General features: G+C 28.6%; 51 protein-coding genes (2 of these 51 cut by a window edge). 8 read left to right on the top strand and 43 right to left on the bottom strand.

Annotation, left to right across the window (positions count from 1 at the left end):
* Together purB and Q3287_RS05215 are read right to left on the bottom strand one after the other, a co-directional pair.
* Positions 1–1,029: the 5' portion of an adenylosuccinate lyase gene (gene purB, locus Q3287_RS05220; protein WP_407963617.1), read on the bottom strand. 417 nt of this gene lie to the left of the window's left edge; 1,029 of the gene's 1,446 nt are visible here — the first part of the coding sequence; its start codon is at positions 1,027–1,029; its stop codon lies beyond the left edge, outside the window.
* Between the two features lie 142 nt (positions 1,030–1,171).
* Positions 1,172–2,080 carry a tyrosine-type recombinase/integrase gene (locus Q3287_RS05215; protein WP_054269819.1) on the bottom strand — a complete coding sequence of 303 codons (909 nt, stop codon included), beginning with the start codon at positions 2,078–2,080 and terminating at the stop codon, positions 1,172–1,174.
* A 251-nt stretch (positions 2,081–2,331) separates the two neighbouring features.
* Here Q3287_RS05215 and Q3287_RS05210 point away from each other — a divergent pair, with 251 nt between their 5' ends.
* Together Q3287_RS05210 and lepB are read left to right on the top strand one after the other, a co-directional pair.
* Complete coding sequence (locus Q3287_RS05210; protein ID WP_054269818.1) at positions 2,332–3,156, top strand: undecaprenyl-diphosphate phosphatase; 825 nt, start codon at positions 2,332–2,334, stop codon at positions 3,154–3,156.
* Between the two features lie 39 nt (positions 3,157–3,195).
* The gene (gene lepB / locus Q3287_RS05205; protein ID WP_407963616.1) at positions 3,196–3,726 is read left to right on the top strand and encodes a signal peptidase I; all 531 of its coding nucleotides are present in this window, start codon (positions 3,196–3,198) and stop codon (positions 3,724–3,726) included.
* A 75-nt stretch (positions 3,727–3,801) separates the two neighbouring features.
* Here the strand turns inward: lepB and Q3287_RS05200 are convergent, their stop codons facing one another.
* From Q3287_RS05200 to acd, 29 genes are all read right to left on the bottom strand, one after another.
* Entirely contained in the window at positions 3,802–5,583 is a 1,782-nt protein-coding gene (locus tag Q3287_RS05200; protein ID WP_054276323.1) for a UvrD-helicase domain-containing protein, read from the bottom strand.
* A 364-nt stretch (positions 5,584–5,947) separates the two neighbouring features.
* The gene (locus Q3287_RS05195; protein WP_407963615.1) at positions 5,948–8,296 is read right to left on the bottom strand and encodes a diguanylate cyclase; all 2,349 of its coding nucleotides are present in this window, start codon (positions 8,294–8,296) and stop codon (positions 5,948–5,950) included.
* A gap of 313 nt (positions 8,297–8,609) precedes the next feature.
* The gene (locus Q3287_RS05190; RefSeq protein WP_243192811.1) at positions 8,610–9,425 is read right to left on the bottom strand and encodes a response regulator; all 816 of its coding nucleotides are present in this window, start codon (positions 9,423–9,425) and stop codon (positions 8,610–8,612) included.
* Positions 9,403–11,226, bottom strand: coding sequence for a histidine kinase (locus Q3287_RS05185; protein ID WP_167640025.1), 1,824 nt, complete (start codon positions 11,224–11,226; stop codon positions 9,403–9,405). Before Q3287_RS05185 ends, Q3287_RS05190 begins: the two co-directional genes overlap by 23 nt.
* Before the next feature lie 329 nt (positions 11,227–11,555).
* Complete coding sequence (gene rny / locus Q3287_RS05180; RefSeq protein WP_054269964.1) at positions 11,556–13,097, bottom strand: ribonuclease Y; 1,542 nt, start codon at positions 13,095–13,097, stop codon at positions 11,556–11,558.
* Between the two features lie 151 nt (positions 13,098–13,248).
* Positions 13,249–14,319, bottom strand: a complete 1,071-nt coding sequence (gene recA, locus Q3287_RS05175) for a recombinase RecA (RefSeq protein WP_054269812.1) — start codon at positions 14,317–14,319, stop codon at positions 13,249–13,251.
* Positions 14,320–14,602: 283 nt separating this feature from the next.
* Complete coding sequence (gene pgsA / locus Q3287_RS05170) at positions 14,603–15,145, bottom strand: CDP-diacylglycerol--glycerol-3-phosphate 3-phosphatidyltransferase (RefSeq protein WP_054269811.1); 543 nt, start codon at positions 15,143–15,145, stop codon at positions 14,603–14,605.
* The gene (rimO, locus tag Q3287_RS05165) at positions 15,132–16,466 is read right to left on the bottom strand and encodes a 30S ribosomal protein S12 methylthiotransferase RimO (RefSeq protein ID WP_054269810.1); all 1,335 of its coding nucleotides are present in this window, start codon (positions 16,464–16,466) and stop codon (positions 15,132–15,134) included. The genes pgsA and rimO overlap by 14 nt, the downstream gene beginning before the upstream one ends.
* Positions 16,460–17,512: a tRNA 2-selenouridine(34) synthase MnmH gene (gene mnmH, locus Q3287_RS05160; RefSeq protein ID WP_407963614.1), complete on the bottom strand. Its 1,053-nt coding sequence runs from the start codon at positions 17,510–17,512 to the stop codon at positions 16,460–16,462. Before mnmH ends, rimO begins: the two co-directional genes overlap by 7 nt.
* Positions 17,513–17,514: 2 nt before the next feature.
* Entirely contained in the window at positions 17,515–19,926 is a 2,412-nt protein-coding gene (locus tag Q3287_RS05155) for a DNA translocase FtsK (protein WP_074178904.1), read from the bottom strand.
* Between the two features lie 122 nt (positions 19,927–20,048).
* Positions 20,049–20,783 carry a ClpP family protease gene (locus Q3287_RS05150; protein WP_054269807.1) on the bottom strand — a complete coding sequence of 245 codons (735 nt, stop codon included), beginning with the start codon at positions 20,781–20,783 and terminating at the stop codon, positions 20,049–20,051.
* Between the two features lie 112 nt (positions 20,784–20,895).
* On the bottom strand, positions 20,896–22,119 hold the full coding sequence (gene dapG / locus Q3287_RS05145) for an aspartate kinase (protein WP_054269806.1): 1,224 nt from the start codon (positions 22,117–22,119) through the stop codon (positions 20,896–20,898).
* Positions 22,120–22,128: 9 nt separating this feature from the next.
* Positions 22,129–22,374, bottom strand: coding sequence for a YlmC/YmxH family sporulation protein (locus Q3287_RS05140; protein ID WP_003419503.1), 246 nt, complete (start codon positions 22,372–22,374; stop codon positions 22,129–22,131).
* A gap of 35 nt (positions 22,375–22,409) precedes the next feature.
* On the bottom strand, positions 22,410–23,657 hold the full coding sequence (locus Q3287_RS05135) for a pitrilysin family protein (RefSeq protein ID WP_054269805.1): 1,248 nt from the start codon (positions 23,655–23,657) through the stop codon (positions 22,410–22,412).
* 156 nt (positions 23,658–23,813) lie between these two features.
* Positions 23,814–24,557: a polysaccharide deacetylase family protein gene (locus tag Q3287_RS05130; protein ID WP_054269804.1), complete on the bottom strand. Its 744-nt coding sequence runs from the start codon at positions 24,555–24,557 to the stop codon at positions 23,814–23,816.
* A gap of 188 nt (positions 24,558–24,745) precedes the next feature.
* Complete coding sequence (gene pnp, locus Q3287_RS05125) at positions 24,746–26,857, bottom strand: polyribonucleotide nucleotidyltransferase (RefSeq protein ID WP_231300564.1); 2,112 nt, start codon at positions 26,855–26,857, stop codon at positions 24,746–24,748.
* A gap of 123 nt (positions 26,858–26,980) precedes the next feature.
* Complete coding sequence (locus Q3287_RS05120) at positions 26,981–27,826, bottom strand: DegV family protein (RefSeq protein ID WP_407963613.1); 846 nt, start codon at positions 27,824–27,826, stop codon at positions 26,981–26,983.
* 239 nt (positions 27,827–28,065) lie between these two features.
* On the bottom strand, positions 28,066–28,323 hold the full coding sequence (gene rpsO / locus Q3287_RS05115; RefSeq protein ID WP_021384061.1) for a 30S ribosomal protein S15: 258 nt from the start codon (positions 28,321–28,323) through the stop codon (positions 28,066–28,068).
* A gap of 103 nt (positions 28,324–28,426) precedes the next feature.
* Positions 28,427–29,356, bottom strand: coding sequence for a bifunctional riboflavin kinase/FAD synthetase (locus tag Q3287_RS05110; RefSeq protein WP_054269801.1), 930 nt, complete (start codon positions 29,354–29,356; stop codon positions 28,427–28,429).
* A gap of 131 nt (positions 29,357–29,487) precedes the next feature.
* A complete protein-coding gene (truB, locus tag Q3287_RS05105; RefSeq protein WP_407963612.1) occupies positions 29,488–30,393 on the bottom strand; it encodes a tRNA pseudouridine(55) synthase TruB in 906 nt (301 codons plus the stop codon).
* Positions 30,394–30,405: 12 nt separating this feature from the next.
* On the bottom strand, positions 30,406–31,389 hold the full coding sequence (locus tag Q3287_RS05100) for a bifunctional oligoribonuclease/PAP phosphatase NrnA (protein WP_147628925.1): 984 nt from the start codon (positions 31,387–31,389) through the stop codon (positions 30,406–30,408).
* Positions 31,370–31,750 carry a 30S ribosome-binding factor RbfA gene (rbfA, locus tag Q3287_RS05095; protein WP_054269799.1) on the bottom strand — a complete coding sequence of 127 codons (381 nt, stop codon included), beginning with the start codon at positions 31,748–31,750 and terminating at the stop codon, positions 31,370–31,372. The genes Q3287_RS05100 and rbfA overlap by 20 nt, the downstream gene beginning before the upstream one ends.
* Before the next feature lie 42 nt (positions 31,751–31,792).
* Positions 31,793–33,730 carry a translation initiation factor IF-2 gene (gene infB, locus Q3287_RS05090; RefSeq protein ID WP_054269798.1) on the bottom strand — a complete coding sequence of 646 codons (1,938 nt, stop codon included), beginning with the start codon at positions 33,728–33,730 and terminating at the stop codon, positions 31,793–31,795.
* 21 nt (positions 33,731–33,751) lie between these two features.
* Positions 33,752–34,063, bottom strand: a complete 312-nt coding sequence (locus tag Q3287_RS05085; RefSeq protein WP_054269797.1) for a ribosomal L7Ae/L30e/S12e/Gadd45 family protein — start codon at positions 34,061–34,063, stop codon at positions 33,752–33,754.
* Positions 34,053–34,334, bottom strand: coding sequence for an RNase P modulator RnpM (gene rnpM, locus Q3287_RS05080; RefSeq protein ID WP_003419469.1), 282 nt, complete (start codon positions 34,332–34,334; stop codon positions 34,053–34,055). Before rnpM ends, Q3287_RS05085 begins: the two co-directional genes overlap by 11 nt.
* A gap of 6 nt (positions 34,335–34,340) precedes the next feature.
* Positions 34,341–35,495, bottom strand: coding sequence for a transcription termination factor NusA (gene nusA / locus Q3287_RS05075; protein WP_407963611.1), 1,155 nt, complete (start codon positions 35,493–35,495; stop codon positions 34,341–34,343).
* 30 nt (positions 35,496–35,525) lie between these two features.
* Complete coding sequence (rimP, locus tag Q3287_RS05070; RefSeq protein ID WP_054269795.1) at positions 35,526–35,987, bottom strand: ribosome maturation factor RimP; 462 nt, start codon at positions 35,985–35,987, stop codon at positions 35,526–35,528.
* Between the two features lie 201 nt (positions 35,988–36,188).
* Positions 36,189–40,487 (bottom strand): PolC-type DNA polymerase III, encoded by a 4,299-nt coding sequence (locus tag Q3287_RS05065; protein ID WP_407963610.1) that lies wholly within the window; start codon positions 40,485–40,487, stop codon positions 36,189–36,191.
* 213 nt (positions 40,488–40,700) lie between these two features.
* A complete protein-coding gene (gene acd / locus Q3287_RS05060; RefSeq protein WP_407963609.1) occupies positions 40,701–42,524 on the bottom strand; it encodes an N-acetylglucosaminidase in 1,824 nt (607 codons plus the stop codon).
* 295 nt (positions 42,525–42,819) lie between these two features.
* On the opposite strand from acd, the gene Q3287_RS05055 reads away from it, so the two are divergent.
* Together Q3287_RS05055 and Q3287_RS05050 are read left to right on the top strand one after the other, a co-directional pair.
* Positions 42,820–43,557 carry an NAD-dependent protein deacylase gene (locus tag Q3287_RS05055; RefSeq protein WP_054269792.1) on the top strand — a complete coding sequence of 246 codons (738 nt, stop codon included), beginning with the start codon at positions 42,820–42,822 and terminating at the stop codon, positions 43,555–43,557.
* 120 nt (positions 43,558–43,677) lie between these two features.
* Positions 43,678–43,998 carry a MazG-like family protein gene (locus Q3287_RS05050; protein WP_009905401.1) on the top strand — a complete coding sequence of 107 codons (321 nt, stop codon included), beginning with the start codon at positions 43,678–43,680 and terminating at the stop codon, positions 43,996–43,998.
* A 167-nt stretch (positions 43,999–44,165) separates the two neighbouring features.
* Here the strand turns inward: Q3287_RS05050 and Q3287_RS05045 are convergent, their stop codons facing one another.
* From Q3287_RS05045 to Q3287_RS05010, 8 genes are all read right to left on the bottom strand, one after another.
* Positions 44,166–44,306 (bottom strand): hypothetical protein, encoded by a 141-nt coding sequence (locus tag Q3287_RS05045; RefSeq protein ID WP_054276308.1) that lies wholly within the window; start codon positions 44,304–44,306, stop codon positions 44,166–44,168.
* 1,033 nt (positions 44,307–45,339) lie between these two features.
* Entirely contained in the window at positions 45,340–46,791 is a 1,452-nt protein-coding gene (locus Q3287_RS05040) for a leucyl aminopeptidase (RefSeq protein WP_407963608.1), read from the bottom strand.
* 15 nt (positions 46,792–46,806) lie between these two features.
* Complete coding sequence (locus Q3287_RS05035) at positions 46,807–47,247, bottom strand: MarR family winged helix-turn-helix transcriptional regulator (RefSeq protein WP_054269788.1); 441 nt, start codon at positions 47,245–47,247, stop codon at positions 46,807–46,809.
* Positions 47,248–47,493: 246 nt separating this feature from the next.
* Positions 47,494–47,898, bottom strand: coding sequence for a spore germination protein GerW family protein (locus Q3287_RS05030; RefSeq protein ID WP_074179047.1), 405 nt, complete (start codon positions 47,896–47,898; stop codon positions 47,494–47,496).
* Positions 47,882–48,514: a DUF2953 domain-containing protein gene (locus tag Q3287_RS05025; protein ID WP_407963607.1), complete on the bottom strand. Its 633-nt coding sequence runs from the start codon at positions 48,512–48,514 to the stop codon at positions 47,882–47,884. Before Q3287_RS05025 ends, Q3287_RS05030 begins: the two co-directional genes overlap by 17 nt.
* Before the next feature lie 189 nt (positions 48,515–48,703).
* The gene (gene scpB, locus Q3287_RS05020; RefSeq protein ID WP_054269785.1) at positions 48,704–49,243 is read right to left on the bottom strand and encodes an SMC-Scp complex subunit ScpB; all 540 of its coding nucleotides are present in this window, start codon (positions 49,241–49,243) and stop codon (positions 48,704–48,706) included.
* 1 nt (position 49,244) lies between these two features.
* On the bottom strand, positions 49,245–49,964 hold the full coding sequence (locus tag Q3287_RS05015) for a ScpA family protein (RefSeq protein WP_021384043.1): 720 nt from the start codon (positions 49,962–49,964) through the stop codon (positions 49,245–49,247).
* Between the two features lie 29 nt (positions 49,965–49,993).
* The gene (locus tag Q3287_RS05010) at positions 49,994–50,590 is read right to left on the bottom strand and encodes a site-2 protease family protein (protein ID WP_021384047.1); all 597 of its coding nucleotides are present in this window, start codon (positions 50,588–50,590) and stop codon (positions 49,994–49,996) included.
* Between the two features lie 259 nt (positions 50,591–50,849).
* Between Q3287_RS05010 and Q3287_RS05005 the strand changes: the two genes are divergently transcribed.
* The 3 genes from Q3287_RS05005 to Q3287_RS04995 all read left to right on the top strand — a co-directional run bounded on the left by Q3287_RS05005 (position 50,850) and on the right by Q3287_RS04995 (position 52,759).
* Positions 50,850–51,344 carry a GNAT family N-acetyltransferase gene (locus Q3287_RS05005; RefSeq protein ID WP_054276305.1) on the top strand — a complete coding sequence of 165 codons (495 nt, stop codon included), beginning with the start codon at positions 50,850–50,852 and terminating at the stop codon, positions 51,342–51,344.
* A gap of 140 nt (positions 51,345–51,484) precedes the next feature.
* Positions 51,485–52,321: an AraC family ligand binding domain-containing protein gene (locus tag Q3287_RS05000; protein WP_407963606.1), complete on the top strand. Its 837-nt coding sequence runs from the start codon at positions 51,485–51,487 to the stop codon at positions 52,319–52,321.
* A 15-nt stretch (positions 52,322–52,336) separates the two neighbouring features.
* Complete coding sequence (locus Q3287_RS04995) at positions 52,337–52,759, top strand: DUF2000 domain-containing protein (RefSeq protein WP_054269782.1); 423 nt, start codon at positions 52,337–52,339, stop codon at positions 52,757–52,759.
* A 180-nt stretch (positions 52,760–52,939) separates the two neighbouring features.
* Here Q3287_RS04995 and Q3287_RS04990 read toward each other — a convergent pair whose 3' ends face one another.
* The 3 genes from Q3287_RS04990 to Q3287_RS04980 form a co-directional block, all read right to left on the bottom strand.
* Positions 52,940–54,103, bottom strand: coding sequence for a D-alanyl-D-alanine carboxypeptidase family protein (locus Q3287_RS04990; RefSeq protein ID WP_054269781.1), 1,164 nt, complete (start codon positions 54,101–54,103; stop codon positions 52,940–52,942).
* A gap of 53 nt (positions 54,104–54,156) precedes the next feature.
* The gene (locus tag Q3287_RS04985) at positions 54,157–54,357 is read right to left on the bottom strand and encodes a CD1290 family small acid-soluble spore protein (RefSeq protein ID WP_021384062.1); all 201 of its coding nucleotides are present in this window, start codon (positions 54,355–54,357) and stop codon (positions 54,157–54,159) included.
* A 206-nt stretch (positions 54,358–54,563) separates the two neighbouring features.
* Positions 54,564–56,240 (bottom strand): ribonuclease J, encoded by a 1,677-nt coding sequence (locus Q3287_RS04980; RefSeq protein WP_074178894.1) that lies wholly within the window; start codon positions 56,238–56,240, stop codon positions 54,564–54,566.
* Positions 56,241–56,456: 216 nt separating this feature from the next.
* On the opposite strand from Q3287_RS04980, the gene Q3287_RS04975 reads away from it, so the two are divergent.
* Complete coding sequence (locus Q3287_RS04975; RefSeq protein ID WP_054269779.1) at positions 56,457–57,194, top strand: metal-dependent hydrolase; 738 nt, start codon at positions 56,457–56,459, stop codon at positions 57,192–57,194.
* Between the two features lie 116 nt (positions 57,195–57,310).
* Here the strand turns inward: Q3287_RS04975 and Q3287_RS04970 are convergent, their stop codons facing one another.
* Positions 57,311–57,671 carry the 3' portion of a Fur family transcriptional regulator gene (locus tag Q3287_RS04970; RefSeq protein ID WP_021384065.1) on the bottom strand. Its footprint extends 98 nt past the window's final position, so 361 of the gene's 459 nt are visible here — the last part of the coding sequence; the start codon falls outside the window, past its right edge; its stop codon occupies positions 57,311–57,313.

Genomic DNA, 57,671 nt, shown 5'->3' with positions numbered 1-57,671 from the left:
TGCCATAAAAGCTTGAGGTATAGCTAATCTCTTGTTAGCTGAATCATCTAATGTTCTCTCTAACCATTGAGTAGCTTGTACCATTGCAGGGCTTAAAGATTCAGAGATTATATACTTAGATAAAGATGCTATTCTCTCACTTCTCATTGGATTTCTCTTATAAGCCATTGCTGATGAACCTATTTGATTCTTTTCAAATGGCTCTTCTAATTCTTTTAAACTTTGTAAAAGTCTTATATCATTAGTCATTTTATGCATACTTTGAGCTATCCCTGATAGTATACTTATCACTTGATAGTCTAATTTTCTAGTATATGTTTGTCCACTTACTGCATAAGAAGAATTATATCCCATCTTTTTGCAGATTTTTTTATCTAACTCTTTCACTTTTTCATGGTCTCCCTCAAATAAGCTTAAAAAACTTGCTTGAGTACCAGTAGTTCCTTTAACTCCTCTTAATTTCATATTATCTATTCTGTAATTCAAATCTTCCAAATCAAGTATTAAATCTTGAGCCCATAAACAAGCTCTTTTACCTACTGTTGTAAGTTGTGCTGCTTGAAAATGTGTAAACCCAAGAGCTGGCATATCCTTATACTTAAGTGCAAATTCTTTTAAATTATTTATTAAGTTTACAAGCTTTACTCTTAGAAGTTTTAACGCTTCATTCATTTGTATAACATCCGTATTATCTCCAACATATGCAGATGTTGCCCCTAAATGTATTATTCCTTTGGCTTTTTCACACTGTAAACCATATGCTTTTACATGAGACATTACATCATGTCTTACTTCTTTCTCTATTTTTCTAGCTTCGTCAAAATTTATATTATCTATATTAGCTCTTAGCTCATCTAATTGTTCTTCAGTTATATTTATTCCTAACTCATGTTCACCTTCTGCAAGAGCAACCCATAGTCTTCTCCATGTAGAAAATTTAAATTGTGGAGAAAATATATAGCTCATATCTTTGCTGCAGTATCTATCTGTAAGTGGATTTGAGTACGTAGTATATTTATTATCTATCATTATTTAGCACCTTCCTTAAATCTTTTGTCATGTGATTAGTGTGTACAAATTAGTACATAAATAATTATATATAATTTTACGAACTATAACAAGGCTTTTTTATTTTTTGTTCACATTTATATATAGTATTTTTTATTTATTACTATTTTTTATTTATATCTAAATTATCTTTTTCAATAAGATAATCCACTATTTCGCTATCGACAAAATTTAATACATATTTATATCTAATTGCATAGTATTTGTCACTCCAACCAAGTTGATTTTTTACATCACTTTCATCTGCTCCAAGTCTTAAACTTATTGCTGCAAATGAATGTCTAAAGTCTCTTGCTGAATATTGAGAAAGCCCTGCTAAATCTAAAGCTTTTTTGACTATAAGTCTGACATTTCTATCTGTTATAGAATTACTTTTTTGAGTAGTAAAAATAAAGTCATCATTAGGTATTATTACCTCAGGAAGCCCAGAATAATTCCTATAATCTTCTAATAGTTTAAAGAAGTATGGATGCAACTTAACTACCCTCTCTTTTCTTCCTTTTCCCAGTCTCACGTACGAGTTATCGTTTTCATCTACCATAAGGTCTTTCCACTTCAAGCTAACCAATTCATTTAATAAACACCCAGTAGTAACTAGACAGACTATTATTACTCTATCTCTTATATTTAATTTTGGTAAAATACCTATAAGTTTATTTATTTCTTGTATACTTAGGACATCATCTTTTGTTTTTATTCTTGTTACTGTTGGTTTCTCTACATACCTAAATGGATTTATATCTATGTATCCTTCTTTCTTTAAGAAGTTATAAAAACTATGTAAATAACTATATATCTTTTCACAAGTTGATTTTGCATATTTGGTCTGTATATAGTCTACAAAATTTTTACAATCTTCTTTTGTCGCATAAATCAATTCTTTCCCTTTTAAGAACTCTTTAAACAGTATAACCTTTGATAAATAATCGTGTTTTGTATTTGGGTTTAATTTTGTAGAAAAAACATTAAAGGTTTCGTACTCATAATCATCTAGTATTTTTGTACTATACATAATAACTCCTTTCCTTCTCATAAAATCGTTATACTTTTACTATACCATATATTTCCCCTTCAAATATACCCCTTATTCAATAGATAAGCTCTAACTTTACTTTGTCAAATTATGAAGGTTTTATGAAAATATCAATCTTCCATTGTGCACTACACAGTACTATGGTATTATAAGTTAGTAAAAGGTGGCATTTTTTTGTTAATATATGAATAAAATATGCTACTATAAATTTGTATTGGAGGTATTTTGGTTTGGAAACATTTAGTTTGCTTGAAGTTTTTAAGGCAGTCATTTTAGGAATAGTTCAAGGAATCACAGAATGGCTACCAGTAAGTAGTACAGGGCATATGATATTAGTTGATGAGTTTATAAAATTGAATTTTTCAGATACATTTATAAGTACATTTTTGGTTGTAATTCAATTTGGTTCAATATTAGCAGTACTTGTTATATTCTTTAAAAAGTTAAATCCTTTTGATAGCTCAAAGAATATTAAACAAAAAAAAGAAACAGTTCGCTTATGGCTTAAGGTTATAATTGCAGTTATACCATCTGGAGTTATTGGAATACTTTTTGAAGATGATATAGATAGATTATTCTTCAATTCAACAGTAGTTGCTATTGCTCTTATTGTATATGGTATAATAATGATAGGACTTGAAAAGAGAAATAAAAGACCTAAGTATAAGGATTTTTCTCAAGTTACATATAAGTTAGCTCTTTGTATAGGATTATTCCAATGTTTAGCTCTTATACCAGGTACATCTAGGTCTGGTTCAACTATAATAGGTGCAGTGTTACTTGGTGCTTCTAGATATGTAGCTGCAGAATTTTCATTCTTCTTGGCTATCCCTACAATGCTTGGAGCTAGTGCATTAAAGCTTCTAAAAGCTGGATTTGGATTTAGTGGATTTGAATGGCTTATTTTAGGTGTTGGTTCTATAGTAGCATTTATTGTTTCAATTGTAGTTATTAAATTCTTTATGGACTATATCAAAAAACATGACTTCAAAGTCTTTGGTTATTATAGAATAGTCTTGGGTATAATTGTTCTTGCTTATTTCTTTCTATTCTAATGTATTCTAATTTAATAACAAATGATAAGGAGAAAAATTATGAGTGTTAAAAAAGAAATATTTGATTGGGCTAAGTCAATAGCTATGGCTATTGTACTTGCATTTGTAATCCTACAATTTATAAGACCTTCTATTGTCAGTGGAGAATCGATGTATCCTACTTTAGACGATAAAGACTATCTAATTTTAAATAGAATATCATACAAAGTTGGTAAACCTGAGAAAGGCGATATTGTCGTTTTTAAAACCAATTTAGTTGATGGCGATACAGGAAAGAAAAAAGACTTAATAAAAAGAGTTATAGCTACTGAAGGTGACAGTATAAAAATATCAGATTCCAAAGTATATGTAAATGGAAAGTTATTAAATGAACCATATATACACAATAATTACACTTCTGGAGATATAGATACAGTTGTTCCAAAAGGTAAACTATTTACAATGGGAGATAATAGAGAAAACAGTAATGATAGTAGATTTCCTGATGTAGGTATGGTTGATGAGGATGAAATTCTTGGTAAGGTTATGGTAAGACTTTTACCTCTTAATAATATTGGAAAAGTGGATTAAGAAAATAAGAGGCTGAATTGGTAAAATTTATTTTACACATCTCAGTCTCTTTTAATTTACTTATAGAAGTTTTTTCTAGTTCTCTTTTGATTCTGTGATAATTCTTATTATATCACTTGCATCCTCATTAAAAGTTGTTACTATACTTAAATAATCAGTTGCTCTACTCATAGCCAAATAAACCTTATTTAAATCTCCCACAAAGTCATTTACTTGGTAATCTTGCTCTGTATCATTTATAGTTTGATTATATAACATTTCTAGCTCACATATTATCACTGCTTTGTATTCCAAATTCTTTATAGAATATATATTTGCTATTGTAGTTCCTACCTTCTTACTTATATTTGTCAGATTGTCTTCTGCACATATATAAGGAATTTTTGCTTCTTCTAAAGCTTTTTTTAGCATGTATTGAAAATAAATAGTTTTTCCACTTTTTAACTTTTTCTTATTGTAAGGATATACAATAGCAACTTCAGAATAATCAAGCCCCTTTTTACCTATCAGGTATTCAATTTCCCATATTACAGAACTTATCTGGTCATCAAGGTCACTTACCTTTATTATATCAACAGATTTATTACCACTTCTAAGTGCTTCGGTATTAAAAAAAGTATTAAACTTTGTATTTGGTCTTAATTCATTAATATATGAGTTAGAATTATTTGAAAATTTATTTGCAAAATCTACAATCTCTTTAGCTTGTCTATAATTTCTGCTTAAGATAAGCTTATCATCAAACTCTATATTGCTATATAACGTTTTAAATATATTTAATCTATTAGAGATATTCAAAGAATTACAAGAACACACATTAAATATAAATTTGGTTTTATATAAAAACTCTCTTATAAAATCTATCTCATAATCTAAAAAACTTTCTGCTTCATCAACGAAAATAGCTTTAAACATATTTTTATTTTTTATAATATTCTGTGCTTGTTTTACTAGATTATTAAAAGTTTTTTCATAATCATTTTTTAACATATTGTAATCTACAATTAAGTTGTATTTTTTAGCGAGTTTAAATATAAAAGAACTAAATGTATGGACTTCTAAATTATTATTATCTTTATACAATAGCTCTATCCTCTCTCGAAGCTCATTGCATAATTGCTTTGTATGTGTAAATATGATTAATTTATGATGTGGATATACTTTTGCTAGCTTTATAGCTCTTGAAAGCATAATTGCTGTCTTTCCTATACCAGAACCACCTTCAATAAGTGTATTTCCATATTTAATAGAAACAGCATCTTTAATTTGAACTTCTTCCATCATAGTTGCTGTATACTTATAGTCATCATTATAGAAAGAAATCTTTTTAAATTTTTCATTTAAATGAAGTTTATCATTTATTATATAGTACTCTGAGCATATATCTAATAAAAATAAATTTAAATTTATTTCATCATTTTTTTCACTAAGAAATTCATCTAGTGAACCTTTATTCATTATATCTTGAAGCTTATTTTTATCTATTATATTATTATTAACAAATTCTCCAAACTCATATGCTTCTTCTACTTCAACATATGGCATAATGTAAACGTAATTGTAGCTTATATTTCTATTCTTTTGTCCCATTTTTAGTTTCAAAAGCTCATATTCCTCATTCATAACTTCAAGTAACTCTTCTTCCAAAATAAAAAATATATCTTCTGTTGTATCCATAAATTTTATAAATAAAATTTTTCCATCTTTAACATACAACAAATCAGTATTTATTCCTTTAAAAGGAGTAACTTTTGGCACTACTTTAACGTCCTCATTGATATCTTCGTAAAATAATTTCTCGAATTCTTTCAATTTTAGGGCGTCTAACTGAGAGTTTATATTTATGTATTGGCTCACTTACATTACCTCCTTCTGTTATACTTAATTATACCATTTTGAACTATATTTTTATATATACTTTTTATAGGCAAATTTAGTAAATAAATTCAAAATAAATACAAATAAATACAAAACTTTTGAAGAAAAATTGTAATAAGTATAGATACTTATTCTTATAAAATGTTTTATGTAAATAATAAATTTCATAATTAATTTTTAAAATGATAAGTAATGTCTTTAAAATTCCAAACTTTATCTTCTAAAAACATAAAAATTTATTATTAAGAAATGTAAAAACCTGCCAGAAACTATCTATTTTTATTAGCAGGTTTTATTTATAATCTTTACATGTTGATACTATTATATTAATTTTTTTATTTTACTATAATGTTTCATTTTTATCTTCTGATATAATATTAAGATTTGATATATCTGTATAAATCGCATAAAAAACAGGATAACGATTTTGATATAATTCGTTTACAAACTTACCTTGCATTCTTACAGGAAAAACATGACCATCTGTATGGCAGAAGCGGAAAACTACTTCAAAAGTTTCTCTTTTAGAAATTGCTTTTTCCAATGTATCAGTTACTATTTGCAAGTCATCTTGTAATACTGGTGAAAGAACATCAAAATCTTCAGATGAAACAGATTGTGCAGAATATCCAGTGAATTCAAGCATTTTTTGATTAAAATAAAGTAATTTCAAATTCTCCATGCAAGCAAATTTGACAACACCATCAGTAGCCATTTCTAATAATACCTTTATATCTCTAGGGTCTATGTGAAATGACATGCTATCAGCAGAATCATCTGAAAATACATGATAAGAATTTTTTCCATGACTTTTTGCATAATAAAGTGCTTGGTCTGCTTTTTCATATAACTCAGAATATACATAACCATGTTCAGGATACATCGCTACCCCAATACTACATGTAATAGAAAACTCCATGTGTCCAGCAAATCTTTTTTGGTTAATTTTAGAACAAAAACGCTCTAATTTATCTACAAGTACATAGTTATTGGTGTTAAAGTTTTTTATTAATACCACAAACTCATCTCCACCAATACGCCCTACAATATCATCCTCACGAAATTGAGATTTCAACTCCAATGCAAATTCACTTATAATAAAATCTCCAAATGCATGACCATACTTATCATTTACATTTTTAAAATCATCAATATCAAATATTAGAAAAACATGTTCTGAATCTTGATTATTTTTATTTTCTAAAAATGAACTAATAAATTCTTCTGTTACCCCCTTATTGTAAAGACCAGTAAGAGAATCACGTTGAGAACGTTCAAGGAGTAACAATTCTCTATTTTTCTCTTCATCTATATTTTTACGATAAGATATCATACGAACAGATTCATCTGATGTCCAAAAGAAAATTCGTGCATTAATTCTAATCCAGTGATAATTTTCCTCGTCTGTCTTAATTAAAAAATCATAGCTAATATTATTAATTCCACTATTATAACACTTAAGAACATTTTCTGGTAAGAATGTATTTAAATACCCCTGTGCATACTCTTCTTTTATTTGTTCTTTAGCAATTGTATGTAGTGCTTCATCATATGGTGTATTAATATCTAACCCAAAATCATGAAAATATCTATTTAAATCTTCACAACCAGCTCTATTATTAGTGACATCAATCTCAAAAATATTTTCATAAAGTTCTTCAGTAGATTGACTCAGCAACTTTTGATATTCTAATTTCTGGGATACACTAAGCTTCATTATTTGGTTCTTATACTTCTTAAGCACACGTGTAATTGTAAAAAGTACAAATATTATAATCAAAATTATAATTGCAATTCCTTTTAGAAATTGTGTTTGAAATTGCTTACTCATTATAGTCAAATCATTTTCTAAAACAAGATGCCATTTTAAACTAGATATATATTGACATACAACATAACTTTTTGATTTTTCAGATGAATTCCAAAAACTCTTTTGTTCTTTTTTATTATTTAGTATTAACTCTTTTGAATCAGATAAATCACTACTAGAATTTTCAAAAAAATTTATATGCTCATAACCAGTTTTATCTGATGTTAATTGTACAAATCCTTTATCATCAATTAAACGTGCTACAACATCGAATTTATCATCATATTCTTTAAGCAACTTTTGTAATGAATTAACCTTTAATCCAACTCCTATAATTCCCATAGTTGAACCATCATTATCTTTTATCTTACAGTTTACAAACACTGTAATACTATTATTACTTGCTTCATCATTATCAACATTTAATGAATATTCCTCATTATTCTTTAGGAAATCATAATACCATTGATTCTCAGAATTCTTATCACTAAGATTTCTATCAAGACCATTAAAATGATAATAATTATTCGTTTTGGTCGATACTAGAAAAACAGAATCATATGAGTACTTATTCCTGTATGCATTCAAGTAATCTTGTAGTTTATGAATAAACTCTTCATCATTTAAATGTTCTTTCTCTCCATTTAAAAAGTTTTTTAATAAACTATCATTTGCCATGGTAAGAGACACATTTATAGGCTCTGAAAGGATTTTATCTATCTGATAATAAATACCTTCAGCAGCTAATGTAGATACATGCTCAATATCATTTTTAAAAATATTAGTATTAGATTGATATCCAATTACAGAAGTAGCTACAAAACCAAGAGTAATAATAATACAAACAACAATATTTGTATGTAAAAGTGTATTTTTTTTCATAATCTGTCCCCTCTTTAACCCTCACTTTGGCTTCATTGTATTTTCACCTTCTTTAAATATAATTATTTCAAGTATTAAACTTTTTAAAACTTTAAATTTTTTATATTAATCTATTACTTTTTATAAAAAAACAGAAATATACAAATATCTCATACAAAATTATTTGTTAAAATACTAAAATCATTCTACTAATATAAATGAATTATATTAGTTTTATTATTAATATATATTAATATAATAGACAAAGCACATCTAAAGCACATCATCAAAATTAAAAGTCTAAAAAAATTTATATTTTTTTCAAATATATTATTTATCTTTCACAATAACATTGATTAAAAGTTTTTTGATATAACATTCCTGTAGTCAGTTCTGCCCAACTATAATTTGTCATATATTCTCCAGAATATGTATTCACTGCCATCATATCCCATGTAAGCATATTATAATAATCACAATCAAATTTTGTAATATCTACTGCGATACTATTCCATTTTTTAACTATTATATGTTCGATATTTGCATCTTTCATAGTTTTCATCATATTTGATATTACTGTTTGTGTTTGATTTTGTAAAGAACGATTATATTCTCTATCTTCCCAAAGTACTGCTGCTATTTCAGCAATAGTTACACTCGTCCCTTTTCTATCCACTAAATAAGCGAGTAATTCTTTTGATTTTGCTCTAGAAAAGATTAATGGTTTTTTATCTACAAATACTTCAAAATTACCAAATGTATGAATAAAGATACGATTTTTCGGCTTCAAAGTAATGGGTATACGTAAATTTTCGATTTCTTTCTTTATTCTTTCTACTGTCACAGGCTTAAGAAGATAACCACTAGCATGTATCGAAAAAGCATCTACTGCATATTCTGAGTAACCAGTTACAAAGATTATATTTATGTTGGGTAAAATATTTTTTGCTAAGAGTGCAAACTCTAATCCGCTCATATCATACATCTCAATATCAAGAAATGCAATATCTACAGAGTGTTCTTTTAAATAATTTAATGCAGACTGAGGTTCATCAAAAAGAGTAATTTCTTCAATCTCAGAAATATATAATAACTTTTCATTCATATTTTTAAGAGCAATTGGCTCATCATCTACAACAATTATATTCATAATTTGACTCCTTTCTAATAGGTATGATTATTGTTACTATTGTCCCTTTTCCTATAAAACTTTCTATGGTTAAACTTCCTTTGCACTGTGTCTTTAATCGCCTTTTTACATTTTTAATCCCAACATGATTTTTTCCATCATTCATTTTTTCAAGTTCTTTAAATCCTACTCCATCATCTTTTATAACAATATAAATATTTTCTTTATCTCTTGAAGTTGATATTACGATTGTTCCTCCTTCTTTTTTCTTTGTAATTCCATGCCGTATTGCATTCTCAACAATTGGTTGTATGGTAAGAACAGGAATATAAAAATCAGTAGTTAGAAGTTCATACTTAATTTTTACACGTTCTCCAAAGCGCAATAACTCTATACACAGATAATTTTTTAGATGTGATAATTCTTTATTAAAAGGAATCAATTTTTTTTGTGTAAGAGAATCCATATTTCCACGAAGATAAGAAGAAAATTTTTCTACTGCTTCACATGCCATATTAGAATCATGCTTACACAAATACTGAATAGTATTAAGTGCATTATACAAAAAATGGGGTTGTATTTGGCTAAGCATTATAGAAATTCGATTTTCCATCAATTCATTTTCCAATTTCTTTTGAAGCTTCTCTTTTCTTTTTATGGATAGCATAATATGTCCAATTTGAAACACAATAGTAGTTAAAAAACCCACACAAAAAAAGGACAATTCTCTAATATATATAGTATAGTAATTTGCTATTTCCAGAATACCGCCAATCACTACTGGTAAGTATGTAAACAGTGCTATTTTAGCATCAATTGCTCTATATAATATAATTTCTATAACTAGACATCCCATACCAAGTAGTACAATTAAGATACACATAATATTTTGTACTATAAGGAATTCATGTAAATCATATATTCGTAATATTTGAAGAATAACACAAAGTAATATACTAGTCATTATTCCATAAACACCTATATTTATAGTTTTCGACCTCCACCCAGTTAAATAAGTAGCTAGATAGAGCGTGCCAAGAGTAGGAAGAAAAAATTGTGTAAGTAACTCTAAAATACCAACTAGAGTTGGAGATTGAATTATAAAAGTAAGTACATTAAAATCTGCTAGACACCAAATTCCTCCAGCTATAGCAAACCATGACAATAAAAAAATCTGACGTGTTAGCTCACTTTTCAAGCAAAATAAAATAATACTTGCAATTAGACCAAATAGTCCAAAAGATATTGTTAACATTGTGAACATAAGACCAATCTTATTTTCATGAAGCACACTAACAATTAAATCGCCTTTAGAGCCAATCTGCATTTCATCAAAAAAACATACTAATTGTAACGCTCTACCACTAGAGTACACTCGTTGTATGGTTATTTCTACTAAGTCATTGGATGATATGCCACTTGATTTAAATCCTGTCCACATATGTCCTGTAGATTTAGTCAGTGTATTATTTGAATTTATACTATTAGTAGAAAACACTTCCTTATTAGATACTCTAATATTAACCTTCAAATGACTGATATGTAGTAAAAGAGTTTGTCCTGCTGGAATATCTTTATTAAAATGACCACGTAAATAAATAGTTTCTTTTCTTATATTCTTAAGTGAATCTACATCAATAAAAGGTTTGAATTTTCCAGACTTAGGTACTTGATATTCTCCAATAAATGAAACTGGAATAAGATTATTTTTAAAATTTGGATGATTATCCGCTTTTGAAGCACAAATAAGTAGCAATATCACTGACAAAGTTAGTATTATTGGCAAATAAAATGTATTCCACCTAGATGTTTTCTTTCCCACAATAGTTTCCTCCATAAAATAAATACTAATTTTCTTATATATTTAAATATATAAGAAAATTATATGACTTAAAAACATTTATTTAAACATAATATATTATTTTATCATTTTATTATATCAAACAAATTTAAATAATTATATAAACAATACATATATAAACATTTATTTTATCAATGCTTTATAATTAATATATTTATCTATTATATTAATTCCATATACTGGTAAATATATTTTTTATAATTAAAAAGCCACAAGATATATTATTTATATCTTGTGGCAAATCTAAAATTCTAAAAATATTTTTTATTATTATTTAGATATTATTTCTTTTATTTGGCGTACTCTATAGCTCTTGTTTCTCTTATTATACTTACTTTTATTTGTCCAGGATACTCAAGCTCATCCTCTATTTTCTTAGTCATATCTCTAGCTAATAAGTGTATCTCTTCATCATTTATAGCCTCTGGTTTTACCATTATTCTGATTTCTCTACCAGCTTGTATAGCAAATGATTTTTCTACACCTTCATATGAATTAGCTATTTCTTCTAGCTTTTCAAGTCTCTTGATATAAGCTTCTAAAGTTTCTCTTCTAGCACCAGGTCTAGCAGCTGATATTGCATCTGCTGCTGTAACTAATACAGCTTCTACAGTTTGAGGTTCGTAATCTCCATGATGAGTGCTCATTGCATGTATAACTTCTTTAGATTCTTTATAACGTCTAAGTAAATCCATACCTATTTCAACATGCGTACCTTCCATCTCATGGTCTACAGCCTTACCTATATCATGTAGTAAACCTGCTCTTTTTGCTAATCTAATATCTGCTCCTATTTCAGCAGCCATTATACCAGCTATATGAGCAACTTCTATAGAGTGTTTAAGGACATTTTGTCCATAACTAGTTCTATAGTTAAGTCTACCTAATAATCTTATTAGTTCTGGATGAATTCCATGTACACTAGTTTCAAATGCAGCTTGTTCACCATATTCTTTTATAATATTGTCAACTTCTTTTCTTGCCTTTTCAACCATTTCTTCAATTCTAGCTGGATGTATTCTTCCATCTGCTATTAGTTTTTCTAGAGCAATTCTTGCAATTTCTCTTCTTATTGGATCAAATCCTGATAAAATTACAGCTTCTGGAGTGTCATCTATTATAAGGTCTATACCTGTTAAAGTTTCTAAAGTCCTTATATTTCTACCTTCTCTACCGATTATTCTACCTTTCATTTCATCATTAGGTAAGTTTACTACTGTTACAGTAGTTTCTGCTACGTGATCTGCTGCACATTTTTGAATTGCATATCCTATAATTTCTCTTGATTTCTTATCAGCTTCTTCTTTAGCTTGACTTTCTATCTCTTTTATCATTATAGACATTTCACGTCTTACATCTCTCTCTGCATTTGTTAAAATTATTTCTTTAGCTTTATCAGAAGTAATTCCTGATATACTTTCTAATTTTTCCAATTGCTGAGATTTAATTACTTCAACTTCTTCTTCTTTCTTTTCAACTACCTTTAGTTTTTCGCTTAGATTTAATTCTTTAGATTCTAAATTTTGTAATTTTCTATCTAAGACTTCTTCTTTTTGTACTACTCTTTTTTCATATTTTTGTACTTCTGTTCTTCTTTCTCTGTTTTCTCTTTCAGCTTCTGTTCTCCACTTATGGATCTCTTCTTTAGCTTCTAATAATTTTTCTTTTTGTACTGTTTCTGAGTCGTGGTGTGCTTTATCTATTATTTCTTTGGCCAAGTTTTCAGCTTGTCCAAGTTTTGCTTCAGATATATTTTTTCTAACAAAATATCCAGCTATAATACCAACAGCTGCACCTATTACAATCATTACTACACTATCTATGACATCCACCTCCTTCGTTAATAATCCCAAAATGTCATCACTATGATTAAAAAATATTCCTAATAATTAAAATTAAATTTAGATATTTTATCCTCACTTAATTTTATAATTTTTTCAACATTGTGTCAAGCTAATAGGGAGCGTGGCATGTCTTTAATTACTAGTTATTTTTTTGTATTTTTACTTCTTCTTCTACAATTTCTTTTGATACTGGGTTACTTGATTCTTCACTTTCTCCAGTTAAGTTGTAAAATGCTCTAACTTTCTCGTCTATTTCATTAGTTAAATCCAAATTATCTTCCAAGAATTTTTTAACATTTTCTCTTCCTTGTCCAAGTTTAGTATCATTGTAACTATACCATGAACCTGATTTTTTAACTATATCTACGTCAGCAGCTATATCTAAAAGGTCTCCAATTTTTGAAATACCCTCTCCATACATTATATCAAATTCAGCTTGTTTAAATGGTGGTGCTACTTTGTTCTTAACAACTTTAACTCTCGTTCTACTTCCTATGACTTTATCACCTTGTTTTATTGTATCTATTTTTCTAACATCCAGTCTAACTGATGAATAAAACTTTAGTGCACGTCCTCCAGTAGTAGTTTCTGGATTTCCAAACATTATTCCTACTTTCTCTCTTAACTGGTTTATAAATATAGCAACACAATTTGATTTTTTAATTGAACCAGTTAATTTTCTAAGTGCTTGAGACATAAGTCTTGCTTGTAAACCTACATGAGAATCACCCATATCTCCATCTATTTCAGCTTTTGGAACTAATGCCGCTACTGAGTCTATTACTATTATATCTATCGCTCCACTTCTTATTAATGCCTCTGCTATTTCTAAAGCTTGTTCACCTGTATCTGGTTGAGATATTATTAGGTTATCAACATCCACGCCCAATGCTTTTGCATATACTGGGTCAAGTGCATGTTCTGCATCTATAAATGCAGCTATTCCTCCCTCTTTTTGAGCTGATGCTACACAACTAAGCGCAACAGTAGTTTTACCAGAAGATTCTGGTCCATATACTTCAACTATTCTCCCTCTAGGTAGACCTCCTATACCAATTGCTATATCTAAACCAATTGCTCCTGTTGATATAACATCTATAGACATAGACGTTGCTTCTCCTAATTTCATTACTGAACCTTTACCAAAATCTTTTTCAATTTTACCTAAAGCTTCATTCAACGCTTTTAACTTTTCTTGATCTACACTCATCTCTATACCATCCCTTCATTTATCTACAAACATTTGTTCTCTTGTTATATATTAATTATATAACATAAATCAAACCTAGTCAATTTAAAAACGCTACTAATGATTATATTTTTATTCATTACTTTTTATTTATAAACCATTATTAATAATTATATACACAAAAGAAAATATTCTTAAAATGAAAAGAGGTATACTATAATAGTATACCCTTTTTTACATTTTTAAAATTTTTAGTTGTTATTTTTTATTAATTAATCAATTATTTTTTCTTTATAAGTCATTTTTACTTAGAAGACATAAAAAGCTCTTTATTTTTATATAGGTATTCCCACCCTGAATATAAAGTAAGTAATGTCGCTATAAGTATAAGAATTCCACCCACATTTAAGATTAATCCACTCTCAAACTGAGCTCCTATCAATAAAAATACTATTGATACCATCTGAGTTATAGTTTTAAGTTTTCCACTGTTACCAGCTGCTATTACTTTACCATCTGCAGCTGCTATAGCTCTTAATATACTTACTGTAAGCTCTCTAGCTACTATTATAATTACCATCCAACTACTTACAAGATGGTCTTCTATCATACATGTAAGTGCAGAAATTACTAATAGCTTATCTGCTAATGGGTCCATAAACTTTCCAAAGTCAGTAACCAAGTTGTATTTTCTAGCTATTTTTCCGTCTAATGCGTCAGTAATTGAAGCTATTATAAAAATAATACAAGCTATTAAAAACTTATTTGGTACATTGAGTAACATAATTAAAACAAATACTGGTATTAAAAAGATTCTAAACAAAGTTAATTTGTTAGGCAAGTTCATATAATACATCTCCCATTAAATCGTATTCCATTGCATCATTTATTTGAACACTTACGAATTCTCCTACTTCAAGATTGTCCACACTTTTTACATATACTATACTGTCAATTTCTTCCGCATCACCTTGTGTTCTTCCTGTATATACATTATCTTCTATCTGCTCTTCTATTAAAACATCATATATCTTTCCTATTTTTTTATCATTAAGTTCTTCAGATATTTTTTGTTGAATCATCATTAAAGTATCTCTTCTTTGTATTTTTATTTCCTCATCTATATGATTAGGTAATCTATCTGCTGGTGTATCTTCTTCTCTTGAATATGCAAATGCACCAAGTCTATCAAACTTAACTTCTTTTACAAAATCCACAAGTTGTTTAAAATCATCTTCTGTTTCACCAGGAAATCCTACTATTATTGTAGTTCTAAGTATTGCATCTGGTATATTACTTCTTATAAGATTTATTTTATTTAATATATCTTCTTTACTAGTTTTTCTATTCATTAATTTTAAAATATTATTACTTGCATGTTGAATTGGCATGTCAAAGTAACTACATATATTATCGTGTTTTTTTATAACTTGTACCAATTCTTCTGTTATAGATTCTGGATATGAATACATAACTCTTATCCACTTAAATCCTTCTATCTTTGCAAGTTCTTCTAAAAGTTCTGGCAATTTTTCTTTTCCATACAAATCAAAACCATATTTGGTTGTATCTTGTGCTATAACTACAAGTTCTTTTACTCCAGATTCAGCTAGTTTATTGGCTTCTTTAATTATATCTTCAAATTTTCTACTTCTATATTTACCTCTTAATTTTGGTATTATACAATAAGTACAATTATTAGAACATCCTTCTCCGATTTTTAAATATGCCATATAACTAGGTGTAGATAGGTATCTTGGTAAATCTTCATTAAACACAAACTCTATATCATCAAGACTTACAATTTGATGTTTTTCACTTAATTCTTTAAGTATCTCATCTATGTTTTGATAGCTCCCTGTACCTACTATAGCATCTATTTCTGGAATTTCAGCTTTTAATTCTTCAGAATATCTTTGTGCCAAACACCCTGTTACTATCAACAACTTTAAGTTGCCAGTTTGTTTTAATTCTGCAAATTCTATTATTGTATCTATTGATTCTTGTTTAGCCGATTCTATAAATCCACATGTGTTTACTATAATTACATCAGCTTCTTCAAAATCTCCAATTAATTTATAGCCTTTTTTATTTAAAATTCCCATCATTATTTCTGCATCCACTAAATTTTTTGAGCATCCTAATGATTCCAATGCTATTTTTAACATTCCTTCTCTCCTTCCAATATGCTCTCATATAGGTCCATAACATCTTCTAAAGCTTTTTGTGTATCATTAAAGTTTATAACTTTATCGTACTTATACTTCTCTACTGAATGCATATAAAGTGGGTCGTAGTATTCTAAAAGATATCTTTCTACAAGCTCTTTATATTTACCTGATTCTAATAACTCAATATAGCCATCTACTACTTTATTACCCAATCTTTTTCTAAATTTATTTATACATTCTTTTAAGACATCTATATTATCTTTATCATAAATATAGTCTCTACAAAGTCTATTAACTCTATTTTCAATATTACATTCTAATAGTATATGATGTCCTTCTCGTATCATAGCATCAAAAATCTCATTTGGAACTGTAACGCTTCCAACTCGTTTACTTTCACTTTCAACAAATATATAGTCCTCCTTTGAGAAAAATATACTTTCAAATAACTTAGTTTCAAAATTCTTTTGAGATGGTGGTTTTTTATCAAATGTTATAAAACCAAAAGTAGAACCACTATTTTTAGCTATACCTTCCAAATCCAATACATCTATTCCTTTTTCCACTAATAGATGTAATAAGTCAGTCTTTCCTACTCCAGTCAATCCATGAACGGATACAAAGTTTTTTGTATCCATTACATTTCTTAAATATTCTAAAACAAAGTTTCTATATGACTTATATCCACCTTCAAGTTGATATACATTTACACCTAATGATGATAATACATTTACTATACTCCCACTTCTCATTCCACCTCTTGCACAATATATAACAATATTATCATAATTTGTTGCAAGATTTGCTGATTGTAGATACATATCTTTTAACTTATACGAGACATAGTCAAAACCCTTTTGTATCGCTTCATGTTTTCCTTGCATTTTGTAGATTGTTCCAACTTCATTATGCTCATTATTTTTAAAAATAGGCATATTAATCGCATTTAATATATGGTCTTCTTCATATTCACCTTCTGTTCTTACATCTACAAATATTACTTTCTCTAGCTTAAGTGCTTCTTCTATTTTTATAACTGACAATTCTATTCACCTTCTAAATTCTGCAAATCTTGTTTGCTTATTAATACCTTTCTTGGTTTACTTCCCTCACTAGCTCCAATTATGCCTCTTTCCTCCATAGAATCTATAAGTCTAGCTGCTCTATTAAATCCTATTTTAAATCTTCTTTGTAACATAGAAGCAGATGCTTGACCACTCTCCACTACAAATTCTATTGCTTCACTCAAGAATTCATCTTCATCACTACTCTTTGAAGTATTAACCTTAGATATAGTTTCAATTATATCTTCTTCGTATTTTATTCCATCTTTAACCTGACTCTTTACAAAATCAATTACTTTTTCTGACTCGCTCTCTGATATGAATGCACCTTGAAGTCTAACTGGCTTTGCTGCACCAAGTGGGTAAAATAACATATCACCCTTACCTAGAAGCTTTTCTGCACCACCCATATCAAGTATTGTTCTCGAATCAGTTTGAGATGATACTGCAAATGCTATTCTAGATGGTATATTAGCTTTTATAACCCCTGTTATAACATCAACAGAAGGTCTTTGAGTTGCTACAATCAAGTGCATTCCAGCAGCTCTTGCCATTTGAGCTAGTCTACAAATATAGTCCTCTACATCATTTGCACTTGCCATCATTAAGTCTGCCAGCTCGTCTATTATTATTACTATTTTAGGTAATTTTTCTTCAGATTTCTCATTATAACTTGTTACGTCTTTTACTTGAGCATCTGCAAAGAGTTTATATCTTCTATTCATCTCAGTAACTGCCCAGTTCAAGGCATTAGCAGCTTTTTTAGGGTCAGTAACTACTGGTATTAATAGATGTGGTATCCCATTATAATTTGCAAGCTCAACTACTTTTGGGTCTATTAATAGTAGCTTTACTTCATCAGGATTTGCCTTATATAATATACTACTTATTAATGTGTTTACACATACACTCTTTCCTGAACCTGTAGAACCAGCTATTAGTAAGTGTGGCATCTTACCTATATCTCCAATTATAATTTTACCTGCAACATCTTTTCCAAGCCCCATTGCAAGAGGAGAATTAAAATTATTAAATTCTTCGCTTTCTAGAACTTCTCTTACTCCAACCATTTGAGCTTCTTCATTTGGAACTTCTATTCCAATTGCACTTTTCCCAGGAATTGGTGCTTCAATTCTTATACTTTTAGCTGCTAAGCTTAGAGCTATGTCATCTGTTAAATTTACAATTTTACTTACTTTGACTCCTGGACTTGGCTGTATCTCATATCTAGTTATAGTAGGTCCAACTGTAACTTGATTAATTTTCGCTTCTACTCCAAAATCTGATAATGTTTTTTCTAAAAGAGAAGCATTTTTTAACACTTTCTTTTTACCATTTTCATCAGATTTCTTATTTACTTTATTTAAGAGTTCAATGCTAGGCTTCTTATAGTTTGAATAATCTTCATTAACTGATTCTGCTATGATACTCATAGGTTGAGTTTTTTCTATATTTAAGTTAGGTTTGTTTATATCAACTTTTTTTTCTGGTTTAATATCTACAACTGAATTTTCATTTGTAGCTTTTTGTAATTCCTTTAAAACATCTAACTCTGGCATACTCTGAGTTCCTTCTAATATTTCTAAATACTCATCTTCTGCTTTATTAAATCCAACTATTTTAATAGTCTTATCATCTACACCATCACCATTTTCTTCTTCAAAATATTCCTCTTCTTCATCCTCATCATTACGACCTTTTGACATTAACCCTTTAAAGAAACCTGGTTTCTTGTTTATAGTGGTTTCATCTACTTCATCAGTCATCATATCTATTGCAGATTTCTTCATATTTGCAATTTTATCTTTAAACGTTAAATTACTGTCTTTTGATGCTTTAGATTTTGATTTTGCATTTGATACCAAATCTTTTATAGAAATATTAAATATAAACATGATAGAAAGTATAAGAGCAAATACACTTATTAACCATCCACCTGCTATACCAAATATTTTACTCATATAATATGCAATAGTAGTTGCTATCAAACCACTACCTTGTCCACTCACACCCATTTTCATAACATCATCAAACATGTTACCTTTTAGTGGACTATCTACAGGAAGAGTTCCTGCATTTAATAATCCATAAAATACAAAGATAAATAAAATAATTATGTAGTATAATTTAGTCTTTCTTAGCCTATATATATATTCATTTCCATCAAAAAATCCTAAAAGTCCTGTTATAATTACTATAAATGGTATTGCTATGGAAAGCCCCCCAAATAGTCCTTTAAAAAGATTCTGCATTAACACAGGTACCCATCCCATAGAGTTAGAATTTAAACTATATAATAAAAATACACCTATAAATATCGTTATTAAATTATGATATTCTGCGTTAAAACTTAAGGTATTTACCTTCTTTTTTTTCTTCTTTTTCGTGGCCATTAATATCACTCCTTATTTTTAGCAAGTTTTACCCCTTCACAGCAAAAAGTGCTAATGCCTTAACACTAACACTCCTACTTTATTACATCATTATATCATAAATTTTATTATTTAAACAAATTTTAATCATTATTTTTTTCTTCATCAGATTCTTTTATAAGCTCTTTTAGTTTTTTAAGAGCTTCCTTTAGTCCTCCAACTTCATCTATAAGCCCATAATCTACAGCTTCTTTTCCTATCAATACACTACCAACATCACTTACAAGCTCATCTTTTTCATGCATAAGTTTCTCAAGTACATCTTTTTTGATATTTGATGTTCTTATTATAAACTGAATTATTCTATCTTGCATCTTTTTAAAATACTCAAAAGTTTCATTTATACCAATCACAAGACCAGTAGTTCTCACAGGATGTATAATCATAGTTGCTGTTGGTGCTATAAATGAATAATCTCCTGCTGTAGCAAGAGGAACTCCTATACTATGACTTCCTCCTAAAACAAGAGTAACCACTTTCTTAGATGTACTGTTTAAGAGTTCTGCAATAGCTAGACCTGCCTCAATATCTCCTCCAACAGTATTTAAAACAACTAACACACCTTTAACCTCATTACTCTCCTCAATTGAATATAACATTGGAATTATATGTTCATATTTTGTGGCTTTTTTTTGAGGATTTCCTATAAAATGACCTTCAATTTCTCCAATTATTGTCAAACACTGAGTATCTTTAGGAGGCTGAGGTGGCATTTCATTAGTACCAAATTGCTTTATACACTCTCTTTCTTCACAACTAGATTCTCTTCTACAACTATCTTTATCAAATGGTTCGTTATCTTCTCTATAATCTTTCATAAAAAAACTCCTATCAAAATCATATTTAACTTAGTTTTACCAAATAAATCAAATATATTAAGATATACGTAAAATTATTAAAATTTGAATAAAAATAGTTGTATTATAGTGTTTATTTTACATAAAATTGTTGGTGTATTGCATGTACTGCTGTGTGCATATCTTCTTCACTAACTAAACAAGATATAGTCATGTTTGAGTCTGATGTTTGTAAAAGAGATACTCCTGCCTTTGATAATCCTCTAACTACCTTTGACATGATACCAGACATTTCATCTGCAATTCTTGAACATATCAATGTTACTTTGGCACAATCTCTATTTACTTCATAATCCAATTCAAACTTATCTAGTATTTCCTTTAAAGCTTTTATATCAGCATCTTCAATAACAAATGCTTTTTCTGATATAAAGAAGTTTATCATATCTATAGTTATAAGTTTATCTTCTATCTCATTTAATACTTCTGTAAACACTTCTTCTGCTGATTTAATCTTAACTTGAGCTACACTATCTTTGTTTGCAACAGCAACATTAAAGTCTTTTTCTTGTTCATATTCTATATTTTCTTCTAAGTGTCTACATAAAGAACCTATTTTTGTACCTTCAAAAGTTGGGTTCATTGTATTTTTTATAGCTAAAGTTATATTGCCACTTTTAGCTAATTGTACTGCTCTTGGGTGTATTACCTTTGCACCTTTATCAGCCATTTGGAATACTTCTTCATAATCTATAAAACTTAATACTTTAGCATTTGGTTCTACTCTAGGGTCTGCTGTCATTATACCATCTACATCAGTGTAAATTTCAACTGTTTCACATTCTAAAGCTTTCCCAATAGCAACTGCTGATGTATCACTTCCTCCTCTTCCAAGGGTAGTTATTTCTCCATCATCTGTTACACCTTGGAATCCAGCTATAACTACAACTTTGCCATTGTCTAAAGCTCTTTTTACCTTTTTAGGATTTATATACTTTATTTTTGCATTAGAATATTCATCACTTGTAATTATACCTGCTTGTTGACCAGTAAAGAAAACAGATTCTATACCTTGTGCATTCAATAAGTTAGCAAGAATCGTTCCTGATATTATTTCACCACAAGACATTATTAAATCAAGTTCTCTCTTATTTGGTTCGTCATTTACTGCACTACACAAATTTATAAGTGTATCTGTTGCATATGGAGCTCCTTTTCTACCCATTGCTGAAACTACTAGTACTAATTGTAATTCTTCATCATTCTCTTTGTATGCTTTTACTATCTTACATACTTCATTCATTTTTTCATATGATTCTACTGATGTCCCACCAAACTTTTGCACTAAAATACTCATTTTTTCCTCCTAAATATATCCCTCATATTCTATAATTATCATGTCATTACCTATTTTTTTCACATTTCTCCATGGTACTTCTAAAAATGACTTATCTTTTCTTCTGGCAAAAAAACCTTTTTCTTTTGGAATTAAAAGCGCTAATATACCGCCTGTAGTTTCATCTAATATAAGGTCACATTCTCCAATGACCCCCAATCTTTCTCCTGTGACCAAGTTAACTATTTCCTTACCTGCTATTTCAGATAAATTCATATTTTTATACCTCCAGAGATTTACTTTTTAAGATATTAATCCAGATGTAGAATCTTTTCTACATCTCTTCCAACTATACATGTACCAATATTTTCGATATTGAATACCTTATCAACAACTTTTTTTACTGAATTAATATCAACATTATTTATACATTCAAGTATTTCATCTGTAGTTTTTACTTTTTTGCTAAGTAACATAGATTTACCAGTAGACATCATTCTACTGCTAGTACTTTCTAAATCCAATATATAATTGCCTTTTAATTGTTCCTTACTTTCAAATATTTCTTTTTCTGTAAGATAGTTTTTCCTTATATTTTCAATTTCTTTCTTTATTAAATTATAAACATCTGGCAAGTTTTCTGTACTCATACTTGCAAATATGCCTAATTCACCACACTTTCTGTACAATGTCTGTGATGAGTATATAGAATATACTAAACCTTTTTCCTCCCTTATTTTCTGAAAAAGTCTTGAGCTTATACTTCCACCAAAAATATTATTCACTACTGCCATTGAATACACTTCATCATCATTTTCAAATGGAATACCTTTTAGGCACATAGCTAAGTTTACCTGTTCAGTATCTTTGTTTTTTGATATAAAGCAAGGATTAAATTTAGCCTCACTTATTTCTATATTCAACCTTTTCTTTTCCCAGTGTCCAAATTTCGATTTGATTTTTTCTACCATATCATCAAAATTAAAGTTTCCAGCTATAGAAATAACAGCATTATTTGGAATATAATACTTGTTTAGGTATTCTAACATAGACTCCCTAGTTATATTATATAGAGAATCTTTTGTACCAATTATATTCATCCCTAAACCATCATTAGCATATATATTTTCTACTAACAAATCATAAGATAAGTCATCTGGAGAATCTTCATACATCTTAAGTTCCTCCAATATTATAAGTCTTTCCTTATCTATATCATTTTTATCAAATCTAGAGTTTAGTATCATATCACTTAATACATCGATTCCTGTATCTATATGCTCATCTATTAATTTTACATAATAACATGTACATTCTTTACTTGTAAATGCATTTATTTGCCCACCTAAATTGTCTATTGAACTAGCAATCTCCTTTGATGTTCTATTTTTGGTTCCTTTAAACATCATATGCTCTATAAAATGAGAAGTTCCACTCACCTGTTCTTCCTCTATTCTAGAACCTGCATTTATCCAAATACCTAATGTTATTGACTTTAGATATGGTATTTCTTCACCAATTATTGTAAGCCCATTTTCCAGTATTTTTGTCTTATACATTACATTCTCCTAAAAATTTATTCTTTGTTTTATATTGGATTATTGAAAACACTATGTTTTAATTATATTTATTTTTATATGTATTACATTATAAGTCAGTCTTTTAATTAATTCAACTACAACTTATACAATCTTAATCAAATATTTATACTTTGTCTACTTAAACACATCACTGAGTTTACCTGGTTTTAGTCCTTTTTCCCTTACAATTGCTATAATATCATCTATACATTTTGTTGTTGCATCTGTTGGGTGCATTAATATTATACTATTATCTTTAATATCTTTTTTCTTCATTCTATCAATTATTACTTCTGGTTGGTCTTTATATTTCCAGTCTATAGTGTCAGCATCCCATTTTATTGATGTATATCCTAATGCTTTAGCTGCTTTTACTGTCTCTGGACCGAAAGAACCTGCTGGTGCTTGAAAAAATTTAGTTTTTTCATTTATTATTTCTTCAATTATTTTTTTAGATGTCTCTATTTGTTCATAATTGTCTTCGTATGATAGTGTCGAATAGTCTAAATGTTTGTATCCATGATTGCCTATTTCATGTCCCTGTTTTTTTATCTTCAATAATTCATCCTTATTCTTTTCTGCCCACTTACCAGTCACATTAAAAGTAATTTTTACATTTTCCTTTTTAAGTGTCTCTAAAATGGATTCTACATACTCTGTTTCCCATCCAAGGTCTATGTTACAAGTTAATGCAACATATCCACTTTTATCTTTTGTACCTCTTTCATATGGTAAGTCTACCCCATTAAAGAAGTTGAATACTGGTTTATTGTTGAACATTTTTAATACCATTACTCCTCCTGATAACCCCAATAATAAAACTAAAATTAGTATTATTATTTTCTTGAGTTTACTCTTGTTAAGTACCATCATTATCATTAAAACTCCCCCTAATTATGTACAAATTGTTTCTTATTTAATACTATTAAAAGAAAGCTTTATTTATGCACTAAATATAATGTAAATACTTTTTTACATGTCAATATAATTTGTATCATTTAAGAAGATATATATTTACAATAAAAAAAAGCAAAATCATAAGATTTTGCCTTTAATTATTTATTATATTATTTATTTTTATGTTCTGGTTTTGGTAAAAGAACTTTTCTTGATAAATTAACTCTTCCTTTTTCATCTATTTCTGTAACTTTAACTTCAACTTCATCTCCTATATTTAATACATCTTCAACTTTAGCAACTCTTTCATGAGCTATATGAGATATATGAAGTAATCCTTCTTTTCCTGGAAGTATTTCAATAAATGCTCCAAAGTTCATTATTCTACTTACTTTACCTTTATAAGTCTTTCCTACTTCTGGTTCGATTACTATGTTATTTATAAGCTCTTGAGCTTTCTTAATCATATCAATCTCAATACCTGATATAAATACTTCTCCAGTTTGTTCGATATCTATTTTAACTCCAGTTTCATCTATTATCTTAGTTATAATCTTTCCACCAGGTCCTATTACATCCTTTATTTTATCAGGATTTATTTGCATCTTAACAATCTTAGGTGCATATGGTGAAAGTTCTGGTTTTGGTTGAGATATAGTTTTTCTCATTTCTCCTAATATATGGATTCTACCTTCTTTAGCTTGTTTTAAAGCTCTTTGTAGAATTTCCTTATCTATACCATCTATTTTTATGTCCATTTGTATTGCTGTTATACCATATTCTGTACCAGCCACTTTAAAGTCCATATCTCCTAAATGGTCTTCCATACCTTGTATATCTGAAAGTACTGCAACTTTACCATCATGTTTTATAAGTCCCATAGCTATACCTGCAACCATATCTTTTATAGGTACACCTGCATCAAGTAAAGATAATGTTGAACCACATACACTTGCTTGAGATGTAGAACCATTTGAACTTAATACCTCTGAAACTAATCTAATAGCATAAGGGAAGTCTTCTTGAGATGGTATAACTGGTAATAAAGCTCTTTCTGCTAAAGCACCATGTCCTATTTCTCTTCTTCCTGGTCCTCTTGATGGTCTAGCTTCCCCAACACTATATGCAGGGAAATTATAATGATGCATATATCTCTTATTTTCTTCTTCATCTAATCCATCTAGCTTTTGAACATCTCCTAAAGCACCTAAAGTAGCCACATTAAGTACTTGAGTTTGCCCTCTAGTAAATATAGCTGAACCATGAGCTCTAGGTATCATACCAGTTTCACACCATATAGGTCTTATTTCCTCTAGTTTTCTATTATCTGGTCTTACATTTTCATGTACTATAAGTTTTCTTACTTCTTCTTTTATTATATCTTGTAATACTTCTTCTATATCTCCAATGTAATCTTCAAAATCTTCAAGAGTTTCTTCAAAATGAGCTAAAGTTTCTCCCTTAACTCTATCCATATTTTCCATTCTCTCTAATTTTTCAAAAGTTTGAACTGCTTCTTTCATCTTATCAGTTGCAAATTCACGAACCAATTGAGTTATTTCTTCTCCTGCATGGTACAATTCCACTTCTAATTTTTCTTTCCCAACTTCTGCAACTATACCTTCTATAAACTCAACCACTTTTTTTATTTCTTGATGAGCAAATAAGATAGCTTCTAGCATCACATCATCAGGAACTTCATCTGCTCCAGCTTCAACCATCATTATAGCTTCTTTTGTACCTGAAACAACTAAGTGCATTGAACTCTTTTCTCTTTGTTCTGCATTTGGATTTACAACAAAGGCACCATCTACAAGACCAATACATACTGAACCAGTTGGTCCATTAAATGGTATGTCTGATATAGAAAGGGCTATAGAAGAACCTATCATTGCTACTATGTCTGGTGTGCAATCTTGGTCCACTGATAAAACAGTTGCAACTACCTGAACGTCATTTCTAAATCCTTTTGGGAATAATGGTCTTATTGGTCTGTCTATCAATCTTGATGTAAGTATCGCTTTTTCTGAAGGCTTACCTTCTCTTTTTAAAAATCCTCCTGGTATCTTACCTACAGAGTATAATTTTTCTTCATAATCTACACTTAAAGGAAAAAAGTCTATTCCGTCTCTAGGTTTAGCCGATTTAGTTGTATTTACCATTACCATACTATCACTGTATCTAACTATGCAACTACCACTAGTCATTTCACAAATTTTTCCTATTTCTACAGAAAGTTCTCTTCCTGCAAAATCCATTTTAAATATTTTATGTTCAAACATTAATGCTTGTCCTCCTCTTATTAAAAACACGTATATCACTCTATTTACTATATTATCAAAAATACTATAAATTAACAATATAAAATTATCTTTGTACATATATGCAAAAAGCTTATATTACTGCTAATTAGAACAACTTATAGCTAATATATCTGGTCCTGTATGAGAGCAAATAGAAACTCCTCCTCGAGTAAATAATACTCTTCTTGCTTTTATTCTTTTGTTTACTTCCTCTTTTAATATTTCACAATCATGTAAATTGTCTCCACAACCGATTGTAACAATTTTTCCTTCTAAAGAACCTTCGTTCATTTCTAAAATTATATCAACCAATTTACTTGCTATATTCTTTACTCCTCTAACCTTATTTACCAACTTAGCTTCCCCATTATCAAAGAAAAATATAGGCTTTATATTTAACATATTTCCTATCAAAGCAGTTGCAACTGGAACTCTTCCACTCTGTTTTAAAAAATCAAGTGTATATGGTGCAAAAAGTAATCTCACACTACTACGAGTATTTTCTAACTCATCTATGATTTCCTCAAATGCTAATCCTTCTTCAAGAAGTTCACATGCTTTTATAATATATTGCCCACTACCAAGAGATAAGTTTCGAGTATCAAATATATGTATTCTTTCATTTCCAGCTACATCATTTTTAGCTATCATAGCACTTTGAAAAGTTCCTGAGGCATTTGATGCTCCTGTCATACAGATTATATGATAACCCTCTTCTATAGACTTATCAAACACTTCTTTAAACTCCATATATGTAGCTTGCGATGTTTTAGGTATTTGTTTGATTTCTTTTACCTTTTTATAAAACTCTTCTTTATTTATATCTACTCCTTCTATATATTCTCTATCATTAAAAATAACTGTAAGTGGAACTATTTCTATATAATCTTTTTCTGATATTTCATCTGGAATATCACATAAACTATCACATACTAACTTTATTTTCAAAATAATATCCTCCTTATTCCAACTAATTATACTGTTATAAAGTTTCTATATTTATCTTGTCTTTCCTCTTAAATTGATTATGTATTTATATACTTCTCTAATATTCTTACCCAATATTATTCATTTTATAATTTTTTATAATATATAAACTACTTTTATTATTAACTATTTTACTTTATAATGAATTAACTATAAAAAAGCAGGTATACACTATACCTGCTTTTTTATAAAGAATGAAATTACTTTCTTAATCCTAACTTAGCTATTAATGCTCTATATCCTTCAAGATCTTTTTCTTTTAAGTAAGCTAATAAGTTTCTTCTTCTACCAACCATTTTTAATAATCCTCTTCTTGAATGGTGGTCTTTTTTATGAGTTTTTAAATGTCCATTTAACTCGTTTATTCTAGCTGTTAATAAAGCTATTTGTACTTCTGGAGAACCAGTATCTCCTTCAACTCTTCCAAATTCTTTGATTATTTCTGATTTGTTTATCATTTAGATTACCTCCGTATTTTTTTAGAAACGCCTATTACTAAGCATTGATTGGAGTATTCAAATGCCGAGTAACGGTTATTTTCCTTAATCATTTTATCATATATTACTTGTTTTTGCAAACATAGTTTTCGTATACGTAATTTGTGTCATTAAACAATTGATTTTTTAAGTCATCTATTGAATTAAACTTTCTTTCATCCCTTATTCTTTCCAAAAATTCAACAATTATATTTTTACCATAAATATCTCTGTCAAACTCTAAAATATTGGTTTCAATAGATAAAGATTTTCCATTGACTGTTGGATTATAACCTACATTTGTAGCGCCAAAATAAGTCTCATCTCCAATATGTACAATAGAAGCATAAATACCTCTTTTAGGAACGAGCATGTTATTCTTAAGGTCAATATTTGCTGTTGGGAATCCCATAGTTCTTCCAAGGTGTTTAGAATGTATAACGCAACCTTCTAACTCGTAATTACGACCTAAATACTCTTTGACATTAGTCATATCACCTTGGGATACTAAACTTCTAATATAAGTACTACTCACTCTTACATCATTTATTTTGATTGGCTTTATTACTTCCACCTCAAAACCATATTCATCTTCTAAGCTTTTTAATAGATTCACATTGCCTTCTTTTGCTCTTGCAAACGTAAAGTCATGTCCAATTACTATTTTTTTGGCTTTTAATTTTTTTACTAGTATCTCATCTACGAAATCCTTTGCAGGTATTTTAGTCATATACTCATCAAATGGTATGATTACAACTATATCTATTCCCAAGTCTTCTAATAATTTTATCTTATCATTGTTACTTATGATATTTTTTGTTGAGTTTGGTCTAAAGTAATTTACAGGATGATTTGCAAATGTAAATACAATACTCTGTATATTTTCTTTTTTTGCATATTCAACTGTTTTTTTTATAAGAACTTGATGTCCTTTGTGCACACCATCAAAGTTTCCTATGGTAATGACACTTTCTTTTATGTTTGCTATTTCTGCTATAGATTTTATAATCACCATAATAAATGTTCCCCGCTAAAATTATAATTTACTCTTAACTTATTCACAAACTATTATAGCATAAGTAAAAGAGATAGACTATAGAAGTTATTATAGTACTATCCCTTTTGGCATTCTTTTAAATACATTAATTATATGAACATCTTATCACTTTTAACACTTATCGTATTATTGTGTTTTGATAATTTTCCTAATCCTAAGAAGTTATCTGTACTATATACTCTTACAAATTCATCATTCTTATTGAGATTATTTTTCAAAAATCTTTTATCATCTATTGAACCACCATTGCTATAATATTTTATGGCATTAGGATTTAGTACAATATAATTAAACGAATCTAGTACGTAGTCTATATCGTATAAGTATTTATCTAAAGTTTTATTTTCATAAAGTAGTTCTAGTTCTTCTAGTGTTATCGAGTTATCTAAATCAAATTTACCAGAAGATGTCCTATTCAAAAATGACATATGTGCTCCACAACCTAGGTATTCTCCTATATCATGACAAATACTTCTTACATAAGTCCCTTTAGAACATTCAACATAAAACATTACCTTGTTACCTTTTATACTGAGTATTTTTATATCTTTTATATTCACTCTTCTAGTTTTTAAAGTAATTTCAGATTGTCTACCACTTCTTACTAAATCACACATTCTCTTTCCATTTACTTTTAAAGCTGAATAGATTGGAGGAAGTTGACTTATTTCTCCTCTTTGTGTATCAAAAGCTTTTTCTATATCTTCATTACTCAATTTGAAATTATCAACTTTTTTTAAAATTTCACCTGAGGCATCATAAGTATCTGTACTAATACCTAAAGTAAGCTCACATATATATGATTTATCCTTATTTAAAATAACTTCACATACTTTTGTAGCTTTTCCTATACAGATTGGTAAAACACCTGAAGCATCTGGGTCAAGAGTACCTGTATGACCTACTTTTTTTATATTTAAAATTTTTCTCACTCTACTTACAACATCATGAGATGTCATGCCTGTAGGTTTCAATATACTTATAATCTTATTCATTTTTCTGTCACCTTAAATTGATTTTAACACTGCCTCTAATACCATTTTTTTTGCATTATCAATACTATCTTTAATAGTGCATCCAGCAGCTCTTACATGACCACCACCACCAAATAACTTGGCTATTTCACTTACATCAACATAATTTTTTGACCTAAAACTTACTTTAATTTCATTTTGTTTTTTCTCTTTAAATAAAATTCCAACCTCAACATCTTTTATGTCTCTTGTATATGTTGTTATTCCATCAACATCGTTGAAACTTGTATTATTTCTATTCATCATATCCTGAGTCAAAACTATACTAGATACTTTTGATTCAAATATTTCCAAAGATTTTAAGGCTTCTCCTAATAATTTATAATAATCAGAAGAATTACTTTGATATATATTTTGTATTATAGTATTTTTTTGTGCACCTAAAACAAGTAAATTCTTTGCCATTTCAAAGCTACTTGCATGGACATTTGAATATGAGAAGTTTCCAGTATCAGTTACAAGACCTGTATATAAACATGTCGCTATATCTTTATTTATAATCTTAATATCTTTTATTTGCTGGAATCTAATCAATAAATTATAAACTAGTTCACATGTAGAAGATGCATCCTTATCTACATAATTTAAATCTCCATATGAATCATTACTTGCATGATGGTCTATACAGATTAATTTTGATGCATTATTTTTGATTTCATCACTTACACATATTCTTGGTTCATCTCCACAATCAAGTGCTATTAGTGAATACTGATTCATATCAAGTTCATTAGACTTATAAATTTTTACATCTTCAACCAAAAACTTTAAATTTAATGGAGCTTCATCATCAAGTACATAATATACTTTTTTTCCTAAGTTTTTTAGTGTATAATACATCGAAAGTGTAGAACCAATATTATCTCCATCTGGGCTAATATGAGAGGTAACTATAAAATAGTCACCCTCATAAATATAGTTTATAATACTATCAATATTATTCATCATAATTTTCATCCTCATTTTTTTGAGTATTTTTTTCATTAACTCTTTTTATAAGGCTATCCATATACATTCCTTTTTCTATTGAATCATCAATTTTAAACATTATCTCAGGGATATATCTAAGTTTTATATTTTTTCCTACTTCTCTTCTTATATACCCTCCAGCACTTTTAAGTCCTGTTAGTGTAGATTCTTCATCTCCACCTAAAATACTTACATATACATAAGCATATCTTAGGTCATTTGTAACTTCTACATCAGTTACACTCACCATAGATGTTATTCTAGGGTCTTTTACTCCATTTATAAGCATAGTACTTACTACTTTTCTTATTTCTTCTGCTATTCTTCTTGTTCTATTATATGATGCCATACCATCGACCTTCTTTACTAACTGATTTTCTTTGATACGAATTTATAATTTTCTTTCTACTTCTTTAGTTATATAAGCTTCTACTACATCGCCTTCTTTTATATCATTGTAATTTACAAAACTCATACCACATTCGTATCCAGAATTAACTTCTTTTACATCATCTTTGAATCTCTTAAGTGCTGCAAGCTCACCTTCATGTATTATTATACTATCTCTAACTAATCTTACTTTACAATTTCTAAATATCTTACCATTAGTTACATAACATCCAGCTACTGTTCCAACACCAGATATTTTATATATTTCTCTTATTTCAGCTTTTCCTGTTTCTTCATCAACATATTCAGGGTCTAACATACCAGTCATAGCAGCTTGTATATCTTCTATAGCCTTGTATATTATAGTATATGTTCTTATATCAACATTTTCTTTTTCGCCTAGAGATTCTGCACCTGGAACTGGTCTTACATTGAATCCTATTATTATTGCGTTAGAAGCTGCTGCAAGTAATATATCTGATTCTGTTACAGCTCCAACACCTCCATGTATTACTTTAACTTGAACTTCTTCATTTGATAATTTTTCTAAAGATTGTTTAACTGCCTGTACTGAACCTTGTACATCTGCTTTTATAACTATATTAAGGTCTTTTATAGAACCTTCACTCATTTGACTAAATAAATCATCCAGTGATAATCTTTGAGTTGATTTTAACATTTCATCTCTAACTATTTGCTGTCTTCTTGCTGCTACACTTCTAGCAATCTTGTCAGTTGGAACCTCAACAAATTGGTCTCCACCTTGTGGAACTTCTGATAAACCTAATATCTCAACTGCTGTAGATGGTCCTGCTGTCTTTACTCTTTTACCTTTTGCATTTATCATTGCTCTAACTTTACCACATGCAACACCTGCAACTATTGGGTCACCTACTGTTAAAGTACCACCTTGAACAAGTACTGTTGCAACTGGACCTCTTCCTTTATCAAGCTCAGCTTCTATAACAGTTCCTACTGCTCTTTTATTTGGATTTGCTCTTAATTCTTCCATTTCAGCAACCAATAATACCATTTCTAGAAGTGTATCTATTCCTTCTTTTTTCTTAGCTGATACTGGAACTGCTATTACTTCTCCACCCCAGTCTTCAACTAATAGACCTTGGTCTGCTAATTCTTGTTTTACTTTATCTGGATTTGCACCTGGTTTATCTATTTTATTGATAGCAACTATTAAAGGTACTTCTGCTGCTTTAGCATGGTTTATAGCTTCTACTGTTTGAGGCATTATACCATCGTCTGCTGCAACAACTAATATTGCTATATCTGTAACTTGTGCTCCTCTTGCTCTCATTGATGTGAAAGCCTCATGTCCTGGAGTATCTAAAAATACTATTTTTTGTCCATTAATTTTAACTTCTGAAGCACCTATATGTTGAGTTATTCCTCCTGCTTCACCTGAAATCACATCAGTTTTTCTTATTGCATCTAGTAGAGATGTCTTACCATGGTCAACATGTCCCATAACTGTAACAACTGGTGGTCTAGCCTTTAAATCTTCCTCTTTATCTTCTTCAATTTCCATTAAAGCTTCTATTTCTAAAGCTTCTGTATCATCACTTTCAGCTACTGTTAGTTCAAATCCATAGTCTTGAGCAACTAAAGCGGCAATTTCAAAACTTATCTCTTGATTTATTGTTGCCATAGTTCCCATTTTCATAAGCTTCATAATTACTTCTGATGGAGATTTATCTAACTGTGTTGCTAATGCTTGAACTGTTAGCTTTCCATCTATCTCTATAACATTTTCATTTTCTTTAGATGAAGCTTCTAATAATTCCAATACTAAATCTAATTCTTCACCTTCTAATACTGAATCTTTATCAGCTACATTTATATCTAATTCAGCTAACTTATTCATAAGCTCTTCATTTGATATATTTAATTCTTCTGCTATTTGGTATACTCTTGTTTTTGACACAAGATCACCCCCTATTTTATTTTAAATTTCTATTAGTTCAATTATCTTTTTAGAAAAGTTTTCATCTTTTATTCCTATAACTGCTCTTGGAGATTTTCCTATTGCAAATCCTATTTCCTCTTTTGTTGAAAAAAATAGATATGGAATATTTCTAAAAGTTGATTTATCCTTAAAAAGTTTTTTAGTATTATTTGATGCATCTTCTGCTATTAAAACCAACTTTACTTTTCCTTTTTTTAAATCAAGCAAAGTGGAGTCATCACCAGACACTATTTTCCCTGCACGAGTTGCGAGCCCTAAGAATGAAAGTATTTTTTCTTTATTATTTTTCATATTCTTCTAACTCCATAAGTAGATTATCATAGACTTCATCAGGAACATCTATTTTAAAAGCTTTATTTAATGCTTTGCTTTTGATGGCTTTTTTAAGACATTCAGAGCTTTTACACACATATGCTCCTCTTCCATTAGCTCTTCCTGTTGGGTCTAAAAATATTTTTCCTTCTTTATTTTTAACTATTCTTATAAGCTCTTTTTTAGAGTCTCTATCTTGACATGCTATGCATTTTCTTTGAGGCACTTTTTTTACTTTTTTCAAAATCATCCCTCCTTACTCTTCTTCACTAAAATTATCATCTGAAGTATCTAACTCTTCTTGGTTGATAAATTCAGCTTTAACATCCTCATCTTCTATTTCTTTGGAATTTTCAAGATTTAACATTTCTTGTTCTGCTTGAGATTCGCTCTTAATATCTATTTTCCAGTTAGTCAATTTTGCTGCAAGTCTTGCATTTTGACCTTCTTTACCTATAGCAAGCGATAATTGATAATCTGGAACAATTACTAAGGCAGACTTTTCTTCTTCATTTATATCTACTCTAACAACTTTTGATGGGCTAAGTGCAGCTGATATAAACTCTGCTGGGTCTTCACTATATTTTATTATATCTATTTTTTCATCACCAAGTTCATCCACTATATTTTTTACTCTAAGTCCTTTTGGTCCAACACAAGCTCCAATTGGGTCTATTTTTTCATCTATAGATCTTACTGCCATTTTAGTTCTTGACCCTGCTTCTCTTGCTACAGATTTTATTTGAACTATTCCTTCATATATTTCAGGAACTTCTTCTTCAAACAATCTCTTTACTAGACCTGGATGACTTCTTGATACAACTATTTGAGGTCCTTTATTAGTCTTTTTAACTTCAAGTATATATAATTTTATTTTTTGACCTGCTTTATAATTCTCAAATGGTATCTGCTCACTTTGAGTCATTATACCTTCTATTCTTCCAAGGTTAACATAAACAATGTTTTTATTTGCTCTAGCAACCTCTCCTGTAACTATTTCATTTTCTTTTTCTATAAATTCATTATACACTATTTCTCTCTCAGCTTCTCTTATTCTTTGAACAACTACCTGTTTTGCTGTCTGAGCTGCAATTCTTCCAAAGTTTTTAGGAGTAACTTCATGCTCTATGATATCGCCTAATTCATAATTAGGATTTATCTCTCTAGCATCTGCTAACTCTATTTCTAAGAAAGTATCATATAAATCTGATTCATCAACAACGACTCTTTGAGAGAATACTTTTATATCTCCCTTATCTCTATCAAACTCAACTCTAACGTTTTGTGCTGAACCAAAGTTTTTCTTATATGCAGTTAAAAGAGCTTGTTCTATAGTATCTATAAGTATCTCTTTATCTATACCTCTATCAACTACTAATTCATCTAGTGCTTCCATAAATTCATGATTCATTTTTTTATTTCCTCCCTATTTAATATACCACTAAAACTTTATTGCTAATCTGACAATAGCAACATCTTTTCTATTAAATTCCATTTCTTCACTATTTACAATGATTTTTATATTATTATCTTCTGTTAGTCCCACAAGTTCACCTTCAAATTGTTTACACCCATTTAATGCTTTATATAATTTTAAATCTACATCTCTACCTTTGTATCTTACAAAATCTCTATCTTTTTTTAATGCTCTATCAAGTCCTGGAGAAGATACTTCTAAAAAATAATTCTCCTTTATAGGGTCTTTTTCATCTAATATTGGGCTTAATTCTCTACTAACTAATTCACATTCATTTAAAGATATTCCTTCTTCTTTATCTATGTATACTCTTAAGTAGTATTCTCCCGCTTCTTTTACATATTCAACATCAACCATTTCAAATCCATGTTCATCCGTTATTTTAGTTACAATCTCTTCAATTGTAGCTTCTAAATTTTTTTTCATTAAATTTCCTCCTATTCAATTGTAAATGACCAGTTCCTATAATCCCAAATAAAATATATTTAAAAAATTAAACTGGTTCTTAATAATATATTTAAAATAAAAGAGTGAGAACAGCTGTCTCACTCTTAGTTTCTGCAAAGTATACTATTTTCTATACCATGATATCATAAAATTCTTTTATTTGCAACTTTTTGGACTAACTTAAAATAGTGACAATTGATTTCTCTCGCTCATATTCTCAAGTGAACCATGATTGGTAAGAGTTTCTATTACTGTTTTTGATATTTTCGTTCTCTTTCTCAAATCTTCTTTTGATATAAATTCACCATTTTTTCTTTCATTTTGAATATTTATGGCAGCATTTCCTCCAAGACCTTGTATTGCTGCCATTGGTGGAAGTAATGTCTTTTCTCCCACAACTATAAAATCAGTTGCATCTGATTTATATATATCAACTGGCAATAATTTTATTCCTCTAGCATACATTTCAAGAGCAACTTCTAACACTGTTAACATACCTTTTTCTTTTGTAGTTGCATCGTTTCCTAATGCTTCAATTTCATTTATTTTTGATTTTATAGAATCTAAACCTTTAACAATTAAATCTGCATCAAAATCTTCAACTTTTGTAGTAAAGTAAGTTGCATAAAATGCTTCTGGATAGTGTACTTTACAATATGCAATTCTGAATGATGTCATAACATAAGCAACTGCATGTGCTTTTGGGAACATGTATTTAATCTTTTTACATGAACCTATATACCATTCTGGGACATTATTTTTCTTCATTTCTTCAATATGTTCTGGTTTTAGACCTTTACCTTTTCTTACACTCTCCATTATTGTAAAACTCATTTTTGGAGGTAATCCTTTAAATATTAAATAGTTCATTATGTCATCTCGTGTTGATATAACATCTTTCAGCCCAACTATATCTTCTCTAACTAAATCCTGTGCATTGTTTACCCAAACGTCTGTACCATGAGAAAGACCAGATATACGTACAAGTTCTGCAAATGTAGTAGGCTTTGTGTCAAGTAGCATCTGACGTACAAATTTAGTACCAAACTCAGGTACAGCAAGACAACCTATTGGGCAATTTATCTCTTCTGGAGTAACTCCTAATGCTTCTGTGGATGTAAATAAAGACATCGTTTCTTCATCATCTAATGGTATTTCTGTTATGTTTATTCCAGTAATATCTTCAAGCATTCTTATTATGGTAGGACCGTCGTGTCCAAGTATATCTAATTTAAGTATTCTACCACTTATTGAATGATAATCAAAATGAGTAGTTATTACACCACAAGAAGTATCATTTGCTGGATATTGAATAGGGGTAAAGTCATACACATCTTTATAATCTGGTATAACCATAACTCCTCCTGGATGCTGTCCTGATGTTCTTTTTACTCCAGTACAACCATTTGAAAGTCTCAGTACTTCTGCATTTGGGACACTTATATTATTTTCCTCTACATATTTTCTTGCATATCCAAACGCTGTTTTTTCTGCTACAGTACCTATAGTTCCTGCTCTATATACATACCCCTCCCCAAATAATTCTTCTGTGTACTTATGAATTATTGGCTGATAATTTCCTGAGAAATTTAGGTCTATATCTGGCTCTTTATCACCTTCAAAACCTAAAAATACTTCAAATGGGATATCATGGCCATTCTTAGCAAGCTTTCTTCCACACTTTGGGCAGTCCTTATCTGGTAAATCAACCCCTGAACCCCACTCACCTATTTCATAAAAAAATGAGTATTTACAGTCTTCATTTTCACAAATATAGTGTGCTGGAAGAGGATTAACTTCTGTTATATCACTCATTGTAGCCGCAAAAGATGACCCAACTGAACCTCTTGAACCAACTAGATAACCATCTGAAAGCGATTTTGCAACTAGTTTCTGAGCTATAATATACATAACCGCATACCCATTGCTTATTATCGAATTTAACTCCCTATCTAGCCTTTTTTGAACTATTTCTGGTATTGGATCTCCATAGATTCGCCTAGCTTTTTCATAACACATCTCTCTTAATTCCACGTCTGAACCTTCTATAATCGGTGGATAAGTATCATCTGGTATAGGTTTTATATCTTCAACCATATCAGCAATTAAATTGCTATTTTCCACTACAACTTCATATGCCAATTCTTCACCAAGATAACTAAACTCTTCCAACATTTCATCTGTTGTTCTAAAATGTAAATAAGTTTCTTCTTCATCTACTTTAAAACCTTGAGAATATTTAAGAACTTTTCTTAAAACAGCTTCATGTTTATCTAAAAAATGAACATCTCCAGTAGCTACTGGAATTTTATTAAATTTTTTAGCTGTATCAATTAGCTTTCTATTAAGTTCTCTTAACTCTTCTTCATCCTTAACTTCTCCTTTGTCAATCATAAATCTATTATTATCTATAGGCATTACCTCAATATAATCATATAAATCTATTATTTTTTTCATTTCATCATCAGAAACATTCTTCTTTACAGCTTGAAAGACCACTCCTGCTTCACATGCCGAACCAATTATCAGACCTTCCTTATATTCATTTAATACACTTCTAAGTATTCTTGGAGCTCTAAAAAAATGATTTACATGTGCATCTGAAATTATTTTATATAAGTTTTTTATGCCTACAGAATTTTTTGCTATTAAGGTTATATGATTTGTGCTAAGTTTTGTATAATCAATTTTTCCAAGCACATTATTTACATCACTTAAAGTCTTTGCTCCTTTTTCTGTAAGTATTTGTAAGAATTTATTAAATATAAGTGCTGTAGCCTCAGCATCATCTACTGCTCTATGGTGATTTAAAAGAGGTATACCAAGTTCTTTAGCAACAAGATTCAATCTATGTCTTTTTAATTTTGGCAACATTACTCTTGCCAGCATAAGTGTATCTACTTTTTTGTTATTATATAATAAACCTTGTTCTCTGCACTTTTGTGATATAAATCCCGTATCAAACTCTGCATTATGTGCTACTAATACACTATCTCCAACAAATTCCATAAACCTAGGAAGAACCTCTTCAATGGTTGGCTTGTCTTTGATTAGCTCATTAGTTATTCCTGTTAATTCCTGTATCTTATAAGAAATATCTTTTTCTGGATTTATCAATTCGCTAAATCTATCCACAATTTTAAAATTTTCTATCTTTACAGCACCAATTTCAGTTATTTTATCATTCGTGTTAGAAAATCCTGTTGTCTCTATATCAAATACAACAAATGTCTGTGAAAGTTCTTTGTCATTTGCGTCTTCTATAATGAGAGAATCATCTTCAACCAAATATCCCTCTACTCCATAAAGTACTTTAATATTATTTGCCTTACCTGCATTCATAGCATCAGGAAATCCTTGTACAACACCATGGTCTGTTATAGCAATAGCAGGATGCCCCCATTTAGCTGCACGTTCTACAAGCTTTTTAACAGAACAGATTGCATCCATAGAAGACATTTGTGTATGTGCATGTAGTTCTACCCTTTTTTCTTCTGATTTGTCTTCCCTCTCTGGTCTAACCTCTTTTCTTATTCCACTAATCATCATACTAATTTCTCTTTGATATGTATCATAAACTATGTCACCTTTGATTTTTAAATATGCACCTTTTTTAACATTTTCAAGTACTCCATCCTTATTTGTATCTGTTAAAAATAGTTTACAACTTATTGAACTAGTATAGTCTGTAATTGATGCTATCATAAGTATTTTTCCATTTTTAAGTTCTTTAGTTTCAACATCAAATATATCTCCAACAATTGCAACTGTTCCAGAAGATGCATTTAATTCAGCTATATTTTCAATCATAGCATTTGCATTATCTCCATAGACTAAATATTCATCTACTTCAGACTTAATTACATAACTTTCTTCTTCACGCTCTTCACAATTATTAATTTTTCCAATTTCCAAAGCTCTAATTTTTTCTTCCATTTCTCTATCATTAATTCTTATAAGTCTTTCTTTATTCACTTTTTCATCAACAGCTTTTTCAATCGTTATATTTAAATCCAATCCTAATTCTTCACTAAGCACAGTTCTAAGTACATAAATTACATTTTTTTTCATTAATCGCTCATAAAATATACCTTTTGGAAGTTTTATTTTTAATTCTTCATCTAAACAAAGAAATTCTACTTGTTTATACCAACCTGCTATAGATGGACAAAGATACTTTAATATATACAATATATTATTCCAATATTTTTTTATAACATCTTTATTAGATTTTCTTTCAAATCCAGTGAATCTTATCTTCATTCTCATATCTTTAAAATAATCGAGTTTATACATCAATTCTTCTTTAAATTTATCTAAGAGCTCATGAGAAACAATCTCCTTAGAAGTTAGATAAAAATAAACTATCTTGTCTTCTTTAAAATAAACTACTCTATTTATGTAAACTTCTTTAAGTTGCTTTCCAAGGCCACTATTATTAATTTCCAATTTATCTAAATATTCTTTAACACTTTCCATCTATATCCTCCTTTCTCAAAATTATCTTTATATATATTATTACCACTTTTTATCTATTTCTATCTGTTATTCACTTATATTTACTTAGAATTAATATTATAACATAAAAATTTTGTTAATATTAATTTTAGACATTGTAAATTATATACAAAAAGACTATAGATAATTTAAATAAATGAAAACTACCCATAGTCTGTATTTTTTATTTATGTATTACTTGTACTGAGGAACCTCAAAAACTAAACTACTTCCTCCTCCATAAAGACCAATTAGATTTTCCATAATTCCAGAAATTCCATTAGCCCAATTAACATCAGTTGCATATTGATGCCATGTATAATCATAATTCCACTTCATCTTATAGATAGTGTTTTGATTATATTTAGAGCTGTTTATATAATTTTGAGATATCCACTTTGCAGAGCCATCTATAGTAGCTTCTACACTCGTCCATCCATTAGAATATGCTGCTTCTGCCCCTGAAACATTAGCGCTTTTATCTATTGCTCCTATTCCAAAAAAATTGTATACTTTAACTGGTTTACTAAGGGGTTGACCCTTATAAGATGTTATTGTCTGACCTTGAGCAAGCGTAGATTTACCATATGCAGTTTCCCACATAGCATGTGATACCAAATATACAACGTCTATATTGTACTTCTTAGCGGCATTTATAAATGCTGCTCCTTGATTTTTAAAGATACTAGAAGATAAGCCATTAAGATATGAATTTAAACTCGATTCTGAAATACCTCCCGTATAGCTATTAATCTTCAAAAACTGCATCATACCTTTAGTTGTACTTGTAAAGTTTTTAGGATTTAAATAATATTCTATATCACTTGAACTTGCATTTACAAATGAACTTGTTCTTTGAGCTGAAAAAGTACTAAATTCAGGACTTGGAGTACTTTTTCTATTCCCTGGTGCTACTACATTTCCCCCTGCTGCCGCTTTCTCAACTTGTTTACTTATGTGAGATTCCAAAGTATAATTCAAAGATTTGTAATCAATTTTAGCTCCACTTATACCAGACATACCATTTACTTGACCTGATGATGAAGAATTATTTCCATTACTATTTGAATTATTATTAGAATTACTATTTGAGTTATTATTGGATGCATCTGTTGAAGTAGATAAATAATTACCTACTACAAAAGCTTCTTTATTATTAAAGCTAATTTTAGCCCATCCACTACTCTCTGACAATACAGTTACTTTACTTCCTTTATATACCTTCCCTAACTTACTATATGTAGAACCTGGCCCACTTCTTACATTTAATGAAGCTGTATTTACAACCTTATCAGTATTTTTTTTGTCATTACTTTGACTAGAGCCATCTGAGCTACTTTGACCTACCTCTGATAAATACATACTCGATACATACGCATCTTTTCCATTATACTTTATTTTAGACCATCCATTACTTTCTGATATTACTTCCACTTTGCTTCCTTTTGGCAACTTACCTAATAAACCATAACTTGTATTTGGTCCACTTCTTACATTTAATGAAGTTGTATTTACTTGTTTAGTTTTTGAGCTATTGGTTGAGTTTGAGATATCTCCTAAGTAAGAACTAGATACATATCCTAATCTTCCATCATATTTTATTTTAGACCATCCATTACTCTCTGATACTACCTCTACTTTTTGTCCTTTTTTTAGTACAGTTATGATTCTATAACTTGTGCCTGCTCCATTTCTCATATTTAAACTATTTGAAGTAACTTGTTTTTCTTTATTTGTAGATGTTCTTAAAGAATCACCATTTGATTTTGCTATATATTTTGACGAAGCCCAACCTTCTTGTCCAGATTCAGCTTTTATTTTATACCATCCATCAGAAGAGTCTTTAATCAAAACCTTGTCATCTTTCTTAGCAACAAAGGCTATACTACTTTCGGCAGTTGGCTCATTTCTTACATTTAAATAATTTATAGTCACTATACCTACATCCCCATCAGCATGTGCATTTATCATACTTAAGGGTAATACAGCTAATGTTGCTAACGCTGCTTTTTTCTTCACGTACTTCCCCCGCCCTTCTTATACACTAAAACAATTTTAATATAATTATACGACAACTTGTGATTTTAGTAAATATTGTCTATTTACATTTTGTATACATTCTATTTATAAATTCTTTATTCGTCTTATTAAGCTATAGGTTTTTTTAATATGAAAATAGATTTTTTTTATAATACTTATAATGTTACATGTGATTACCACATAAATTTATTTTAAAAACACAGGGTTCTAATAAAGTAACATAAATATCCTAATATGTAGTACAATTTATATATAATAATTTGGAGGTGTAACTATGGATGCAAATAACTTAAAAGAATTGATAGCTAATCATAACAATATAGTATTTTTTGGTGGAGCAGGTGTGTCAACTGAATCTAATATACCAGACTTTAGAAGTTCTACTGGACTGTTTAGCCAGAAACTCAATAAACAATTTACTGCTGAACAATTAGTTTCACATACTTTTTTTGTTAGATACCCAGAAGATTTTTTCGAATTTTATAAAGATAAATTAATATATCCTAATGCAAAGCCAAACAATGCTCATATAGCCTTGGCAAAACTTGAAGAGATGGGCAAACTTAAAGCTATTATAACTCAAAATATTGATGGACTTCACCAAATGGCTGGAAGCAAAAATGTCTTAGAACTACATGGTTCTGTACACAGAAATTATTGTACTAAGTGTGGTAAGTTTTTTGATTTAGAAGCTATGTTAAACCTAGGTGGTAATATTCCTTATTGTGACAAGTGTGGTTCTATAGTAAAACCTGATGTAGTACTTTATGAAGAAGCTCTTGACAATGATGTTATTACTAAAACAATTTCTGCTATAAGTAATGCTGATTTATTAATTATAGGAGGTACATCACTAGCTGTATATCCCGCTGCAAGTTTTATAGATTATTATAAAGGTAAATACATTGCTCTTATTAATAAAGCAAACACAGTTTATGATAAATCAGCTTCTCTTGTAATAAATAAACCTATTGGAGAAGTCTTATATGATGCTGTATTAAGACAAATGTAGATTTATTTCACTATTTTTATTCTATATATGAGTTTTTATGTTGAATTTAAAGTTTATTTTTAGTATTATCTTTGTTATGATGTTTTAGTATAAATATGAATAACTTGAAAGGAGCTTTTTATGAAACTAAAAACTATATCTTTACCAGAACTTAATAATTTAGACCCAACACTAGAATCTACATTTATCAAAATGGGCGAAGAACAAGGTGAATTGGCTGAATGTATAGGTAAATTCAGAAATCTAAGTGGAGAAAATAATGACTTGGATGAAGTTGATATTATAAAGAAAACTGCTAAGGAGCTAATGGATGTAGCTCAGACATGTGTTACTATGATGTTTAAACTAGAAGAACAATATGGTATTAATCTTGATGAAATACGCAAAGAACATATAAAAAAATTAGAAAAAAGAGGCTACATAAAAAATATAGATAAGTAAGATTTATTACTTATACATTATTAAAATAAATATTAAAGATGGTATCACAAAATGATTTTTAATTACATTTGAAGTACCATCTTTTTTATTTATTTTATTTTTAATAGTTTATAAAAAGTCTAAATTCTTTAAGTAAAGCTACTTTTTTATAATAAAGTTTTATTAATCTATTCATTTCTTCTTTCTTCATAAAGTTTACTGTATTCTTCTACAGCTTCATCCCATGCTTCTATATCAGTTATCCCCTTTTCAACAGCTAATAAATGAACCATTTCAGCTAATTTTGATGCTGACTCTATTATTCCCATTTGTTACACCCTCTCTATTGTCAAATACTTACAAAAAATGTTAATTAATTCTAATATCTGTTATTATTATTTCCAAAAACTCTAGTAAATAAAGATTTTTTTATTTTTTGACATAATTAGAATATATACACAAAACAATAGGATATTTTTAGTTGCAAAAATTCCTATATAAAATCTAACTATTATTAAATTTTTTATATATTAAATTGAGAGATAATGAATATATTTATATAGATACATATTAAATTTATTATAGGAGAGAATATTATATGTTTAAAATTTTCCTTTTTTCTAGTGAACAATTTGTAAGCCTCTTTATATTTGGATTATTTCTATACTATTGTCCAAAACTAACAAAAAATATTTTGCCTTATAGTTACACAGTCGAGAAGATAATTTGTACATTAATGGTAATAGTTATGGTTTTAGAGCAATTCTTAATTATTTCTTCTGGTAATTATAGTACTCTAAATTCTTTGCCAATTGGAATTAATTATATCTGTATATACCTGTGTATAGCCATACTTATTTTTAAACAGTATCATCTTTTTAATATCTTTTTTTCATGGAGTTTGGTTTGTTCAGTTGGAGAACTCATTTTTTCTAAAAACTTGGGTTATGAATTTCCTAGCTTGATATATTTTATATTTGTCTTCTCTAAATGTCTTATAATTTATGCAAATATCTATATGGTCGATGTTAGAAAATTTAAAGTTAACAGATATGCACTTAGAGATAATTTAGCTATTTGCTTTATTTATTTTTCATTCATATTTTTACTAAACACATTTACCAATTCGCAATACTATTATGGTTTTTTAAGCCATAGCACAACTGCTATTTTTACATTTATTTTTGTTACTAGTATTATGTACATACCTGCTCTTTTGTCTAATAGAGATACTTTTATACTTGAAAAAAAGAAAAAGAGTAAATAATTTATTTAAATTTAAAAATAAAGCCACATGGATAATCTTAAATCTAAGTAATTATCCATGTGGCTTTATAGGTTATATATTTTATGATTGTTATTTTATATCTCTGCTAAATAGTACAATGTTCTAACAGGTTCTCCTGTTGCACCCTTTGCTTTGTATCCAATTGATTTTGATGATGTACTTGTGCCAGCTATATCCATATGTATCCATGGAGTATCACCAACAAATTCACCAATAAAAGCTCCTGCTGTTATACATCCAGCATTTTTACCTCCTGTATTTTTAAGGTCTGCTTCTTCACCTTTTATCATATCTCTAAATTCATCATAAATTGGCATCTTCCATACCCTTTCACCTGATAAAGCAGATGCTTTTTCTAGTTTACAATAAAATTCATCATTATTTGTCACTACAGGAGTTGCGACGTTACCCAATAATGTTAAAGCAGCACCCGTTAATGTAGCTACATCAACCACCTTTGTTACCTTTTCATTATTTATGATGTAATATATTGCATCAGCTAATGTAAGTCTACCTTCTGCATCTGTATTTAAAACTTCAATAGTTTTCTTTGCCATAGAATTAATTATATCTCCAGGTTTATATGAGCCTCCTGATAAAGCATTTTCACATGCAGCGACTACTGCTATAACATTTCTCTTTAATTTATTTTGAGATATAGCACACATGGCGCCTATGACACTTGCAGCACCAGCCATATCTGTTTTCATATCTAACATAGAAGCATTTGATTTTAAAGAATATCCACCTGTATCATAAGTCAATCCTTTACCTACTAGACCAAGTATATCTTTACTTTCTTTGTCTCCAAAATATCGCATAACTATGAATCTTGGTTTATTAATAGAACCTCTTGAAACAGCAAAAAAAGCTTCCATTCCTAATGCTCTTATTTTTTCTTCTTCATATACTTCAACATTAAACCCAAACTCTGCTCCAAGTCTAACTGTTTCTATTGCTAACGTCTCTGGATAGATTATATTTGATGGTTCATTTACTAGATTTCTAGCTATTATATTTGAATTAGCTAATATCTTAGCTTTTTCAATTTGACACTCCGCTTCTTTTTCAGTAAATATAATTATATTATCTATTTCCTTTTTTTCAAAATCATTGTTTTTTGACTTATACTTATTAAATTTATAATCTCCAAGTAATACCCCTTCTGTAAAAGCACCTATTTCATCACTACTTAAGTCGAGATTCAGTATATTAATATCATTACTCTTATATTCTTTATTTTTCAATATATTTTTTAACTTCTTACATAAGTTTCCACCTATGATTCTAATCTTTTCTGTATTTAATAACTCTCTCTTACCAAAACCAACAAAACAAACATTCACTAAACTATCATTTTTAAACAATGTTACAGTGTCTATATTATTTTCTTTAGCTTTAAAATCTCTACTTACTAAATTTAATTCATCAAAAGGTGTAGAAACATCTTCACCATCAAACATAGCTATTACTGTTATAGTATTTTCCAAACTTTTTAATATTTCTTTAGAACATTTTATCTTCATAATAAAGCCTCCTTTTTAAAACAACTGTTCTATTATAGTTTTAGTTTCTTCTAAAGAAGCAAATAATTTATCTTTATTATCTATATCTAAGCAATCCATTTTATCACTTATTATAGATACAAATTTTAATATTTCATCATCTAGTATCTTTTCTCCATTTTTAGTTATTCCATAAAATGTATTTCGTCTATCTCTACTATCTTCTTCCCTATACACATACTCTTGCTCAACTAATTTATTGAGTAATATACACAAACTAGAAGTAGATACATGTAAATCCCTACTTAAATTTTTAAGCTCTATTTTATCATGTTTCCTTATCTTTACTAAAGCAAAAAATTGTCTTTCTGTAAGAATCTTACTTTTTTTATATCTTTCATTATTAATAATTTTTATTAAATTATGAAAGTTATTCATACTTTCTAACAACAAAATAGATAACTCTTTATCGCTCATAACACTCACCTCAAAACTAATGATTTATAACTCCCTCTTATATCTCAAATACGTTTATATATCTATAACATAATACTACTTTTCTTTTTATAATTATACTATATATCAACTTTATTATCTATTTAAATTGTTTTAAGCTAAAATCTTACTATATATAAACATTTAAATCACATAACAAAATAGTGGGATTTAAACTAATCCCACTACCTTATTTAAAACTACAGCCATATTTGTAAATATTTTATCTTATTCTTGCATATTATTTTTGTCTTGATTTTTATTACTTTGAGATATGTTTTGAATTTTCTCCAATACTCTAGGAGTTATAGATAATATATTATCTACAAGATTAATATTGCTATCTAAACTCATTATTCTAGTCTCTCCACTTTCAACAACTACAAATGCTACTGGTTGCACAGATATAGCACCTGCGCTACCTCCAGCAAAATTCGTATCTGCTTTTTCATTTTTTGATTCAATTTCTTTATCTTTCTCATCATATCCTTTTGAGTATTCTCCTCCTCCTATACCAAATCCAATCGTAACTTTTGATATAGGTACAACTACTGTAGTATCTGTTTTTATAGGGTCTCCTATAATAGTATTTGCATCTATAGAACCTTTAATTGTTTCAAGAGTTGTTTCCATAAGACTTTGTATCGAACCTGTTGCTCTCATTACTATCACCTTCCTTATAATTTCCTTTATTCTTATTCATAATCTTATTAATCATTATTATAGTACGAAATAAATCTTTTATTCTTGACCTTATATGTATCCTTATATTTCCCAAAACATAATTTTTTGTAAAATCCGGATTTACATTTAAATACATTTTTTCTGCATCAATTATATTAAATAAATTTCCATATAGAGTATTTATTAATACATACACAGAAGATGTTAAGCCGATATTTTCAGTTCCAAAATTAATATTTGAATAAAGTTCATGTATTTTTATTTTTTTTAATAGTCTATAAACGCTTAAAAGGTCATCAGCTAATAATATACCTGAATCTATATTATTCTTCATCCCTTCTTTTTTATCATTATTTTTACTATTTTCAGCTGGATAAAGTTGTCTATTTATATTTATTAAATTAAACATGTATTTTATATTAATTGTTAGAATAATATCGTTGTTATTTATATCAGCTACTAATAAGATGTTTATATGAGATATTAAAATCAATATAAGTATACTTATTATAAAAATTATAGCTATTATTAAATACTTAAAATTAAATAATTCATTAAACTCCATGTTTATATTATCATCAAAAAATTACTATTTATACTTAATTATCCATATTTATTTCGATATAATTTTAATTTTATATTTACACAAAAAAACACAATAACTTAGAGCATTTTAAATCCTTAAAAATTTAAAATCGCAAACTAAATTATTGTGTTTTTAATTTTAATGCTATCACTATACATGTACAACATTTTATTCATTTGTAGCTACTTCTTGATAATTTTCTATAGGAGGCAACTCTTCAAGGGTTTCTATATTTAACAATTTTAAAAATTCATCCGTTGTTCTATAAATTATAGGTTTACCTATCTTGTTAAGTCTACCAGCCTCTTTTATAAGTTCATTTTCAAATAAGGTCTGTAATACCTTATCGCACTTTACTCCTCTTATATCTTCTATCTCAACTTTTGTTATTGGTTGCTTATAAGCAATGATAGTAAGAGTTTCTAATGTGGCCTGACTCAGACTTTTCTTTTTCTTTGGTTCAATAATCTTCTTTATATATTCCGCATAATCTTTATTTGTGCACATTTGATACTTGTTTTCTAATTTAATTATCTGGATACCTCTATTTTTTTCTCTATATTCCTCAATAAGTGAATTTAACATAATCTCTATCTCTTTTGATGAAAGTTCTTTATTTATTATATAGTTTAATTCTTTTATACTTATTGGTTCTCCATATGCAAACATAACAGACTCTATAATATACTTTATATCTTCTCTTTTCATTTTAACACTCCGAACTTTTTCTTATTAGAATATCATCAAAAAATATATCTTGTACTACTACTATTTCTTTTTCTTTTATAAGTTCTAATATAGATAAAAAAGTAGCAATTATTTCATCATTTTCATATGATTTTATGATATTTGTGAAAGTAACTTCAAGCTTCTCTTTTATAATATCTCTTATATATAAGATTTTTTCTTCTACAGATATTATCTTCTTCCTTACTATTTTATCTAGTTTCTCATCATTAGAATTTTCAATTTGTGATGTTTTAACTTTAAATATGTATGGAAGTATATTTTTTATTGCTTCTATTGATATATCTTCTAAATCTACATTATCATCAATAATTATTTCTTCTTTATTTCTATAAAATCTCTCATTGATATAAGTTATATTTTCTTTTATATCTTGTGATGCCATCTTGAACTTTCTATATTCTTCTAACTTTTCCATAAGTTCTATTCTTGGGTCTTCCTCTTCATCCTTTTGCTTATAAAGCAGATATTTGGATTTTATCTCTAGGAGTTTTGATGCCATAGTTATAAATTCGCTAGTTATTTCTAAATCCATTTTATCTAACACTTTCAGATAATTTAGATACTGCTTGGTTATATCTATTATAGATATATCCTTTATGTCTATTTTATGTTTTGTTATTAAATCATACAGTAAATCTAATGGCCCCTCATAGACTTGCAATTGTATATTATACTTCATACCAATCCCTCTTTAATCTATTTATTGTATTAAACGAATAAATATACTATTTTTAGTAGTACAGCATATATTGGAGTTAATATTATTCTATATATACCAGTAAATAAAGCAATTAATAAAATTATATAACTCATACTTTCAAATTTGTACACATATTCATTCCATTTATATGGTACAAATGTAGATATAACTCCCCATCCATCAAGTGGTGGTATTGGAAGCAAATTAAACGCTGCAAATCCAATACTATATAAAAACACATATTCAGCTATTGTGTTTATCGCATACATATGCACATACTTATTTATAATTACACAAAGTATGGCAGTCAAAAGATTACAAAAAACACCTGCAAGTGAAACTATCAGATTTCCTATTTTGTAGTTTTTAAAGTTATTTGGATTTACTGGTACTGGCTTTGCCCATCCTATTCTAAGAATAAACATAGCCAAAAGACCAATTGGGTCAACATGTCTTACAGGATTTAATGTCATTCTACCATAAGATTTAGCTGTATCATCTCCCAATAAGTGAGCTGAATAAGCATGGCCAAACTCATGTATTGATATTGCCATAGCTATACCAACTAAACTTGCTACTATTTCTCCTATATTCATACTTAACATTAATGTACATCTCCTAAATTAAATTTTTAATACTATTATAACAATTAAATAACTTATAATCAAAATTATTTTATATTATAATAATTTTAACATATCAGCATAAAATTAAAATTCACTTTTTATTTTATAACTTTTATTATTATATCATATTCATTGTGAAAATATAATAATTACGCCTACTGTAAATAGAATATTATGTTGACATGAATTGACATTATTGTTATTTTATTTGTGTATTACAAATGAAAGGAGTAATAAAATGAACAATCTTGCAGAAAAAAATGAGCTTAAATTTAGATATGCAGTTGAATCAGATACACCTCTTATATTAAACTTCATAAAAGAACTTGCTTCTTATGAGAATCTATTAGATGAAGTTATCGCTACAGAAGAGATACTCAATGAATGGATATTTGTAAAGAAAAAAGCTGAGGTTCTGATTGGTGAATATGATAATGAAGCTATAGGCTTTGCTTTATTTTTTCATAATTTTTCGACTTTTCTTGGTCGTGCAGGAATTTATCTGGAAGACTTATATATCAAACCAGAATTTCGTGGCAAAGGCTATGGCAAAACATTTCTAAAAAAACTAGCAAATATTGCTATAGAGCGTGGCTGTGGTCGTTTGGAATGGTGGTGTTTAGACTCAAATAAACCAAGTATAGATTTCTACCTATCAATGGGTGCAGAACCAATGGAGGATTGGACAGTATATCGAATTGCTGGAGATACCCTTAATAATTTAGCAAAATAAATTACATATAAATAAAAATAGCAACTGAGATAGATAAAGTTGCTATTTTTTTATTCATATTTAGATTTTAGTCAATATCATACAAGAAGTACAAAAAAATATGTGTTACACTTTATATAATGTGAAGGGAGGTTACTTAAGTGAAGCAAGAAGAACGCACAGTATGTTTTGATAAGGAATTGAAAATCGAAGCATATAGATTTAAAGGTATAATGCAAAAGTTCCCAAACCATTTTCATGAACATTATGTAATTGGTTTTATAGAAAAAGGTCAAAGATATTTATCTTGTAAAAACAAAGAATATACCACAAGTACTGGGGATTTGTTACTTTTTAACCCTTTTGATAGTCATACTTGTGAACAGATAGATAATAAAGTGCTTGATTACAGATGTATAAATATTAAACCAGAAATAATGAAAAAAACTGTATTTGAAATTACAGGAGAAAATTATTTACCTAAGTTTAATCAATCTGTGATATTTCGTAGTGAGCTAGTACCTCTACTACAAGAATTACATCATATAATCATGGAAGAAGAGTTAGATTTTAAAAAGGAAGAACTTTTTTTCTTTCTCATTGAACAATTAATTGAAGAATATACTGAACCAAATTTGCAATTTAACTTAGAAAAAACAAGTATAGAAATTCAAGCAGTATGTGATTATCTAGAAGACAATTATGCTGAACGTATATTGCTTGATGAATTAAGTGCTATAGCAGGAATGAACAAGTACTCATTACTTCGCAACTTTACAAAATTAAAAGGTATTACACCATATAGGTACTTAGAAAATATACGAGTAAATAAGGCTAAGAGACTTTTAGAAAATGGTGTAGAACCTATAGATGCTGCCATACAGACAGGCTTTGTAGACCAAAGTCACTTTACAAATTTCTTTAAGAATTTTATTGGTCTTACTCCAAAGCAATATCAAAACATATTTATAAACAATGACAAAAACAACTTTAAATAAAAAGGAGAAATAAAAATGGAAACTAAAAATTCAAAATGTGTTATGGTAATAGATGAAACTTTACCAATGGGAATCATATCAAATACTGCTGCTATAATGGGAATTACACTAGGAAAATTTGCACCAGAGACTGTTGGTTCAGATGTGCTTGATAAAACAGGAAACATACACCTAGGAATAGTTGAGCTTCCTGTTCCTATTTTAAAAGGTAACAAAGAACTTATAAAAGATTTACGAAAAAAATTATATAGTACTGAATTTGAAGAATTAACTGTTGTAGATTTTTCAGATGTTGCACAAGGTTGTAATGTTTATGATGAATTTGTTCAAAGAATTGCTAATGTACCAGAAGATGATTTACAGTATTTTGGTATAGCAATCTATGGAAACAAAAAGAAAGTGAATAAACTTACTGGTAGTATGCCTTTACTTAGATAAATATTAAATAGACCTAAATATAAAATAATATTCTAAGTTTTATATATTTATCAAGTTCTCTATAAAAAACATAAAATTAGACAATCCTTCTATAAAAACAAATAAAAATACCCCTATAGTAAATAATTCTATATGGGTATTTTTTATGTCGATTGTAATTATATATCATTTGGCAATTATTTATATCATATTATCAATTATTCTTTGAAGCATTTGTAGATAGCTTGCTTTATTTATATCTTTAGTATTTATCAATTCTACTTCACCTATTACTTTTTTATCTTTACATATCTTTATCTTTCCTAAAACAGTTCCTTTTTTAATTGGCATTTTAGGATTTTTTACTATTTCAATTTTCTTATCAAACTCTTTAGAGCTTCCTTTTTTAATAAGTGCATTTAAATCTTCCTTAGCAACTAATTTAACTTTGTTTTCATCTGCCTTATCCAATGTAAGGGTTGCTACATTATCACCTTTACTACATAACTTAACACTTTCATAGTTAGCAAATCCATAGTTTAAAAGACTAGACGCATCGTTAAATCTTTCTGGAGAAGTCTCTGCTCCTAAAGTTGCTGCAACTAGATGAGTATTACCTCTCTTTGCTGCTGCTGATAAACAGTATTTTGCTTCTTGAGTAAATCCAGTTTTAACACCAGTTGCTCCTTGGTAATGCTTTATAAGTTTATTAGTATTTGCAAGACCTACTGTAACTTGTTTCTTACCTACCACAACTTTATCCATCCATGTAGTTAAGTATTTACTTATCATTTCGTGTTTTAACAGTTCTCTAGACATTAAAGCTATATCATGAGCAGATGTATAGTGGTTTGCAACTGGAAGTCCATTTGTATTTGCAAAATGAGTATCATTCATATTTAATTCTTTTGCTTTAGCATTCATTCTGTCAACAAATCCTTCAACACTTCCAGCTAAATGTTCAGCCATAGCAACACAAGCATCATTTGCAGAAGCAACAGCTATACCTTTTAATAATGTATCAACCTTTTGAGTCTCTCCTGGCTCTAGGAATATTTGACTACCACCCATACTAGATGCAGTTTCACTTACTTGAACTTCATCATCAAGCTTAATCTTGCCTGAATCTAAAGCTTCTACTATAAGTAGCATTGTCATTACCTTCGTTACACTAGCAGGAGGAAGCTTTTTATGAGCATCCTTTTCGTATAAAATTTGTCCACTACCAACATCCATCAAAATTGCTGATTTTGAAGATATATTTAGTTGGTTGGCATCAGCATTTTCCTTATTATTTGCAAAAGAAAAGCTTAAAGGAGTAAGCGCAAGTAATATAGCCAAAGCAGTACTAGCTAATTTTTTCATCGATGTCACCTCTTAAAGTTTATTTAAACTTATTTTCTCACATTTAACTTTTTTTATTCTAAATGCCTAGATATACCTTGACCTAAATTTTTTTTCTTCTCAAGCTTTTTAAAATAACCTTCTAAAACACCTTTATTAGATGCATTTTCTATTATTTCAAAAGCATCTTCATAATTCATGCCATATTCTCCTGCTATTTCCATCTTGGTTTGTTTTAAGGCTTTTATAGCATTTTGTCTTGAAATATTATCCATAAGAATCCTCCTCTTAGTAAAATTTATATATAATTAGTTTTTACTAATAAAAGATTGTTATAATTGGTATTTTATGTAATATATGTTTTTCAATATCACAAATTAAAAAGACCTCCTGCAATTCTTAAGATAATATCAACTAGATTTTTGATATTATCTTAAAAATTACAAGAGGTCTAATTTTCAATTTTATAGTTTTTTATATACTACACTTCCATTATTATAGGAAGTATCATTGGATTTCGTTTAGTTTTTTGATATAAATATTCTTTTAGGTTTTCTTTAATGTTATTCTTTAAATAAGCCCACTCTTTAATATTTTTCTCTTCACATTCATTTAGGACATTCTTAATTATATCTTTTGCCCCATCCATTAAATCTTCTGACTCTCTTACATATACAAATCCTCTAGAAATTATGTCTGGACCTGCTAAAACTTTACCTTCATCCTTAGAAATAGTTACTACAACTATCATAAGACCATCTTCTGATAAATGCTTTCTATCTCTTAAGACTATGTTACCTACATCGCCTACACCTAATCCATCGACTAATATGTTTCCTGTTTGTATACGGTTTGCTACTTTAGCAGAATTCTTATCTAATTCCAAAACATCTCCTGTTTGCATGACAAAAATATTTTCTTTGTCCATACCAAGTTGTTCAGCTATCTCAGCATGTTTTTTTAACATTCTATATTCACCATGAGCTGGCATAAAAAACTTAGGTCTAACTAATGCATGTATAAGTTTTAATTCTTCTTGACAGGCATGTCCAGAAACGTGTATATCAGCTATATCGCTATAAACTACTTCTGCTCCCTTTTCAAATAAGAAATTGATTACTCTTGATATTAATTTTTCATTTCCTGGTATTGGATGAGCAGATATTATAACCAAATCGCCACTCTTTATCTCTACTTTTTTATGCTCTGAAAAAGCCATTCTAGCAAGAGCTGACATAGGTTCACCTTGTGAACCAGTTGTTATTATCACTAACTCACTATCTTCATATTTGCATATATCATTTAAATCTATAAGCATATCATCAGAAATATCTAGATATCCTAATTCTTTTGCAACTCCAACTACATTGACCATTGAGCGACCTGATATAGCAACTTTCCTATTGAACTTTTCAGCTGTGTTTATTATTTGTTGTAATCTGTGTATGTTGGATGCAAACGTAGCAACTATGATTCTTCTGCCATTTCCCTTTGCAAATAATTCATCAAGACCTACTCCAACAGTCTTTTCAGACATAGTAAATCCTGGTTTTTCTGCATTAGTACTATCAGCCAGCATTAAAAGTACTCCTTTTTTGCTTAACTCACAGAGTCTATGCATATCCATAACATCACCATCAATAGGAGTCAAATCAATCTTAAAGTCTCCTGTGTGGTATATTATACCTTGGTCTGTGTGTACTGCAATAGAGTAAGCATCTGGTATACTATGATTATTTTTCAAAAACTCTACTTCCATGTTATCAAGTTTTATAACTTGTCTTGGAGTTATGACATTTAACTTAACATTATTCATCTTATGCTCTTTAAGTTTCACTTGTATAAGACCTATACTAAGTCTTGCTCCATACACAGGTACATTTATCTTCTTTAATATATATGGAAGAGCCCCTATATGGTCTTCATGTCCATGTGTAATAAATATACCCTTTATTTTATCCCTATTTTTGACTAAATAAGTTATATCTGGTATAACTATATCTACCCCTAACATTTCATCTTCTGGAAAACTAAGTCCAGCATCTATAACAATTATTTCATCTTTATACTCAACAACAGTCATATTTTTTCCAACTTCGTTAAGTCCACCTAAGGCCATTACCTTTATCTTATTGGTGTTCTTTTTGAACAATTGCATCATCTCCTTCTGTCTATTTAATTTTTTAACACGTTCTACAATCCTAAATAATATCAAATCACGCACTCGCTACCAGTTATTCTTATTGTACCATAATTCGTATCATATTTTAAGCTATATTTAAAATACATTTAACGTATTATTTTGACAAACCTATTTTATTTTGATATCCTCTAAATATTATATGATTTAATATCGGATATTTTAGGAGGATTTATGCGTGGTAAAACTCATTGTGCAATAGGAATCTTAACAGCCATCCAAACGTCTTTAATATTTAAAATTCCTATATCTTTAGTTGACATTTTAGTTTCAGCTACTTTTGCCGTACTGCCCGATTTGGATAAATCTAATTCTATGGTCTCAAATTTCATTCTAAAAAACAATATATCCAAATACATATATAGAATTTTTATATATGCTGTTAATATTATTATTTTCTTTATTTCAATAAATATAAATGATAATTTTTATTTAAGTGCAATAATTACATTTATTGCAATTATAATTATTGAAGCAAAATTAACACATACGTTTCTTAGAAAAGTTTTTCTATCATTAATATTTATACTATTAGCTATATGCTTATACATCATAGAAGTTGAAATATATTTTATAATTTTTTGTCTAATGTTGTCAATTTTTCCCTGGCTGAAGCACAGAAGTTTTTCTCATAGCATATTTGCAACTATAATAATATATTTTTTACTAAAACAGATAGAATTAATCACTAGTATTAATAATTTATCTTTTTATGGGACTCTTGGTTATGCAAGCCATATGTTTTTAGGAGATTTATTTACAAAACAAGGAATACCAATTTTTTATCCATTAAGTGAGAAAAAAATTTCTTTAGGCTTTTTAACTGTTGGAGGTCCATTCAGTAATTTTATAGAAAAATCATTTATTTTCATCCTTATAGGATTAATTATATTTTCAGTATTAAAATTATAAATACTTTGAAAACTATATATTTGTATATCATAAGCAACTCATAATAAAAAATGGAAGAATAGCATAGAATATAAAAGTTCTATACTATTCTTCCATTGACATTAAGCAATAGAAGGTTATTCTTCTGAGTCGCTTATTCCATTACACTCATCACATAGTCCATAAAATTTAACATCATGATCAAGTATTTTAAATTTGTACAATGATTGTATCTCTTTTTCTATATTGTCTAAAAGGTCTTCTTTAGCTTCCATTATCTTTCCACAATTTTTACAAATAAGATGATGATGATTATGACAGTCTTCTTTATGTAGACTAATCTCATATCTTATACATCCATCGTCTAAGTTTAGTTTTGATATTAACCCTATTTCATCCAACAACTGCATTGTTCTATATACAGTAGCTAAACCTATTTCAGGACAGTCAACCCTAACCAAATCATAGATTTCTTCACTACTTAGATGTGAATGGTCA

Origin of the sequence: Clostridioides sp. GD02404, from assembly GCF_045898275.1 — a bacterium.
Lineage (GTDB): Bacteria > Bacillota > Clostridia > Peptostreptococcales > Peptostreptococcaceae > Clostridioides > Clostridioides difficile_A.
Note: the sequence above shows the minus strand (reverse complement) of the source record. Positions and strands in the feature narration are given on the sequence as shown.

What these genes read in the sequence shown, in the direction of transcription:
- lepB (WP_407963616.1), top strand. Translation starts at nt 3,196, where the DNA reads ATGAGTGTTAAAAAAGAAATATTTGATTGGGCTAAGTCAATAGCTATG.
- Q3287_RS05010 (WP_021384047.1), bottom strand. Translation starts at nt 50,590, where the DNA reads ATGTTAAGTATGAATATAGGAGAAATAGTAGCAAGTTTAGTTGGTATA.
- Q3287_RS05140 (WP_003419503.1), bottom strand. Translation starts at nt 22,374, where the DNA reads ATGAATTTATCTGAAATAGCAGGTAAGGAAATAGTTAACTTGGTCACA.
- truB (WP_407963612.1), bottom strand. Translation starts at nt 30,393, where the DNA reads ATGAATAAGATTATAAGTATATTGAAACCTACAGGCATGACATCTCAT.
- rimP (WP_054269795.1), bottom strand. Translation starts at nt 35,987, where the DNA reads ATGAAAAAAAATTTAGAAGCTACAATTGAAGAGATTGTAACTAAAATA.
- Q3287_RS05155 (WP_074178904.1), bottom strand. Translation starts at nt 19,926, where the DNA reads ATGGCCACGAAAAAGAAGAAAAAAAAGAAGGTAAATACCTTAAGTTTT.
- Q3287_RS05025 (WP_407963607.1), bottom strand. Translation starts at nt 48,514, where the DNA reads ATGGAGTTTAATGAATTATTTAATTTTAAGTATTTAATAATAGCTATA.
- Q3287_RS05030 (WP_074179047.1), bottom strand. Translation starts at nt 47,898, where the DNA reads ATGGAAACAACTCTTGAAACAATTAAAGGTTCTATAGATGCAAATACT.
- Q3287_RS05035 (WP_054269788.1), bottom strand. Translation starts at nt 47,247, where the DNA reads ATGAGCGATAAAGAGTTATCTATTTTGTTGTTAGAAAGTATGAATAAC.
- nusA (WP_407963611.1), bottom strand. Translation starts at nt 35,495, where the DNA reads ATGAATCATGAATTTATGGAAGCACTAGATGAATTAGTAGTTGATAGA.
- Q3287_RS05215 (WP_054269819.1), bottom strand. Translation starts at nt 2,080, where the DNA reads ATGTATAGTACAAAAATACTAGATGATTATGAGTACGAAACCTTTAAT.
- rnpM (WP_003419469.1), bottom strand. Translation starts at nt 34,334, where the DNA reads ATGATTTTGAAAAAAGTAAAAAAAGTGCCTCAAAGAAAATGCATAGCA.
- Q3287_RS05045 (WP_054276308.1), bottom strand. Translation starts at nt 44,306, where the DNA reads ATGGGAATAATAGAGTCAGCATCAAAATTAGCTGAAATGGTTCATTTA.
- Q3287_RS04990 (WP_054269781.1), bottom strand. Translation starts at nt 54,103, where the DNA reads ATGAAAAAATTAGCTAGTACTGCTTTGGCTATATTACTTGCGCTTACT.
- Q3287_RS05055 (WP_054269792.1), top strand. Translation starts at nt 42,820, where the DNA reads ATGGATGCAAATAACTTAAAAGAATTGATAGCTAATCATAACAATATA.
- Q3287_RS05085 (WP_054269797.1), bottom strand. Translation starts at nt 34,063, where the DNA reads ATGAAAAATAATAAAGAAAAAATACTTTCATTCTTAGGGCTCGCAACT.
- Q3287_RS04975 (WP_054269779.1), top strand. Translation starts at nt 56,457, where the DNA reads ATGCGTGGTAAAACTCATTGTGCAATAGGAATCTTAACAGCCATCCAA.
- recA (WP_054269812.1), bottom strand. Translation starts at nt 14,319, where the DNA reads ATGAGTGTAGATCAAGAAAAGTTAAAAGCGTTGAATGAAGCTTTAGGT.
- dapG (WP_054269806.1), bottom strand. Translation starts at nt 22,119, where the DNA reads ATGAGTATTTTAGTGCAAAAGTTTGGTGGGACATCAGTAGAATCATAT.
- Q3287_RS05130 (WP_054269804.1), bottom strand. Translation starts at nt 24,557, where the DNA reads ATGATAATGATGGTACTTAACAAGAGTAAACTCAAGAAAATAATAATA.
- Q3287_RS04980 (WP_074178894.1), bottom strand. Translation starts at nt 56,240, where the DNA reads ATGCAATTGTTCAAAAAGAACACCAATAAGATAAAGGTAATGGCCTTA.
- Q3287_RS05050 (WP_009905401.1), top strand. Translation starts at nt 43,678, where the DNA reads ATGAAACTAAAAACTATATCTTTACCAGAACTTAATAATTTAGACCCA.
- rbfA (WP_054269799.1), bottom strand. Translation starts at nt 31,750, where the DNA reads ATGGCATCATATAATAGAACAAGAAGAATAGCAGAAGAAATAAGAAAA.
- Q3287_RS05135 (WP_054269805.1), bottom strand. Translation starts at nt 23,657, where the DNA reads ATGTATAAGACAAAAATACTGGAAAATGGGCTTACAATAATTGGTGAA.
- pnp (WP_231300564.1), bottom strand. Translation starts at nt 26,857, where the DNA reads ATGTTTGAACATAAAATATTTAAAATGGATTTTGCAGGAAGAGAACTT.
- Q3287_RS05015 (WP_021384043.1), bottom strand. Translation starts at nt 49,964, where the DNA reads ATGAAGTATAATATACAATTGCAAGTCTATGAGGGGCCATTAGATTTA.
- scpB (WP_054269785.1), bottom strand. Translation starts at nt 49,243, where the DNA reads ATGAAAAGAGAAGATATAAAGTATATTATAGAGTCTGTTATGTTTGCA.
- Q3287_RS04985 (WP_021384062.1), bottom strand. Translation starts at nt 54,357, where the DNA reads ATGGATAATATTTCAAGACAAAATGCTATAAAAGCCTTAAAACAAACC.
- rimO (WP_054269810.1), bottom strand. Translation starts at nt 16,466, where the DNA reads ATGTTAAAAATAGCATTGGAATCATTAGGATGCTCAAAAAATTTAGTG.
- Q3287_RS05150 (WP_054269807.1), bottom strand. Translation starts at nt 20,783, where the DNA reads ATGAAAGATTATAGAGAAGATAACGAACCATTTGATAAAGATAGTTGT.
- pgsA (WP_054269811.1), bottom strand. Translation starts at nt 15,145, where the DNA reads ATGAACTTGCCTAACAAATTAACTTTGTTTAGAATCTTTTTAATACCA.
- rpsO (WP_021384061.1), bottom strand. Translation starts at nt 28,323, where the DNA reads ATGATAAACAAATCAGAAATAATCAAAGAATTTGGAAGAGTTGAAGGA.
- Q3287_RS05065 (WP_407963610.1), bottom strand. Translation starts at nt 40,487, where the DNA reads ATGGAAAGTGTTAAAGAATATTTAGATAAATTGGAAATTAATAATAGT.
- Q3287_RS05005 (WP_054276305.1), top strand. Translation starts at nt 50,850, where the DNA reads ATGAACAATCTTGCAGAAAAAAATGAGCTTAAATTTAGATATGCAGTT.
- Q3287_RS05110 (WP_054269801.1), bottom strand. Translation starts at nt 29,356, where the DNA reads ATGGTGATTATAAAATCTATAGCAGAAATAGCAAACATAAAAGAAAGT.
- Q3287_RS05195 (WP_407963615.1), bottom strand. Translation starts at nt 8,296, where the DNA reads ATGAAAAAAAATACACTTTTACATACAAATATTGTTGTTTGTATTATT.
- Q3287_RS05040 (WP_407963608.1), bottom strand. Translation starts at nt 46,791, where the DNA reads ATGAAGATAAAATGTTCTAAAGAAATATTAAAAAGTTTGGAAAATACT.
- Q3287_RS05190 (WP_243192811.1), bottom strand. Translation starts at nt 9,425, where the DNA reads ATGAATATAATTGTTGTAGATGATGAGCCAATTGCTCTTAAAAATATG.
- Q3287_RS05100 (WP_147628925.1), bottom strand. Translation starts at nt 31,389, where the DNA reads ATGAAAATTATGATGAATAATATTGATAGTATTATAAACTATATTTAT.
- Q3287_RS04995 (WP_054269782.1), top strand. Translation starts at nt 52,337, where the DNA reads ATGGAAACTAAAAATTCAAAATGTGTTATGGTAATAGATGAAACTTTA.